At 35.6% G+C, this 57671-nt stretch carries 63 protein-coding genes and 2 pseudogenes (2 of these 65 running past the window's edge); 58 read left to right on the top strand and 7 right to left on the bottom strand.

From position 1 onward, the window contains the following. From pyrH to dpaB, 24 genes and pseudogenes are all read left to right on the top strand, one after another. A protein-coding gene (gene pyrH, locus ACXVYO_RS23275; RefSeq protein ID WP_000042667.1) for a UMP kinase crosses the window boundary here: on the top strand, positions 1-595 show its 3' portion. 128 nt of this gene lie to the left of the window's left edge; the window shows 595 of its 723 coding nt (coding positions 129-723); its start codon lies off the left edge, out of view; it ends in the stop codon at positions 593-595. 2 nt (positions 596-597) lie between these two features. Beyond that, a complete protein-coding gene (frr, locus tag ACXVYO_RS23280) occupies positions 598-1155 on the top strand; it encodes a ribosome recycling factor (protein WP_000531505.1) in 558 nt (185 codons plus the stop codon). A gap of 85 nt (positions 1156-1240) precedes the next feature. Continuing rightward, entirely contained in the window at positions 1241-2017 is a 777-nt protein-coding gene (gene uppS, locus ACXVYO_RS23285) for an isoprenyl transferase (protein ID WP_073516081.1), read from the top strand. Positions 2018-2034: 17 nt separating this feature from the next. Next, positions 2035-2826 carry a phosphatidate cytidylyltransferase gene (cdsA, locus tag ACXVYO_RS23290; protein WP_458468586.1) on the top strand — a complete coding sequence of 264 codons (792 nt, stop codon included), beginning with the start codon at positions 2035-2037 and terminating at the stop codon, positions 2824-2826. 23 nt (positions 2827-2849) lie between these two features. Next, positions 2850-3992 (top strand): 1-deoxy-D-xylulose-5-phosphate reductoisomerase, encoded by a 1143-nt coding sequence (gene dxr / locus ACXVYO_RS23295; RefSeq protein WP_000790371.1) that lies wholly within the window; start codon positions 2850-2852, stop codon positions 3990-3992. Between the two features lie 17 nt (positions 3993-4009). Further along, entirely contained in the window at positions 4010-5266 is a 1257-nt protein-coding gene (gene rseP, locus ACXVYO_RS23300) for an RIP metalloprotease RseP (protein ID WP_001090236.1), read from the top strand. Positions 5267-5375: 109 nt separating this feature from the next. Beyond that, the gene (locus ACXVYO_RS23305) at positions 5376-7076 is read left to right on the top strand and encodes a proline--tRNA ligase (protein ID WP_000814321.1); all 1701 of its coding nucleotides are present in this window, start codon (positions 5376-5378) and stop codon (positions 7074-7076) included. A gap of 124 nt (positions 7077-7200) precedes the next feature. Beyond that, positions 7201-11502, top strand: coding sequence for a PolC-type DNA polymerase III (locus ACXVYO_RS23310; protein ID WP_458468587.1), 4302 nt, complete (start codon positions 7201-7203; stop codon positions 11500-11502). A gap of 332 nt (positions 11503-11834) precedes the next feature. Then, positions 11835-12305, top strand: a complete 471-nt coding sequence (rimP, locus tag ACXVYO_RS23315; protein WP_000359099.1) for a ribosome maturation factor RimP — start codon at positions 11835-11837, stop codon at positions 12303-12305. A 17-nt stretch (positions 12306-12322) separates the two neighbouring features. Further along, a complete protein-coding gene (gene nusA / locus ACXVYO_RS23320; protein WP_000102596.1) occupies positions 12323-13429 on the top strand; it encodes a transcription termination factor NusA in 1107 nt (368 codons plus the stop codon). An 11-nt stretch (positions 13430-13440) separates the two neighbouring features. Beyond that, positions 13441-13713 carry an RNase P modulator RnpM gene (rnpM, locus tag ACXVYO_RS23325; protein WP_000071127.1) on the top strand — a complete coding sequence of 91 codons (273 nt, stop codon included), beginning with the start codon at positions 13441-13443 and terminating at the stop codon, positions 13711-13713. Further along, positions 13714-14025, top strand: a complete 312-nt coding sequence (locus ACXVYO_RS23330) for a YlxQ family RNA-binding protein (RefSeq protein ID WP_001286520.1) — start codon at positions 13714-13716, stop codon at positions 14023-14025. It begins immediately after the preceding gene. A 4-nt stretch (positions 14026-14029) separates the two neighbouring features. Continuing rightward, positions 14030-16090, top strand: a complete 2061-nt coding sequence (gene infB, locus ACXVYO_RS23335; protein WP_000036353.1) for a translation initiation factor IF-2 — start codon at positions 14030-14032, stop codon at positions 16088-16090. Continuing rightward, positions 16087-16368 carry a DUF503 domain-containing protein gene (locus tag ACXVYO_RS23340; RefSeq protein ID WP_000582364.1) on the top strand — a complete coding sequence of 94 codons (282 nt, stop codon included), beginning with the start codon at positions 16087-16089 and terminating at the stop codon, positions 16366-16368. Before infB ends, ACXVYO_RS23340 begins: the two co-directional genes overlap by 4 nt. A 15-nt stretch (positions 16369-16383) precedes the next feature. Continuing rightward, positions 16384-16740 (top strand): 30S ribosome-binding factor RbfA, encoded by a 357-nt coding sequence (gene rbfA / locus ACXVYO_RS23345; RefSeq protein WP_000776445.1) that lies wholly within the window; start codon positions 16384-16386, stop codon positions 16738-16740. Between the two features lie 86 nt (positions 16741-16826). Continuing rightward, positions 16827-17750, top strand: coding sequence for a tRNA pseudouridine(55) synthase TruB (gene truB, locus ACXVYO_RS23350; RefSeq protein ID WP_063260410.1), 924 nt, complete (start codon positions 16827-16829; stop codon positions 17748-17750). Between the two features lie 43 nt (positions 17751-17793). Beyond that, on the top strand, positions 17794-18765 hold the full coding sequence (gene ribF, locus ACXVYO_RS23355; protein WP_458468588.1) for a bifunctional riboflavin kinase/FAD synthetase: 972 nt from the start codon (positions 17794-17796) through the stop codon (positions 18763-18765). A 100-nt stretch (positions 18766-18865) separates the two neighbouring features. Beyond that, complete coding sequence (rpsO, locus tag ACXVYO_RS23360) at positions 18866-19135, top strand: 30S ribosomal protein S15 (RefSeq protein ID WP_001229392.1); 270 nt, start codon at positions 18866-18868, stop codon at positions 19133-19135. 160 nt (positions 19136-19295) lie between these two features. Continuing rightward, positions 19296-21434 carry a polyribonucleotide nucleotidyltransferase gene (gene pnp / locus ACXVYO_RS23365; RefSeq protein ID WP_458468589.1) on the top strand — a complete coding sequence of 713 codons (2139 nt, stop codon included), beginning with the start codon at positions 19296-19298 and terminating at the stop codon, positions 21432-21434. 151 nt (positions 21435-21585) lie between these two features. Next, the gene (locus ACXVYO_RS23370) at positions 21586-22485 is read left to right on the top strand and encodes a polysaccharide deacetylase family protein (protein ID WP_458468590.1); all 900 of its coding nucleotides are present in this window, start codon (positions 21586-21588) and stop codon (positions 22483-22485) included. An 86-nt stretch (positions 22486-22571) separates the two neighbouring features. Next, positions 22572-23813, top strand: a complete 1242-nt coding sequence (locus ACXVYO_RS23375) for a M16 family metallopeptidase (protein WP_000593004.1) — start codon at positions 22572-22574, stop codon at positions 23811-23813. A gap of 130 nt (positions 23814-23943) precedes the next feature. Next, positions 23944-24195, top strand: coding sequence for a YlmC/YmxH family sporulation protein (locus ACXVYO_RS23380; RefSeq protein ID WP_073516073.1), 252 nt, complete (start codon positions 23944-23946; stop codon positions 24193-24195). A gap of 273 nt (positions 24196-24468) precedes the next feature. Next, positions 24469-25371: a dipicolinic acid synthetase subunit A gene (dpaA, locus tag ACXVYO_RS23385; protein WP_000954740.1), complete on the top strand. Its 903-nt coding sequence runs from the start codon at positions 24469-24471 to the stop codon at positions 25369-25371. Beyond that, a pseudogene (gene dpaB, locus ACXVYO_RS23390) lies at positions 25368-25793 on the top strand (dipicolinate synthase subunit B); the annotation flags it as partial. The gene dpaA and the pseudogene dpaB, both read left to right, overlap by 4 nt. A 32-nt stretch (positions 25794-25825) precedes the next feature. Here the strand turns inward: dpaB and ACXVYO_RS23395 are convergent. The 4 genes from ACXVYO_RS23395 to ACXVYO_RS23410 all read right to left on the bottom strand — a co-directional run bounded on the left by ACXVYO_RS23395 (position 25826) and on the right by ACXVYO_RS23410 (position 29220). Then, entirely contained in the window at positions 25826-27373 is a 1548-nt protein-coding gene (locus ACXVYO_RS23395) for a recombinase family protein (protein ID WP_458468591.1), read from the bottom strand. A gap of 96 nt (positions 27374-27469) precedes the next feature. Then, positions 27470-28285, bottom strand: a complete 816-nt coding sequence (locus ACXVYO_RS23400; protein ID WP_458468592.1) for a hypothetical protein — start codon at positions 28283-28285, stop codon at positions 27470-27472. Positions 28286-28301: 16 nt separating this feature from the next. Then, on the bottom strand, positions 28302-28748 hold the full coding sequence (locus tag ACXVYO_RS23405; RefSeq protein WP_458468593.1) for an ImmA/IrrE family metallo-endopeptidase: 447 nt from the start codon (positions 28746-28748) through the stop codon (positions 28302-28304). A 13-nt stretch (positions 28749-28761) separates the two neighbouring features. Continuing rightward, a complete protein-coding gene (locus ACXVYO_RS23410) occupies positions 28762-29220 on the bottom strand; it encodes a helix-turn-helix domain-containing protein (RefSeq protein ID WP_458468594.1) in 459 nt (152 codons plus the stop codon). Positions 29221-29358: 138 nt separating this feature from the next. On the opposite strand from ACXVYO_RS23410, the gene ACXVYO_RS23415 reads away from it, so the two are divergent. The 16 genes from ACXVYO_RS23415 to ACXVYO_RS23490 all read left to right on the top strand — a co-directional run bounded on the left by ACXVYO_RS23415 (position 29359) and on the right by ACXVYO_RS23490 (position 38788). After that, a complete protein-coding gene (locus ACXVYO_RS23415) occupies positions 29359-29550 on the top strand; it encodes a helix-turn-helix transcriptional regulator (RefSeq protein WP_458468595.1) in 192 nt (63 codons plus the stop codon). Positions 29551-29577: 27 nt separating this feature from the next. Continuing rightward, positions 29578-29826 (top strand): hypothetical protein, encoded by a 249-nt coding sequence (locus ACXVYO_RS23420; protein ID WP_458468596.1) that lies wholly within the window; start codon positions 29578-29580, stop codon positions 29824-29826. Between the two features lie 88 nt (positions 29827-29914). Next, the gene (locus ACXVYO_RS23425) at positions 29915-30502 is read left to right on the top strand and encodes a sporulation sigma factor-processing peptidase (RefSeq protein ID WP_458468597.1); all 588 of its coding nucleotides are present in this window, start codon (positions 29915-29917) and stop codon (positions 30500-30502) included. 12 nt (positions 30503-30514) lie between these two features. Further along, the gene (locus ACXVYO_RS23430) at positions 30515-30736 is read left to right on the top strand and encodes an RNA polymerase subunit sigma (RefSeq protein WP_458468598.1); all 222 of its coding nucleotides are present in this window, start codon (positions 30515-30517) and stop codon (positions 30734-30736) included. Positions 30737-30919: 183 nt separating this feature from the next. Continuing rightward, positions 30920-31204 (top strand): hypothetical protein, encoded by a 285-nt coding sequence (locus ACXVYO_RS23435; RefSeq protein ID WP_458468599.1) that lies wholly within the window; start codon positions 30920-30922, stop codon positions 31202-31204. 105 nt (positions 31205-31309) lie between these two features. Continuing rightward, positions 31310-31486, top strand: a complete 177-nt coding sequence (locus ACXVYO_RS23440) for a hypothetical protein (RefSeq protein WP_458468600.1) — start codon at positions 31310-31312, stop codon at positions 31484-31486. A 1-nt stretch (position 31487) separates the two neighbouring features. Continuing rightward, positions 31488-32432 carry a DnaD domain-containing protein gene (locus ACXVYO_RS23445; RefSeq protein ID WP_458468601.1) on the top strand — a complete coding sequence of 315 codons (945 nt, stop codon included), beginning with the start codon at positions 31488-31490 and terminating at the stop codon, positions 32430-32432. Next, positions 32429-33751, top strand: a complete 1323-nt coding sequence (gene dnaB, locus ACXVYO_RS23450) for a replicative DNA helicase (protein ID WP_458468602.1) — start codon at positions 32429-32431, stop codon at positions 33749-33751. The genes ACXVYO_RS23445 and dnaB overlap by 4 nt, the downstream gene beginning before the upstream one ends. 2 nt (positions 33752-33753) lie before the next feature. Continuing rightward, a complete protein-coding gene (locus tag ACXVYO_RS23455; protein WP_458468603.1) occupies positions 33754-33942 on the top strand; it encodes a hypothetical protein in 189 nt (62 codons plus the stop codon). After that, on the top strand, positions 33917-34279 hold the full coding sequence (locus tag ACXVYO_RS23460) for a cell division protein SepF (RefSeq protein ID WP_458468604.1): 363 nt from the start codon (positions 33917-33919) through the stop codon (positions 34277-34279). The genes ACXVYO_RS23455 and ACXVYO_RS23460 overlap by 26 nt, the downstream gene beginning before the upstream one ends. Positions 34280-34352: 73 nt before the next feature. Beyond that, positions 34353-34544 (top strand): DUF3954 domain-containing protein, encoded by a 192-nt coding sequence (locus ACXVYO_RS23465; protein ID WP_458468605.1) that lies wholly within the window; start codon positions 34353-34355, stop codon positions 34542-34544. Between the two features lie 15 nt (positions 34545-34559). Then, on the top strand, positions 34560-34703 hold the full coding sequence (locus ACXVYO_RS23470) for a hypothetical protein (RefSeq protein WP_458468606.1): 144 nt from the start codon (positions 34560-34562) through the stop codon (positions 34701-34703). Between the two features lie 500 nt (positions 34704-35203). Further along, on the top strand, positions 35204-36577 hold the full coding sequence (locus tag ACXVYO_RS23475) for an AAA family ATPase (RefSeq protein ID WP_458468607.1): 1374 nt from the start codon (positions 35204-35206) through the stop codon (positions 36575-36577). Then, entirely contained in the window at positions 36577-37452 is an 876-nt protein-coding gene (locus tag ACXVYO_RS23480) for a DUF4435 domain-containing protein (protein ID WP_088307630.1), read from the top strand. The genes ACXVYO_RS23475 and ACXVYO_RS23480 overlap by 1 nt, the downstream gene beginning before the upstream one ends. A gap of 329 nt (positions 37453-37781) precedes the next feature. After that, the gene (locus ACXVYO_RS23485; protein ID WP_458468608.1) at positions 37782-38246 is read left to right on the top strand and encodes an ArpU family phage packaging/lysis transcriptional regulator; all 465 of its coding nucleotides are present in this window, start codon (positions 37782-37784) and stop codon (positions 38244-38246) included. Further along, a complete protein-coding gene (locus tag ACXVYO_RS23490) occupies positions 38246-38788 on the top strand; it encodes a site-specific integrase (protein WP_098237942.1) in 543 nt (180 codons plus the stop codon). The genes ACXVYO_RS23485 and ACXVYO_RS23490 overlap by 1 nt, the downstream gene beginning before the upstream one ends. Before the next feature lie 122 nt (positions 38789-38910). On the opposite strand, the gene ACXVYO_RS23495 is transcribed toward ACXVYO_RS23490, so the two are convergent. Next, positions 38911-39111: a cold-shock protein gene (locus ACXVYO_RS23495; RefSeq protein WP_000434817.1), complete on the bottom strand. Its 201-nt coding sequence runs from the start codon at positions 39109-39111 to the stop codon at positions 38911-38913. Positions 39112-39705: 594 nt separating this feature from the next. Here ACXVYO_RS23495 and ACXVYO_RS23500 point away from each other — a divergent pair. Both ACXVYO_RS23500 and ACXVYO_RS23505 read left to right on the top strand, forming a co-directional pair. Beyond that, positions 39706-40332: a DUF2971 domain-containing protein gene (locus ACXVYO_RS23500; RefSeq protein ID WP_428888715.1), complete on the top strand. Its 627-nt coding sequence runs from the start codon at positions 39706-39708 to the stop codon at positions 40330-40332. A 447-nt stretch (positions 40333-40779) separates the two neighbouring features. Further along, positions 40780-40959 carry a hypothetical protein gene (locus ACXVYO_RS23505; RefSeq protein WP_098609097.1) on the top strand — a complete coding sequence of 60 codons (180 nt, stop codon included), beginning with the start codon at positions 40780-40782 and terminating at the stop codon, positions 40957-40959. 63 nt (positions 40960-41022) lie between these two features. Here ACXVYO_RS23505 and ACXVYO_RS23510 read toward each other — a convergent pair. Next, a pseudogene (locus ACXVYO_RS23510) lies at positions 41023-41199 on the bottom strand (hypothetical protein); the annotation flags it as partial. A gap of 109 nt (positions 41200-41308) precedes the next feature. Between ACXVYO_RS23510 and ACXVYO_RS23515 the strand changes: the two are divergent. The 15 genes from ACXVYO_RS23515 to ACXVYO_RS23585 all read left to right on the top strand — a co-directional run bounded on the left by ACXVYO_RS23515 (position 41309) and on the right by ACXVYO_RS23585 (position 56304). Further along, positions 41309-41644 (top strand): HNH endonuclease, encoded by a 336-nt coding sequence (locus tag ACXVYO_RS23515; RefSeq protein WP_458468609.1) that lies wholly within the window; start codon positions 41309-41311, stop codon positions 41642-41644. Positions 41645-41765: 121 nt separating this feature from the next. Continuing rightward, positions 41766-42077 carry a P27 family phage terminase small subunit gene (locus ACXVYO_RS23520; protein ID WP_000301140.1) on the top strand — a complete coding sequence of 104 codons (312 nt, stop codon included), beginning with the start codon at positions 41766-41768 and terminating at the stop codon, positions 42075-42077. After that, a complete protein-coding gene (locus ACXVYO_RS23525; protein ID WP_098238515.1) occupies positions 42074-43741 on the top strand; it encodes a terminase TerL endonuclease subunit in 1668 nt (555 codons plus the stop codon). Before ACXVYO_RS23520 ends, ACXVYO_RS23525 begins: the two co-directional genes overlap by 4 nt. An 8-nt stretch (positions 43742-43749) precedes the next feature. Then, positions 43750-44916, top strand: a complete 1167-nt coding sequence (locus tag ACXVYO_RS23530; RefSeq protein ID WP_458468610.1) for a phage portal protein — start codon at positions 43750-43752, stop codon at positions 44914-44916. Then, positions 44897-45655 carry a head maturation protease, ClpP-related gene (locus ACXVYO_RS23535; RefSeq protein WP_458468611.1) on the top strand — a complete coding sequence of 253 codons (759 nt, stop codon included), beginning with the start codon at positions 44897-44899 and terminating at the stop codon, positions 45653-45655. Before ACXVYO_RS23530 ends, ACXVYO_RS23535 begins: the two co-directional genes overlap by 20 nt. A gap of 19 nt (positions 45656-45674) precedes the next feature. Further along, positions 45675-46832, top strand: coding sequence for a phage major capsid protein (locus ACXVYO_RS23540; protein ID WP_458468612.1), 1158 nt, complete (start codon positions 45675-45677; stop codon positions 46830-46832). A gap of 12 nt (positions 46833-46844) precedes the next feature. Beyond that, positions 46845-47138 (top strand): hypothetical protein, encoded by a 294-nt coding sequence (locus ACXVYO_RS23545; RefSeq protein ID WP_098238518.1) that lies wholly within the window; start codon positions 46845-46847, stop codon positions 47136-47138. 1 nt (position 47139) lies between these two features. Further along, positions 47140-47493 (top strand): phage head closure protein, encoded by a 354-nt coding sequence (locus tag ACXVYO_RS23550; protein ID WP_098238519.1) that lies wholly within the window; start codon positions 47140-47142, stop codon positions 47491-47493. Positions 47494-47495: 2 nt separating this feature from the next. Continuing rightward, positions 47496-47840 (top strand): HK97 gp10 family phage protein, encoded by a 345-nt coding sequence (locus tag ACXVYO_RS23555; RefSeq protein WP_098238520.1) that lies wholly within the window; start codon positions 47496-47498, stop codon positions 47838-47840. Then, complete coding sequence (locus tag ACXVYO_RS23560; RefSeq protein WP_098238521.1) at positions 47837-48166, top strand: hypothetical protein; 330 nt, start codon at positions 47837-47839, stop codon at positions 48164-48166. The genes ACXVYO_RS23555 and ACXVYO_RS23560 overlap by 4 nt, the downstream gene beginning before the upstream one ends. Beyond that, the gene (locus ACXVYO_RS23565) at positions 48167-48733 is read left to right on the top strand and encodes a major tail protein (protein WP_098238522.1); all 567 of its coding nucleotides are present in this window, start codon (positions 48167-48169) and stop codon (positions 48731-48733) included. 13 nt (positions 48734-48746) lie between these two features. Further along, positions 48747-49109, top strand: a complete 363-nt coding sequence (locus tag ACXVYO_RS23570) for a hypothetical protein (protein ID WP_458468613.1) — start codon at positions 48747-48749, stop codon at positions 49107-49109. 241 nt (positions 49110-49350) lie between these two features. Continuing rightward, positions 49351-53286: a tape measure protein gene (locus ACXVYO_RS23575; RefSeq protein ID WP_458468614.1), complete on the top strand. Its 3936-nt coding sequence runs from the start codon at positions 49351-49353 to the stop codon at positions 53284-53286. Then, positions 53283-54092: a distal tail protein Dit gene (locus ACXVYO_RS23580; protein ID WP_458468615.1), complete on the top strand. Its 810-nt coding sequence runs from the start codon at positions 53283-53285 to the stop codon at positions 54090-54092. Before ACXVYO_RS23575 ends, ACXVYO_RS23580 begins: the two co-directional genes overlap by 4 nt. Before the next feature lie 13 nt (positions 54093-54105). After that, positions 54106-56304, top strand: coding sequence for a hypothetical protein (locus tag ACXVYO_RS23585; protein ID WP_458468616.1), 2199 nt, complete (start codon positions 54106-54108; stop codon positions 56302-56304). A 49-nt stretch (positions 56305-56353) separates the two neighbouring features. On the opposite strand, the gene ACXVYO_RS23590 is transcribed toward ACXVYO_RS23585, so the two are convergent. Then, complete coding sequence (locus tag ACXVYO_RS23590) at positions 56354-56506, bottom strand: cytochrome c oxidase subunit Vb family protein (RefSeq protein ID WP_170959479.1); 153 nt, start codon at positions 56504-56506, stop codon at positions 56354-56356. Positions 56507-56679: 173 nt separating this feature from the next. Between ACXVYO_RS23590 and ACXVYO_RS23595 the strand changes: the two genes are divergently transcribed. Then, a protein-coding gene (locus ACXVYO_RS23595; RefSeq protein WP_458468617.1) for a serine O-acetyltransferase crosses the window boundary here: on the top strand, positions 56680-57671 show its 5' portion. It continues 43 nt past the right edge of the window; only the first 992 of its 1035 coding nucleotides appear in the window; its start codon is at positions 56680-56682; its stop codon lies off the right edge, out of view.

Raw genomic sequence — 57671 nt, forward strand, 5'->3', positions numbered from 1 at the left:
ACTTGATGTAGAAGTTGCTGTTGTTGTTGGTGGCGGAAACATTTGGCGTGGAAAAATCGGAAGTGAAATGGGAATGGATCGTGCTGGAGCAGATTACATGGGTATGTTAGCGACAGTTATGAACTCATTAGCTCTTCAAGATAGCCTGGAGAACATTGGAATTCAAACTCGAGTTCAAACTTCAATCGAAATGCGTCAAGTAGCAGAGCCTTACATTCGTCGTAAAGCAGTTCGTCATCTAGAGAAAAAACGTGTTGTGATCTTTGCAGCAGGTACAGGTAACCCATATTTCTCTACAGATACAACAGCAGCACTACGTGCAGCGGAAATCGAAGCAGACGTTATCTTAATGGCGAAAAACAATGTAGATGGCGTATATAATGCAGATCCATCTCTTGACCCAACAGCTACGAAATACGAAACACTTACTTACTTAGATGTATTAAAAGAAGGTTTAGGTGTAATGGATTCAACAGCTTCTTCTTTATGTATGGACAATGATATTCCATTAATTGTATTCTCTGTTATGGAAAAAGGTAACATTAAACGTGCCGTTTTAGGCGAAAATATTGGAACAGTTGTAAGGGGGAAATAAAGATGGGACAACAAGTATTGAAGTCTTCAAATGAAAAAATGGAAAAAGCAGTTGCTGCTTACTCTCGTGAATTGGCAACAGTTCGCGCAGGTCGTGCAAGCTCATCTGTATTAGATAAGGTACAAGTTGATTACTATGGTGCACCAACACCGGTTGTGCAATTAGCGAACATTACAGTTCCAGAAGCACGTTTACTTGTAATTCAACCTTATGATAAAACTTCTATCGGTGATATCGAAAAAGCAATTTTAAAAGCAGATTTAGGCTTAAACCCTTCTAATGATGGAACTGTAATTCGTATTGCATTCCCTGCATTAACAGAAGAGCGTCGTCGTGATCTTGTTAAAGTTGTGAAAAAATATGCTGAAGAAGCGAAAGTTGCTGTTCGTAACGTACGTCGTGACGGTAACGATGATCTTAAGAAGCTTGAAAAAGCTGGCGAGATTACAGAAGATGATTTAAGAGGATATACTGAAGATATCCAAAAAGAAACAGATAAATATATTGCAAAAGTTGACGAAATCGCAAAAAACAAAGAAAAAGAAATCATGGAAGTGTAATAGCGATACCTTCGCAAATATGACCCTCTTCTTAAGGGGGTCTTTTTACACTTTTAGGCATATGTCTGCTTGCTGGAGGGTATGAATGATGTTTAAAAACTTTCCTTTTTTTAAAAGTAAAAAGGACGCATCGTTTGATCATCTCGTTGAAGAAGTGAAAAAAGGATATATCCCAGAACATATTGCCATCATTATGGATGGTAATGGTAGATGGGCAAAGAGGAGAGCGATGCCTCGTATTGCGGGACATCATGAGGGCATGCAAGTTGTAAAGAAAATCACAAAATTTGCAAGCAAACTTAATGTGAAAGTATTAACTCTTTATGCTTTTTCGACTGAGAACTGGAAAAGACCGAAAAAGGAAGTTGACTATTTAATGAGGCTTCCAGAAGAATTTCTAGGTACATTTTTACCAGAATTGATTGAAGAGAACGTACAAGTCCGAGTAATAGGACAACAAGATCGTCTTCCTACGCATACACGCAGAGCGATGGAAAAGGCCATGGAAGATACGAAAGAGAATACGGGATTAATTCTTAATTTCGCGTTAAACTATGGAAGTCGAGATGAAATCGTTTCTGCTGTGCAACATATGGTGAAAGATAGTGAGGAAGGAAAAATTCGCGTTGAAGATGTAAGTGAAGAAATGCTTTCTTCCTATTTAATGACGAGTTCTTTACCTGACCCAGAGTTGTTAATCCGTACGAGCGGAGAGCTACGTATTAGTAATTTCATGTTATGGCAAATTGCATATTCGGAATTTTGGTTTACAGATGTGTATTGGCCAGATTTTACCGAGGAACATTTGCTAAATGCGATTACAGACTTTCAGCATAGAGGGCGCAGATTCGGAGGCGTGTAGAAAGAGAGGGTTTGGTAGTGAAACAGAGAATTATTACTGGAGTGGTTGCTGCCGCGCTATTCATTCCCATCGTAATTTACGGTGGCGTGCCTTTTACGGTTTTAGTGTATGCACTTGCTTCTATAGGTTTATATGAATTAATTCGTATGAATAAGCTTACGCTTATTTCAGTACCAACAGTTTTAGCTGCAGTATTATTATGGATTATTTTAATTCCAAGTAGTGCATCAGAACTGTTTATGCAGATTGGATTAGGTAAATTAGAGATCACGTTTGTGATTGTTTTATTACTTTTATCATATACAGTCCTTTCTAAGAATACATTTACTTTTGACAATGCTTCATTTTTACTAATGGCAACAGCATATGTTGGAATGGGATTCCTATATTTGAATGAAACGAGAATATTAGGAATTAAATATGTGTTTTGTGCATTATTTGTTATATGGGCTACTGATTCAGGCGCATATTTCGTAGGAAAAGCATTAGGAAAAAGAAAATTATGGCCAGAAATTAGTCCTAATAAAACGATTGAAGGTTCATTAGGCGGCATCGTTTGTGGAATTGTTGTGGCAGTTGTTTACAACATGTTCTTCCCGGTTGAGGCTAATGTAGGGATTTTAATTGTGTTGACAATTATCGTTTCTATTTTTGGACAAATTGGTGATTTAGTACAATCTGCATTTAAACGTCATTATGGCGTAAAGGATTCAGGTACAATTTTACCTGGACATGGTGGTATATTAGATCGAACAGATAGTTGGTTATTTGTTTTACCAATTCTCTACTTCTTATTACAATATAATTAATAAATGAACGAGGGGTTGGATCCATGAAAAACATTAGTTTATTAGGTGCAAGCGGATCAATTGGTACACAAACTTTAGATGTATTGCGCTCGCACCCAGACCAATTCCGTCTCGTTGCTTTTTCTGTAGGGAAAAATATTGACTACGCAGTAAAGGTAATTCAAGAATTTTCTCCGCAAATCGTCTCTGTGCAAAGAGAGGAAGATGTTTTAAAATTACAAGCTGTTTCTGGTAATACAAAAGTTGTATATGGTAGTGAAGGGCTTTTAGAAGTAGCATTACATCCAGATGCGGAGATTGTAGTAAATGCTGTTGTAGGTAGCGTAGGGTTGTTACCAACACTTCGTGCAATTGAGGCGAAAAAAACAATTGGAATTGCAAATAAAGAAACGTTAGTAACTGCAGGGCATCTTGTAATGGAAGCAGCGCGAAAACATAATGTTTCGTTACTTCCAGTAGATAGTGAACATTCAGCTATTTTTCAATGTTTGAATGGTGAAAATGAAAAAAGAATTTCTCGACTAGTTATTACGGCTTCTGGTGGAAGTTTCCGTGATAAAACGAGAGATGAATTGCATCATGTGACCGTAGAAGATGCGCTTCGACATCCAAACTGGTCAATGGGTTCGAAAATTACAATTGATTCTGCTACAATGATGAATAAGGGGCTAGAAGTAATTGAAGCACATTGGCTTTTTGGTATCCCTTATGAGCAAATCGATGTTGTTTTACATAAAGAAAGTATTATCCATTCTATGGTTGAATTTGAAGATCGTAGTGTAATGGCACAGCTTGGCTCACCTGATATGCGAGTACCAATTCAATACGCACTTACATATCCTGATCGATTGCCTCTTTCAGACACGAAACAGTTAAACTTATGGGAAATAGGAACGTTGCATTTTGAGAAAATGAACCAAGAACGATTCCGTTGCCTACGTTTTGCGTATGAAGCTGGAAAAGCAGGTGGAAGTATGCCAGCTGTAATGAATGCAGCGAATGAAGTAGCTGTTGAAGCTTTTTTACAAAAGAGAATTGGTTTCTTAACAGTGGAAGACCTCATTGAAAAAGCAATGAACCATCACAATGTCATTGCACGTCCGAGCTTAGAGGAAATTCTGGAAATTGATGCAGCCACAAGACGGTTTGTGATGGAACAAATTTAGCAAAGGTGGTTATGGAATTGAATACAGCGATTGCCTTTATATTAATTTTCGGTGCACTCGTATTTTTCCATGAGCTAGGGCATCTATATTTCGCAAAAAGAGCAGGTATTTTATGCCGTGAGTTTGCGATTGGTTTTGGTCCGAAAATATTCTCATTTGAAAAGAATGAAACGGTGTATACGATTCGATTACTGCCCCTTGGTGGCTATGTAAGAATGGCTGGCGAGGATGCAGACACAGTAGAGTTAAAGCCTGGTAAAAAGGTTGGCCTTGTATTAAATGAAAAAGACGAAGTTGCGAAATTAGTTTTTGATGGATATGAAAAGTATCCAAATGTTCGTGTCATTGAAGTCGAACAAGCTGATTTAGAGCATAATTTAACAATTTCGGGCTATGAAGAGTACGAGGAAGATCTTCAAACATTCCGAGTGAATGAAAAGGCTCGTATCATTACTGCTGGTGAAGAAATTCAAATTGCTCCGTATAATAGGCAGTTCGGCTCCAAGAAATTGGGTCAACGTGCTTTAACAATCTTTGCGGGTCCTGCGATGAACTTCATTTTAGCATTTGTTATTTTTGTGATTCTTGGATTTGTACAAGGTGTTCCCGTTGACAAGCCAATGGTCGGAAAAGTGATGGAGAAAAGTGCAGCACAGCAAGCTGGATTAAAAGAAAATGATACAATTCAAGCAATCGATGGGAAAAACACAAGTACATGGAAAGATGTTGTTTCTATTGTACGTGAAAACCCAAATAAAGAAATTACGTTACAAGTAAAGCGTGATAGTGAACAGTTTAATGTGAAAGTAACGCCAACGCTCGATAAAGAAGGTAAAGAAGAAGTTGGTAGAATTGGTGTTTACTCTCCAGTAGAGAAAACAGTAATGGGTTCTATTAAATCAGGTTTTGAACAAACATACCAATGGACAAAACTAATTTTTGAGTCTCTTGTGAAATTAGTAACTGGTCAATTCTCTATTAATGAGTTGTCAGGTCCAGTAGGAATTTATAATCTAACAGATCAAGTGGTAGATTATGGATTTACACGTGTGTTAAGTTTAGCAGCAGTTTTAAGTATTAACCTTGGTTTATTTAATTTACTACCAGTCCCTGCTTTAGACGGTGGACGTTTGTTCTTCTTCTTAATTGAAGCGTTACGAGGGAAACCAATTGACCGCCAAAAAGAAGGCATGGTTCACTTTATTGGTTTTGCATTATTAATGTTACTAATGTTAGTTGTAACTTGGAATGACATTCGTAAGTTTTTCTTGTAAAATAAAGTGAAACTTATAATGAAATAGAGATCGTAGAATAAAATCCCTCACCTAACTCGAGGTGAGGGGTTTTACTGCGTATAAGAGTAAAATGAAGAGGTGCGAATAAATGAAACAAAGTATGGTATTCAGTCCTACATTACGTGAAGTTCCAGCTGATGCGGAGATTAAGAGTCATCAGTTATTACTTCGTGCAGGTTTTATGCGTCAAAATGCTTCTGGTATTTATAGTTTTCTACCATTTGGTTTAAAAGTATTACACAAAGTAGAACGTATCGTTCGAGAAGAAATGGAGCGCGCAGGTGCTGTAGAATTATTAATGCCAGCAATGCAAGCTGCAGAATTATGGCAAGAGTCAGGACGTTGGTATTCTTACGGATCTGAATTAATGCGTATGAAAGATCGTAACGCTCGTGAATTCGCATTAGGGGCGACACATGAAGAAGTAATTACGGATCTTGTACGTGATGAAGTGAAGTCATATAAAAAATTACCTTTAACATTATACCAAATTCAAACAAAATTCCGTGATGAACAAAGACCACGTTTCGGTTTATTACGTGGAAGAGAGTTTCTAATGAAAGATGCATACTCTTTCCATGCTACACAAGAGAGCTTAGATGAAGTGTATGATCGTTTATACAAAGCATACTCTAACATTTTTGCTCGTTGTGGCTTGAATTTCCGTGCGGTTATTGCTGATTCTGGAGCAATGGGCGGAAAAGATACACATGAATTTATGGTATTATCTGATGTTGGTGAAGATACAATTGCATACTCTGATACATCTAATTATGCAGCGAACATCGAAATGGCTCCTGTTGTAGCTACGTATACGAAGAGTGACGAAGCAGAAAAGGCACTTGAAAAAGTAGCAACACCAGATCAAAAAGCAATTGAAGAAGTATCTGCATTCTTAAACATTGAAGCTGACAAGTGTATTAAGTCTATGGTATTTAAAGTAGATGAGAAATTAGTGGTTGTACTTGTTCGTGGTGATCATGAAGTAAACGATGTAAAAGTGAAAAATGTATACGGTGCTTCAGTTGTTGAGCTTGCTTCTCATGAAGAAGTGAAAGAACTATTACATTGTGAAGTTGGTTCATTAGGACCGATTGGTGTAACAGGTGACATCGAAATTATCGCTGACCATGCTGTAGCATCAATTGTTAACGGATGTTCAGGGGCGAACGAAGAAGGATTCCATTATGTAAATGTAAATCCAGAACGTGACTTTAAAGTAAGTCAATATACAGATTTACGTTTCATTCAAGAAGGAGACCAATCTCCAGACGGAAACGGAACAATTCTTTTCGCACGCGGAATTGAAGTTGGTCATGTATTCAAATTAGGAACTCGTTATAGTGAAGCAATGAACGCAACATTCCTAGATGAAAACGGAAAAACACAACCACTTATTATGGGTTGTTACGGTATCGGTGTATCTCGTACGGTGGCAGCAATCGCAGAGCAGTTTAATGATGAGAACGGTTTAGTTTGGCCAAAAGCTGTTGCACCATTCCATGTGCATGTAATTCCAGTAAATATGAAATCTGATGCGCAACGTGAAATGGGTGAAAATATCTACAACTCATTACAAGAGCAAGGATATGAAGTATTACTAGATGATCGTGCAGAACGTGCAGGTGTTAAATTTGCAGATGCAGATTTATTCGGCCTTCCAGTTCGTGTGACAGTTGGTAAAAAAGCAGACGAAGGTATTGTAGAAGTGAAAGTACGTGCTACAGGTGAGTCTGAAGAAGTGAAAGTAGAAGAACTTCAAACATATATTGCAAATATTTTAAAATAAGAAGAGGTACCTCGCAATGAGGTACCTTCTCTTTCTTTGTAAACGTATTTTGCAAAAGAAGAAGGGAGAAATCTTTCTTTGTAGTACGTTTCAATTTATAATAGCAAATGGAAGGAGAGTGCTTATGTCTTTAACAAATGAACAAAAAGAGCGATTTCAAATTTTGCTCCAGCAGTTGCAAATACCAGATGACCTTATAAATCAATATTTACAAGGCGGTGGTATTGAAAGGCTCGTTATTGATAAAGCGAATAAAAGTTGGCATTTTGATTTACAAGTGCCACGTATTTTGCCTACAGAATTATATGAATTGCTAGAAACAAAGCTTAAGCAATCATTTTCTCATATTGCAAGAACAACATTTGCATTAGAAACAGAGAATAAACAATTTACAGAAGAAGAAGTGAGGGCGTATTGGCCGCTTTGTACGGAACGAATTACATTTTCACCTATGTTTGCTTATTTAAAGAAGCAGCTTCCGCAGGTGAATGGAGTGAAGTTGCTAATAAATGTGAATAACGAGCTGGAATCTACTGCTTTAAAGAAAAACGTTGCGAAACCAGTAGGGGATCAATACGAAGCTTTTGGATTCCCGCGTTTTCAGTTAGACACACATATACAGCAAAATACAGAAGAAATGCAAAAGTTTCGTGAACAAACGCAGCAAGAAGACCGTGAACGTGTTATACAAGCTATGGAAGAAATGGCGAAGAAGCAAGCTGAAGAAAGTAGCGTTGTGCATGAAGGACCGGTTGTGCTTGGGTATCTTATTAAGCCAGACGAAGAGATTACACCGATGCGAGAAATTCAAGATGAAGAAAGAAGAAAAACAGTTCAAGGGTATGTCTTCCATGTAGAAACGAAAGAGCTTCGTAGTGGCCGTACGTTATTAACGCTAAAAATAACAGATTATACGGATTCAATTATGATCAAAATGTTCTCACGTGATAAAGAAGATATTCCTATGCTGCAATCCTTGAAAAAAGGAATGTGGGTGAAAGCGCGTGGTTCTGTTCAAAATGATACATTTGTTCGAGATTTAGTAATGATTGCAAATGATATTAATGAAATAACAGGACCGTCTCGTAAAGATAAAGCGCCAGAAGGTGAAAAACGTGTAGAGCTGCATCTTCACACACCGATGAGCCAAATGGACGCTGTTACGCCTGTTTCTCGACTTGTTGCCCAAGCAGGTAAATGGGGACATGAGGCAATTGCTGTTACAGACCATGCTGTTGCACAGTCTTTCCCAGAGGCATATTCTGCGGGTAAAAAGGCTGGGGTCAAAGTTATATATGGTGTAGAAGCGAATTTAGTTAATGATGGTGTACCGATTGCATATAACGAAGCGCATCGTTTACTTGCAGAGGAAACGTATGTTGTTTTCGACGTTGAGACGACAGGTTTATCAGCTGTATATGATACTGTTATCGAGTTAGCGGCTGTAAAAGTAAAAGGCGGCGAAATTATTGACCGCTTTGAATCTTTCGCAAATCCACATCAACCATTATCTGCGACGATTATTGAATTAACAGGTATTACAGATGATATGTTAACAGATGCACCAGAAGTGGACGAAGTGTTTAAAAAGTTTGAAGAATGGATGGGCGACCATACACTTGTTGCTCATAACGCAAGTTTTGATATGGGCTTTATTAACGTAGGTTTTAAAAAGGCTGGACTAGAAAAAACGAATAATCCTGTTATTGATACGTTAGAACTTGCAAGATTCTTATTCCCAGAAATGAAAAACCATCGATTAAATACGATGTGTAAAAAGCTTGATATTGAATTAACGCAACATCACCGTGCGATTTATGATACAGAAGCAACGGGATACTTACTTGTGAAAATGTTAAAAGATGTGATTGAAAAGGGATTTGAATATCACGATCAATTAAATGATAGCATGGGGCAAGGGGATGCGTATAAGCGTGGACGCCCAAGTCATATGACGTTACTTGCCACATCAGATGTAGGATTGAAAAATTTATATAAACTTGTTTCCTATTCTCACCTAAATTACTTTTACCGAGTACCACGAGTACCAAGGTCACTATTAAAAAAATATCGTGAAGGAATTTTAGTAGGAACGGCTTGTGATAAAGGTGAAGTGTTTGAGGCGATGATGCAAAAAGCTCCTGAAGAGGTAGAAGAAATTGCGCAGTTCTATGATTACATTGAAGTAATGCCTCCAGAGGTGTTACGTCATTTAGTAGAGCGTGAACTTGTTCGAGATGAGGGACAATTAAAAACAATTATTTCTAATTTAGTAAAACTTGGTGAGACGTTAGATAAACCAGTTGTTGCTACAGGAAACGTGCATTATTTAGAGCCAGAGGATGGAATGTATCGCAAAATTTTAGTTAGTTCGCAGGGTGGAGCCAATCCGTTAAACCGACATTCATTACCGCCTGTACATTTCCGTACAACGGATGAAATGTTAGAGTGTTTTTCATTCTTAGGTGAAGACGTTGCGAAAGAAATTGTTGTAACGAATACACAAAAGGTTGCATCATTAATTGGTGATGTTCATCCAGTAAAAGATGATCTATATACACCGAAAATTGAGGGTGCAGATGATGAAACGCGTGATATGAGTTATAAAATGGCGCGTAGCATTTATGGTGAAGAGTTACCTGAAATTGTAGAAGCGCGTTTAGAAAAAGAATTAAAAAGTATTATTGGGCATGGATTCGCCGTAATTTATTTAATTTCACATAAGCTTGTGAAAAAATCGTTAGTAGACGGATATCTAGTAGGTTCGCGTGGATCGGTAGGTTCTTCATTCGTTGCAACGATGATGGAAATTACAGAAGTAAACCCATTACCACCACACTATGTATGTCCGAAGTGTAAGCAATCAGAATTCTTTAATGATGGTTCTGTAGGTTCTGGTTTTGACTTGCCGGATAAAGAATGTCCTGCATGTAATGTTCCATACGTGAAAGATGGACATGATATTCCGTTCGAAACGTTCCTTGGATTTAAAGGAGATAAGGTACCCGATATCGACTTGAACTTCTCCGGGGAATACCAACCACGTGCCCATAACTATACGAAAGTACTGTTCGGTGAAGATTATGTCTACCGTGCGGGTACAATAGGTACAGTTGCGGAAAAAACCGCTTATGGGTATGTAAAAGGTTATGCAAATGATCATAACTTAACGATTCGAAATGCAGAGATTGACCGCTTAGTATCAGGATGTACCGGTGTAAAACGTACGACTGGACAGCATCCAGGTGGTATTATAGTTGTGCCTGATTACATGGATATTTTTGATTTTTCACCAATCCAGTTCCCGGCAGATTCAATAGGTGCTGAGTGGAGAACGACACACTTTGATTTCCACTCGATTCATGATAATTTATTGAAACTTGATATACTAGGACACGATGATCCAACTGTTATTCGTATGTTACAAGATTTAAGTGGTATTGATCCGAAAACAATCCCAACAGACGATCCGGAAGTAATGAAAATTTTCTCAGGACCTGAATCGTTAGGTGTAACGGAAGAACAAATTAACTGTAAAACAGGTACACTTGGTATACCAGAGTTTGGTACGAAATTCGTAAGGCAGATGTTAGAAGAGACGAAGCCTACGACATTCTCTGAGTTAGTCCAAATTTCAGGACTATCGCATGGTACGGATGTATGGCTTGGTAATGCAAACGAGTTAATTTATAACGGTACATGTACGCTGAGTGAAGTTATCGGTTGTCGTGATGACATCATGGTATATTTAATCTATCAAGGTTTAGACCCATCATTAGCCTTCAAAATCATGGAGTCGGTTCGTAAAGGTAAAGGTGTACCAGAAGAATGGGAAGAGGACATGAAAAGTAATAATGTACCGGGTTGGTATATTGATTCATGTAAGAAGATCAAGTACATGTTCCCTAAAGCCCATGCGGCTGCTTACGTACTTATGGCTGTACGTATTGCATATTTTAAAGTGCATTTCGCGCTTCTATTCTATGCGGCATACTTTACAGTTCGTGCAGATGACTTTGACGTAGAGGCGATGGCGAAAGGCTCAGCATCTATACGTGTAAAAATTGATGAAATCGCACAAAAAGGTTTGGATGCAGCGCCGAAAGAGAAAAGTTTATTAACAGTACTAGAAATGACACTTGAAATGTGTGAGCGTGGATACTCATTCCAAAAGGTTGATTTATACCGTTCGCATGCAACAGAATTTATTATTGATGGGGATACTTTAATTCCTCCATTTAATGCAGTGCCTGGACTTGGTACAAACGCAGCTTTAAGTATTGTAGAAGCACGCAAAAATGGAGATTTCTTATCAAAAGAAGATTTACAGCAGCGCAGTAAGGTTTCGAAAACAATTATTGAGTATTTAGATAGTCAAGGTTGCTTAGGCGATCTACCTGATCAAAACCAGTTATCACTGTTCTAATAGGTAGGAAAAGTCTTTGCAAATCAACATTTGCTATGGTATACTATTAACCGAGATAACCATGTCAAGTATATTGTGTAAAAAAAAGAGTGGGGAAACCCACTCTTTCGTGTTACTATCTACGTTTTATTGATGTGGAGAGGTAAGAAATTTCTGTCGTATATACATATTTTGTTACAAGTTTTACTTCTTAAATTTGGTAATACTAAGACAGATATTCCCTGCTTAACGGCAGGGGCTTTTGTTAGCTAACGAGAAAGAATAAGATAGACCGTTTTATGGACGGAATCTTTTCTTGTAAATGGTACATGACGGCAGGAAGGAGGCTGTTTATGGATAAGAAAGTCACAGAAGTTGTAGAAGCATTTGCGCAGCCAATCGTTGAAGAGTTAAATCTTGAACTTGTAGATGTAGAGTATGTGCAAGAAGGACAAGACTGGTTCTTACGCGTATTCATCGATTCTGAAAAGGGAGTCGACATTGAAGAATGCGGTGCGGTAAGTGAACGTTTAAGCGAAGCTTTAGATAAAGAGGATCCAATTCCTCATCTTTACTTTTTGGATGTATCATCTCCTGGAGCGGAACGCCCATTAAAGAAAGAGAAAGACTTCCAGCAAGCGGTAGGAAAACAAGTGGCAATTAAAACATATGAGCCGATTGATGGTGAAAAAATGTTTGAAGGAAAACTACTTTCCTACGATGGTACTACAATTACACTATTATTAACAATTAAAACACGTAAAAAAGAAATCCAAATTTCAATGGACAAAGTTGCAAATGCGCGACTTGCTGTTACGTTTTAGTTAGAAGGGGGATCTTCATGAGCACTGAGTTGTTAGATGCCTTGCTCGTATTAGAGTCAGAAAAAGGAATTAGCAAAGATATTATTATTGATGCGATTGAAGCAGCGTTAATCTCTGCTTATAAACGCAATTTTAACCAAGCACAAAACGTTCGTGTGAGCTTTAACCCAGAAGTGGGAACAATTCAAGTATTAGCACGTAAAGACGTTGTTGATAATGTGTTTGATCCACGTCTTGAAATTTCTGTTGAAGAAGCAAGACAAATTAATCCAAACTATCAAGATGGTGACGTACTAGAAATTGAAGTAACACCAAAAGATTTCGGTCGTATTGCAGCACAAACTGCAAAACAGGTTGTAACACAACGAGTGCGTGAAGCAGAGCGTGGTGTTATTTACTCTGAGTTTAGTGACCGTGAAGAAGATATTATGGTGGGTATCGTACAACGTCAAGATGCTCGTTTCATCTATGTAAGCTTAGGGAAAGTAGAAGCTTTATTACCTGTAAGTGAGCAAATGCCAAACGAACAGTACAAACCACATGATCGTATTCGCGTATTCATTACGAAAGTAGAAAAAACAACTAAAGGACCACAAATTTACGTATCACGTACACATCCTGGTCTTTTAAAACGTTTATTCGAAATGGAAGTTCCTGAAATTTATGATGGAACTGTTGAAATTCGTTCTGTAGCACGTGAAGCTGGCGATCGTTCTAAAATTTCTGTACATGCAGAGAACATTGATGTTGATCCAGTAGGTTCTTGTGTAGGACCGAAAGGACAACGTGTACAACGCATTGTAGACGAATTAAAAGGCGAAAAGATTGACATCGTTCGCTGGTCAAATGACCCAGTAGAATATGTTGCAAATGCTTTAAGCCCATCACAAGTTGTTAAAGTGCTTGTAGATGAAGAAGAAAAAGCAACAACTGTTGTTGTTCCAGACCACCAACTGTCATTAGCTATTGGTAAGCGTGGACAAAATGCACGTCTTGCAGCTAAATTAACAGGTTGGAAAATTGATATTAAGAGTGAGTCTGATGCGAAACAACTTGGTATTGTAACAGAAGAAGATAGCGTAATCGCATTCGGATTCGATTCAGTTGAAGACGAAATCGAATAGAGGTGATGAGTATGAGCAATCGAAAAGTTCCGTTACGAAAATGTGTTGCAACGCAAGAAATGAAATCAAAACGAGAGCTCGTTCGCATTGTTCGTTCCAAAGAGGGAGAAGTGTCCATTGATTTAACTGGAAAGAAATCAGGACGAGGTGCTTATTTATCAAAAGATAAAGAAAGTATTCTTCAAGCTCAAAAGAAAAATGTTTTGGAACATCATCTAAAAGCGAAAATCGACGGTTCTCTATACGAAGAGCTTCTTGAGCTTGTTGAGAAGGAGTCGAAATAAGTGTCCGATTGGAAATCGTTTTTAGGACTAGCAAACCGGGCTCGGAAAATTATTTCGGGTGAAGAACTTGTTTTAAAAGAAGTACGAAGTGGCAAAGCAAAGCTTGTATTGCTATCTGAAGATGCGTCAGCAAATACTACAAAACGCATCATGGATAAAACGACGTATTACAACGTACCAATGAGAAAGGTCGAAAATCGACAACAATTAGGGCATGCGATTGGGAGAGATGAGCGAGTCGTTGTAGCTGTGTTAGATGAAGGCTTTGCGAAAAAGCTGCGTAGCATGCTCGATACAAATTACCGGGGGTGAAGGTATGAGTAAAATTCGAGTGCATGAATATGCAAAACAACATAATATCTCAAGTAAAGATCTTATGACAAAACTAAAAGAAATGAATATCGAGGTTTCGAATCATATGACAATGTTAGAAGATGAAGTAGTAAATAAATTAGATAATGCGTATCAAACTGAAAAACCTTCTGTTGCAGATGAGTTTGAAGTAGAAGAAAAAGTTGTTCGTAGTAAAAAGAACAGCAATAAGAAAAAGAAAAAAGGCAAAGGAAATGAAGACAAACGTCAAGATAACTTTGCTGGAAGACAACAAACACAAACTGTAGAAACACCAGATAAAGTTACTTTCTCTGGAAGTCTTACAGTAGGTGAGCTTGCTAAAAAATTAAGCAAAGAGCCGTCTGAAATTATTAAGAAGCTCTTTATGCTTGGAATTATGGCAACAATTAACCAAGACTTAGATAAAGATACAATTGAGTTAATTGCTACTGATTATGGTATTGAAGTAGAAGAAGAAGTAGTTGTTAGTGAAACTGAATTTGAAACATTCATCGATGAGCAAGATGATGAAGAAAACTTAAAAGAGCGTCCAGCTGTAGTTACAATTATGGGGCACGTTGACCATGGTAAAACAACTTTACTTGACTCTATCCGTAATTCAAAAGTAACTGCAGGCGAAGCAGGTGGAATTACTCAGCATATTGGTGCATACCAAGTTGAAGTAAATGACAAGAAGATTACATTCTTAGATACGCCTGGTCACGCGGCATTTACAACGATGCGTGCTCGTGGTGCGCAAGTAACGGATATTACAATCCTTGTTGTTGCAGCTGATGACGGTGTTATGCCACAAACAGTTGAAGCAATTAGCCATGCGAAAGCAGCTGGAGTACCAATTATTGTAGCTGTGAATAAAATGGATAAACCAGCGGCAAATCCTGATCGTGTAATGCAAGAATTAACAGAATATGAATTAGTTCCAGAAGCTTGGGGCGGAGATACAATTTTCGTACCAATTTCTGCAATTCAAGGTGAAGGAATTGACAACTTATTAGAAATGATTCTTCTTGTAAGTGAAGTAGAAGAATATAAAGCAAATCCAAACCGCTATGCAACTGGTACTGTAATCGAAGCACAGCTTGATAAAGGTAAAGGAACTATCGCGACATTACTTGTTCAAAACGGTACACTTCGAGTTGGAGATCCAATCGTTGTTGGTACTTCATTCGGACGTGTTCGTGCAATGGTAAGTGACATTGGTCGTCGTGTAAAAGTTGCTGGACCATCAACTCCTGTTGAAATTACAGGTTTAAACGAAGTACCACAAGCGGGAGATCGTTTCATGGCATTCGCTGATGAGAAGAAAGCTCGTCAAATCGGTGAATCACGTGCACAAGAAGCGTTACTTGCTCAGCGTGGTGAGAAATCTAAATTAAGCCTTGAAGATTTATTCCAACAAATCCAAGAAGGCGATGTAAAAGAAATTAACTTAATTGTGAAAGCAGACGTACAAGGTTCTGTAGAAGCAATGGCAGCGTCACTTCGTAAAATTGATGTTGAAGGTGTTAAAGTTAAAATTATCCATACAGGCGTAGGTGCGATTACAGAATCTGATGTTATTTTAGCTTCTGCATCTAATGCAATTGTAATTGGATTTAACGTACGCCCTGATGTGAATGCGAAGCGTACAGCTGAATTAGAGAATGTTGATGTTCGTTTACACCGTATTATCTATAAAGTAATCGAAGAAATCGAATCAGCAATGCAAGGTATGCTGGATCCAGAATTCGAAGAAAAAGTAATCGGTCAAGCGGAAGTACGCCAAACATTCAAAGTAACAAAAGTTGGAACAATAGCAGGTTGTTACGTAATTGACGGTAAAATTACACGTGATAGTGGCGTGCGTATTATCCGTGATGGCGTAGTAATTTTCGAAGGACAACTTGATACGTTAAAACGTTTCAAAGACGACGTAAAAGAAGTTGCACAAAACTATGAGTGTGGTATTACAATTGAGAGATATAATGATCTTAAAGAAGGGGACATCATTGAAGCGTACATTATGGAAGAAGTGAAGCGATGATTATCGCTTCACTCTCATTCGAGTGTATGATTTACGATGTGCATTCTTTAAAAGAGAAACGAGCAATTTTGCAACGGGTGCTAACTCGTGTGAAGCAGCGTTATAATGTAGCTGTTTCAGAAGTAGGGCATCAAGATGTATGGCAACGTACAGAAATTGCAATTGTTTCTGTATCCTCTAATCGTGTTATTTGTGAAAAAGAAATGAATCGTGTACTTGAGTACATCGATTCATTTCCTGAAATTGAACGTACAATAACACAATTGGAATGGTATTGAATGAGGTGAAGAGTTATGAAATTACGTGCAAACCGTGTAGGCGAGCAAATGAAAAAAGAATTAGGCGACATCATCAGTCGTAAAATTAAAGATCCACGTGTTGGATTTGTTACAGTAACAGATGTACAAGTGAGTGGAGATTTACAAATTGCTACAGTATATATTTCTGTTTTAGGTGATGAAGAACAGAAAGAAAGTACATTAAAAGGTTTAGCGAAGGCAAAAGGCTTCATTCGTTCAGAAATTGGCCAACGTATTCGTCTTCGTAAAACACCGGAAATTTCCTTTGAGTTTGATGAGTCTATCGGATATGGTCATCGAATTGATACACTTTTACATCAAATTAATAAAGACGGTAAACGTGAAGAATAATGGATAGACATTTGTCTATCCATTTTTTCAATGCAAAATAAATTTTGGATAATTACTATGAAAGAATTATGATGAGGTGAACATATATGGAAGGTGTAGTATTATTACATAAGCCAAAAGGCATGACATCACATGATTGTGTATTTAAATTAAGAAAGATATTGCGTGAGAAACGTATTGGTCATACAGGAACATTAGATCCAGATGTAACAGGAGTATTACCTATTTGTGTAGGACGAGCAACGAAGATTGCACAATTTTTAACAAGTGAGACGAAAACATATGAAGGTGAAGTAACACTTGGATTTTCAACAACAACTGAAGATGCTTCTGGTGAAGTTGTTGAAACGAAACATGTAGATCGTGTTATTACTCGTAAGGAAGTAGAAGGGGCTCTTGCTGCATTAACAGGTACGATTGAACAAATGCCTCCGATGTTTTCAGCTGTAAAAGTTAACGGGAAAAAATTATATGAATATGCAAGAGCAGGACAAGAAGTTGAACGTCCAGTTCGTACAATTACAATTCATGAATTTGTATTACTAGATGACCGTGAAGTGTTTGAGGGGGAAAATATTTCATTCCGTTTCCGTGTAACGTGTAGTAAAGGAACATATGTAAGAACGTTAGCAGTAATGATTGGTGAAAAACTTGGTTTTCCATCACATATGTCTCACCTTGTAAGAACAGCTTCTGGTGAATTTTTATTAGAAGATTGCATATCATTTGAAGAAATTGAAGAAAACGTGCAAAATGGAACAGTAGAGTCTATCTTCATTTCAATTGATGAAGCGTTAAGTAAGTTCCCGAAAATTGTTGTAGATGAAAAGCAAGCAGAGAAAATAAAGAATGGTATGTTCTTAAAAAATGAATTGCAAATAACAGCGCCATTTATAACAGTGTTTGATAAAAATGATCGCTGCCTTGCAATTTTTGAGCACCATCCAAAACACCCTGGTATGCTAAAGCCGATGAAAGTACTTGTGAATAATCAAGAACTAAAGCTATAATGAATTATTGGAAGGATTATTACAGAAAAAGGTGAATTCAAGCGTGAAACTTATTCATTTAACTCATCCACATGAACAAAATAAATTAGAATTACCACCTACTGTAATGGCATTAGGATTTTTTGATGGCATTCATTTAGGACATCAATGTGTAATTCGAACTGCGAAACAAATAGCGGATGAACGGGGATATAAAAGTGCAGTTATGACATTTTATCCGCACCCATCTGTTGTTTTAGGAAAAAAGGAAGCGCATGCGGAGTATATTACACCAATGTGTGATAAAGAAAAAATAGTCGAAAACTTAGGGATCGATATATTATATGTTATTAAATTTGATGAATCGTTTGCAGGCTTATTGCCACAACAATTTGTAGATGATTATATTATTGGTTTAAATGTAAAGCATGTAGTAGCAGGGTTTGATTATTCATATGGACGTTTAGGAAAAGGAAAGATGGAGACTTTACCATTTCATGCAAGAGGGGAGTTTACACAGACTGTGATTGAAAAAGTTGAATTTCAAGAAGAGAAAGTAAGTTCTACAGCATTACGAAAGTTAATTCGAAATGGCGAAATGGAACAAATTCCATCTATTTTAGGTAGAGCATATACAGTAGGGGGAACGGTTGTACACGGTGATAAGCGTGGACGTCAAATTGGTTTTCCTACAGCAAATGTAGGTTTAAGTGATGAGTATCTATTACCACCTGTAGGTGTTTATGCAGTGAGATTAAAGGTTCACGGTGAATGGTACGATGGTGTATGTAATATTGGATATAAACCAACTTTTAAAGAAGATGAGCGCCAATTATCTATTGAAGTGCACTTATTTGAATTTAACAAAGACATATATGATCAAAATGTTACAGTAGAGTGGCATATGCGTATAAGAGAAGAGAAGAAATTCAATGGCATCGATGAGTTAGTTGAACAAATCGCAAAAGATAAGAAAACAGCACAAGAATATTTTGCGAACGAAAAGAATATGCTTGCTTTTTCAAATGAAAAGTAGTATTCTATGTTATGTACTTTATGACAACCATTGCTTGGCATTGCGACTCACCGACGCTTGCTAGGTAATTGGGGGTTTAATTAATAGGAGGTGAAATAGGATGGCTTTAACACAAGAGCGTAAAAATGAAATCATTGCACAATTTAGAACTCATGAGACTGATACTGGTTCTCCAGAGGTTCAAATTGCTGTCCTAACGGAGCAAATTAACACTCTAAACGAGCACTTACGTACTCACAAGAAAGATCATCATTCACGTCGTGGTCTATTAAAGATGGTTGGTAAACGTCGTAACTTACTAACTTACCTTCGTAATAGCGATATCACACGTTACCGTGAATTAATCACAAAGCTTGGCTTACGTCGATAGTCAAAGAAGCGGGAATATTCCCGCTTTTTTGTTAGGTAAAAATATATCTTCTACCCTTTATAGCTTACTTCATTTTCGGTAATACTAGAGGTAGAATATTGTGATATACTATCCATTTACATAGAAGAATTGAATACTTTAAATTGAGAGGGGTACTTAAATGAGTCAAGAAAAGCAAGTCTTCTCGATAGATTTAGCTGGTCGTCAGCTAACAGTTGAAACAAGTCAGCTTGCGAAGCAAGCGAACGGAGCAGTATTAGTAAGATATGGCGATACAGCGGTTCTATCTACAGCAACTGCATCAAAAGAACCAAAAAATGTAGATTTCTTCCCACTTACAGTAAACTATGAAGAGCGTTTATATGCAGTCGGAAAAATTCCTGGCGGTTTCATTAAACGTGAAGGTCGTCCAAGTGAAAAAGCAATTTTGGCAAGTCGCTTAATCGACCGTCCAATTCGTCCACTTTTCGCAGATGGTTTCCGTAACGAAGTACAAGTTGTCAGCATTGTAATGAGTGTTGATCAAGATTGTTCTTCGGAAATGGCAGCTATGCTTGGTTCTTCATTAGCGTTATCGATTTCAGATATTCCATTTGAAGGTCCAATCGCGGGTGCAACAGTTGGTCGTATTAACGGCGAATTCGTTATTAATCCAACAGTAGAACAGCAAGAGCAAAGTGATATTCACCTTGTTGTAGCTGGTACGAAAGATGCAATTAACATGGTTGAAGCAGGAGCAGATCAAGTGCCTGAAGAAACAATGTTAGAAGCAATTATGTTTGGTCATGACGAAATTAAACGTCTAATTGCATTCCAAGAAGAGATTGTACAAGCTGTAGGTAAAGAGAAAACAGAAGTGAAACTTTATGAAGTTGACGCTGATCTTAATCAAGCTGTACGTGAAATGTCTGAGAAGGATATGCATTCTGCAATTCAAGTACATGAGAAACATGCACGTGAAGATGCAATTAACGAAGTGAAAAAGCGTGTAATTGAGCATTACGAAGCGCAGGAAGCTGACGCTGATACATTAGGACAAGTAAATGAGATTTTATATAAAATTGTAAAAGAAGAAGTACGTCGTCTTATTACAGTTGAAAAAATCCGCCCTGATGGCCGTAAAGGTGACGAAATCCGTCCATTAGCATCAGAGGTTGGCATTTTATCTCGTACACACGGTTCTGGTTTATTCACACGTGGACAAACACAAGCATTAAGTATTTGTACATTAGGTGCATTAGGCGATGTGCAAATTTTAGATGGTCTTGGTGTAGAAGAATCAAAACGCTTTATGCACCATTACAATTTCCCATCATTTAGTGTTGGTGAAACAAGACCGATGCGTGGACCAGGTCGTCGTGAAATTGGTCACGGTGCACTAGGAGAACGTGCTCTTGAGCCTGTAATTCCATCTGAAAAAGATTTCCCATATACAGTACGTCTTGTATCTGAAGTTTTAGAATCAAATGGTTCTACTTCACAAGCAAGTATTTGTGGTAGTACTTTAGCAATGATGGATGCTGGTGTTCCACTTAAAGCTCCAGTTGCAGGTATTGCAATGGGCCTAGTTAAAACTGGTGAGCATTACACAATTTTATCTGATATTCAAGGTATGGAAGATCATTTAGGTGATATGGACTTTAAAGTAGCAGGTACAGCAAAAGGTGTAACTGCACTACAAATGGACATTAAAATCGATGGTCTATCTCGTGAAATTTTAGAAGAGGCATTACAACAAGCGAAAGTTGGTCGTGTGCACATTCTAAATCATATGTTATCTGTTATTGCAGAGCCACGTACTGAATTATCAGCTTACGCTCCAAAGATTATTACAATGACAATTAACCCAGATAAAATCCGTGACGTTATTGGACCGAGCGGTAAACAAATCAATAAAATTATTGAAGAAACTGGCGTTAAAATTGACATCGAGCAAGATGGTACAGTATTCATTTCTTCAATAAATCAAGAAATGAATGACAAAGCTAAGAAAATTATCGAAGATATCGTTCGCGAAGTACAAGTAGGTGAAATCTACGAAGGAAAAGTGAAACGTGTTGAGAAATTCGGTGCTTTCGTTGAACTATTCAGCGGTAAAGATGGATTAGTTCACATTTCTGAACTTGCACTTGAGCGTGTAGGTAAAGTAGAAGACGTTGTGAAGATCGGTGATGTAATTACAGTTAAAGTTATCGAGATTGACAAGCAAGGTCGTGTGAATTTATCTAGAAAAGTATTGCTAAAAGAAGAGCAAGAAAAAGAAGCTGCTAAAGAAGAAAACAAACAAGAGCAGCAATAAGTAAAAGCCAGTTAAACTGGCTTTTTTTGTTGTGTAAAAAATATGTTTTATATATATTTTTATGTCAGTATAGGTATAGTTTTCATTATAACGCTCAAATTAACAAAGATAAGAAGAAAAAGGTATTTATATAGTTAATGGGAGGGTTTATATGAAAGCTCGTATATTGGCATACATATGTATATTCTTTTTATATGTCAGTGTAGGCTCTTATTCCGTTTTTGCACAGGATAACTTGTATGAAGAAATTCAAAAACATGCAAAACAATATGAGATTGCACCTCAAAATGCGATAATTGATAAAATATGGAAAGCGACACCAGGATATAATGGAAGACAAGTTGATATCGAAGCATCCTATAATAATATGAAGAAGCTAAAGAAATTCGATCAAAAAAATCTTGAATTCAAGGAAGTATCACCGAGTGTCCACTTAAAAGATTTATCACCAGCTCCAATTTATAGGGGACATCCAAATAAAAAGATGGTGGGATTAACAATAAATGTGGCATGGGGAAACGAGTATTTGCCGCGAATATTAGAGATATTGAAAAAACATGATGTGAAGGCAACTTTCTTTTTAGAAGGACGCTGGGTGAAAGAAAATTTGCGATTTGCAAAAATGATTGTTGATGCAAATCAAGAAGTTGGAAATCATTCTTACACACACCCTAATATGAAAACGCTATCGTCTGATGAAATACGAGATCAGCTACAAAAAACAAATCGAATGATTGAAGTTGCTACGAATCAAAAGGTGAGATGGTTTGCTCCGCCGAGTGGAAGTTTTCGGGATGAAGTTGTGAAAATTGCTGATGATTTTCAAATGGGAACGATCATGTGGACTGTCGATACAATCGATTGGAAGCGACCTGATCCAGATGTACTATTGCAGAGAGTAATGAGAAAAATACATCCAGGCGCTATCATATTAATGCATCCAACTTCATCTACAGCAGAAGCATTAGATACAATGATTACAAAATTGAAGGAACAAGGATATCAAGTAGGGAATATAACAGAATTACTGGATGAAAAACGTGTGGATTAAATACATTTGCATGACATTCATCCTTAAACTTGTTATCATTAAATAATAGCAATTATTTAGAGAAACTGGCAGTAGGAGGAAAGTTTTTGATTAAAAAATATACTTGTAAAAATGGTGTAAGAATCGTTATGGAGAATATACCAACCGTAAGATCGGTTGCGATTGGTATTTGGATCCATGCGGGATCAAGAAATGAAAATGAAAAAAATAATGGGGTTTCCCACTTTTTAGAGCATATGTTCTTTAAAGGAACGGAAACACGTAGTGCACGCGAAATTGCAGAATCATTTGATAGCATTGGTGGGCAAGTGAATGCTTTTACTTCAAAAGAATACACTTGTTACTATGCAAAAGTGCTAGATGAGCATGCTAAATATGCTTTAGATGTATTAGCAGATATGTTCTTCAATTCAACATTTGATGAGGAAGAACTGAAAAAAGAGAAGAATGTCGTATGTGAAGAAATTAAAATGTACGAAGATGCTCCAGATGATATTGTACATGATATGTTAACGAAAGCAACATATGAAACGCACCCGCTTGGATACCCTATTTTAGGAACTGAAGAAACGCTTGATACGTTTACAGGTGATACGCTACGCCAATATATAAAAGATCATTACACACCTGAAAATGTCGTTGTTTCAGTTGCAGGAAATATTGATGAAGCCTTTTTACAAACGGTAGAGCAATATTTCGGTAGTTATGAAGGAACAACAAACCGTGAACAAGTACATAGCCCAATTTTCCATTTTAATAAGGTAGCACGTAAAAAGGAAACAGAACAAGCTCATTTATGTTTAGGATATAAAGGCTTACAAATGGGACACGAAGATATTTATAACTTAATTGTATTAAATAACGTTTTAGGCGGTAGTATGAGTAGCCGTTTATTCCAAGAAGTACGTGAGCAACGCGGGTTAGCCTACTCAGTATTTTCTTACCATTCTTCTTATGAAGATACAGGTATGTTAACGCTGTATGGTGGAACAGGTAGCCAACAATTAGATACACTGTATGACACAATGCAGGAAACATTAGAAACATTGAAAAATACAGGTATTACAGAAAAAGAGCTTATTAATAGTAAAGAGCAATTAAAAGGAAACTTAATGTTAAGTTTAGAAAGTACGAATAGCCGTATGAGCCGCAATGGTAAAAATGAATTGCTACTTCGTAAGCATCGTTCACTTGATGAGATTATTGAAAGTGTAAACACTGTAACGAAAGCAAATGTTGATGAGTTAATTCGTAACATGTTTACAGATGAATTCTCTGCAGCATTAATTAGTCCAGATGGAAAACTTCCAAAAGGAATAAAACTATAATTGCTTTATATAAAGTATGTAAAAATAACCGTATCTCTTTTAAATGAGATACGGTTATTTTTTTTTGATATACAGAATAGGTACTAAATATGGATAACTTAAATTTATAACTTCGGTAGGGGGAGAGTGTATGCGATTAAGTGAATTAAGCGGTAAAGAGATCGTAAATTTAGAAAGAGCAGAAAAAATGGGGGCTCTAGGTTATGTGGATTTAGAAATTGATGAGAAGGATGGGCAAATACAGGCTCTTATCATACCTGCTGGGAAATGGGGAGGTTTTAAAAAGGAACCACAAGAAGTAAGAGTAACGTGGAGTCAAATTAAGAAAGTGGGGCATGATATGATCCTTTGTGATATTACAGATCGTTCAAATTCGAAGTGAAAGATGGCCATTTTGGTCATCTTTTTTTGTTCATTCTCCGCTGAGTAAAAGCTCACATGAATCGAGCTTATATGGGAAATCAATTTCCTGCATAATGTCCTCTCATATGCCGAATTTTGAGGTGGGGTCTAACTGAGTGCAAATAGCGGGATAAATCATACGTGCTTTTTGTTTTTCAATCACCTAAAACTCGTACATTACATATGATGTGGAGGAAAAAGAAAAAGTAGGCACTTTTCTTATAAATGACAGAAAAAGAAGGTGAATTAGGGAATGTTGACTGAGATGCATATTGCTGTCATAGGAGGAGATGCAAGACAGCTAGAAGTAATTCGCAAGCTAGTTGAATTGGATGCGAAACTTTCATTGATAGGGTTTGATCAGTTAGATCATGGCTTCACAGGGGCAGCAAAAGAAAGTATACAAAATTTAGATTTCACTTCTGTAGATGCAATTATTTTGCCAGTTGCAGGTACAAATGCCAAGGGAGAAGTAGATACTATTTTTTCAAACGAAAAAGTTTCTATAACGAAAGAACAAATTGAAAATACACCAGAACACTTTACTATATATTCAGGTATTGGTACGCCTTACTTGGAAAATCTCGTATCTACTACAAACCGCAAACTTGTTAAATTATTTGATCGTGATGATGTGGCAATCTACAATTCTATTCCAACTGTAGAAGGTACATTAATGATGGTAATTCAACATACCGACTATACAATTCATGGTTCCAATGTAATGGTTTTAGGATTTGGTAGAACAGGGATGAGTGTTGCCAGAGCATTTCAATCATTAGGAGCCCATGTCAAAGTTGGAGCAAGACGATCGGAACATATTGCACGTATTACAGAGATGATGTTTTCTCCTTTTCATATGCAGAACATTGAGAAAGAAGTAGGGAATATCGATATTGTCATTAATACAATTCCGCATCTCGTTGTGACAGCGAATGTCATTTCAAAAATGCCGGCCCATACGTTAGTAATTGATTTAGCTTCTAAACCAGGCGGTACCGACTTTAGATATGCGGAAAAAAGAGGAGTCAAAGCGCTGTTAGCACCTGGATTACCAGGTATTGTTGCTCCGAAAACAGCAGGACAAATTTTAGCGAACGTTCTTTCTCAGTTATTAGCAGAAGATGTAATCGCAAGAAAGGAGAATGGAGAATGAATTTAAAAGGGAAGAGAATAGGGTTTGGTTTTACTGGTTCACATTGTACGTACGAAGAAGTAATGCCCCATTTAGAAAAACTGATTGCTGAGGGAGCAGAAGTACGTCCCGTTGTTTCTTACACTGTTCAATCAACGAATACGAGATTTGGCGAAGGAGCAGAGTGGATTAAAAAGATTGAAGAAGTAACAGGCTTTAAAGCGATTAATTCAATCGTTGGCGCCGAACCACTAGGACCTAAAATTCCACTAGATTGTATGGTAATTGCACCACTAACAGGAAATTCAATGAGTAAATTTGCAAATGCAATGACAGACTCTCCAGTATTAATGGCAGCGAAAGCGACGCTAAGAAATGGTAAGCCTGTCGTATTGGCTGTTTCGACGAATGATGCTCTAGGGCTTAATGGGGTAAATCTAATTACACCAACAAGGTGACGACAAAGCGCGTACGCTTATATGTCGCCATCTTGAGGGAGCTTAGGGTAAAGCACGAGTTCAAAATCATCGAGCCTTTGCCACTTTTCTTTCTTATAAACAGCCTTATCTAAAACCGACTTTAGGAGGCTGTTTTTCTTTTTTGGATCATCTGTTTTAAAGTACAGATCAAGAACATGCTCTACTTGAGGGATTGTATCTTTCTTCACTTTTTCCTTCTTAATTTCTGTTTTAATTTCTTTCTTTAAGTTTTCCATTGTGGAAGTAATTTCATTGATACGGTCGGAAACGGCTTTCGAACGTTCTAAAAATATATCTACAGTGTAAACACCACGCTCTAATAAATCGTGTAAATTATTTTTTTGTTTTTGGACATCCACTAATTCTTTCTCAAGCTTTCGTAATGCAACTTCATTCATTTGAATAACCTGTGTTTCTTTTAACTTGTCACCTTGCTTATGTTTTTCAAAATCAGCTTTGTAATTAATATACCATTCTTTTAATGCCTCGAGTAAACGCTTCTCAATTAATTCCGTATAGCTTGATTTGTTTTCACAACCGCGGTGTTTACAATCCATTGTTTCCTTTCGGTTCTTCGGATAACGCTGGACCATACTATAACCACATTTACTACATTTAATAATGCCAGCTAGAGGGTTTTTAATTCCGTTTGTATTGTAAGGAACGTGATATCTTGAGTTTAATTTTTCTTGTGCTTGCTCAAACAAGCTTTCAGGTATGATAGGCTCATGTTTTCCATCAGCAATAATCCAATCTGATTTATCTTGACGTGCACAACTTCTTTTTACGGCATCAGGACGCTTTACTTCTTTTCTTTTTTGCCATGTCACTTTTCCAATGTATATATTGTTTTTTAAAATATCTAAGATGCTATAAGGATTCCAATCATTCCCTAACTTACTTTTGTATCCAAGGTCATTTAACTTGTTCCTAATTGTACTAGCACCCATATCCTCATTTGCATACCAATCAAATATCATTCTTACAACAGAAGCTTCTTCTGGATTAATCGTTAAAGTACGTTCTCGCTTATTTAAGCGATGGATATCATATCCGAATGGTGCATGTGTACCAAGGTAATTTCCAGCCTCTACACTGGCAACACGCCCACGTTGCATACGACGTGTAATAATCTTTAACTCCTTACGTGCCATAAACGCTTCAAATTCGCTGTATTCTTCGTCCCACTCATCATTAAGGTCATAAGTCTTCCTAGGCGTCATAATCTTCGTATTCGAGCGTTTAAACGTCTCTAAAATGATTCCTTGTTCTTTCATACCTCCACGACCTAAACGATCCATATCCATACAAAGAACAACATCATATTTATTATCTTCAATTTCTTCAAGTAGCGCTAACATCTCAGGTCGTTTCACTAAGCTTTCACCAGAAACGATTTCTTCGCGGACAGCTAAAACATTTAAGTTCATTTCCTTCGCTATTTTCAGCAGGGTAGTGCGGTGCTTTGCTAAAGTTTCACCTTCGCCGCGTGCTTCGGCTTCGAGATCGGCACGGGATTTTCTTAGGTAGATTGCGGTTTTCATAGTGGTACCTCCTTGTTATATTGTTATTATATGGGATATGGGGAGATTGAGAAAAGAAATGTGATTAAAGAAAAGCTCCTAATAGGGAGCTTCTCTTTAACGGTTAGTTTTTGATTTTTTAGTACGAGATCTTGATAATTCTTTTTCCTTTTTTCGAGGAATAAATTTACTATATTCAATATAAACTTTTGATGAAAAATCACATACATAAAATGTTTCTTTGTTTAAGATGTCATTAATAAAACAAATTGTTCTTTTTTCGTCAATGGTATAGCCATGGATTAGATTCTTTATTTCTTTTAACTCAACTTCACTGATTATTCGAAATGAATATGGAACGTGGTTCTCTTTTTGCATTTTTGATGCGATATGAGCATAGAAAAAACACAGTGCTAAAAGGAGTAGAATGGCTGCATATAAACTATATAGGTTATCATTTTTGAAAAATAGTACACTTAATATATATCCAAATATAAAATAACTACTGATTAAACTAATAAAAATAGAGAGCGTGAAAATAAACATTGCCCATATGGATTTTTTTAATCTATTATGAATAGAAAATAACAAAGAAACAATTATAAATGACACACCGAAAACTTTTATACTATTTTGTAGGACCGTCAGTAAAAGTGTTTGATCACTTGTTAGATATTCGTACCAAAAAAAATTGAAATATATAGTTGTTATTATATAAATGAAGAATAAAAATATAACATTAAAAATATATTTACCAAACTTTAGTCTTTCCTTAGTTTCTTTATCCAAAAATAATTTATCAATTTCAGTAATTGTTCTTACTTTGAAAAACTGCTTGTACCCAGATATTAATAGTCCTATGATAGCAACTAGTCCAGGAATTGCTTTTAAGAAATTATCGTTTTTAAAAATGTCTATTACAACGTTTTCCATATTAATACTCCTGTAATTAGTTATATATTTTTCTGTTATAAATTTTTAAACAAGAAAATCCGCCCGGAACCCCATGAATCTCTGCAACTTCTTGAATAGACAAACGAGTATCTTCATATGCAGCAAGCATTTCATCAGTAAGTAACAACTCCACCGCAAATGTATTGGCTTCAATTTCTAAACGATCTACTGAAAAGAATGTTTGGTTACGCAAGAAGGGAGTGTTTGCTTTGGGGTGAAGCACAGCATGGCCTAATTCATGTGCACAAACAAATCTTTGAGTGATTTCATCAATTTGATTATTAATATGAATAAATTTAAAGCGCTTATAGGTGTTGTAAAAACCAAGGGTGTTCCCTAGGTCGGCATACAACACAGTAATTTCTTTTTGCCTGGCAATTTCAAATGGATCTGTTGTTTGATACTTTTCTACGATGTTTAATACGTTTTCTTTGATGTCCATTAGTTCACTCCACTCAATCTTTTTTATATTTGTTTGGAGTGAATTTTTGTTTTGCTAATTGTTTTGCCATGCGCATTGAGTTTTCCAGAGAAATACGAATCATTTCTTTCGTATGTTCATCGATTGGCTCTCCATCAAACATTAATGCTTCTTCGCTATTATCTAATTCTTCTAATGTTTTTTCTAAATCACGTGCAATATCGCGTTCTTCTTTAGAGGTTAAACTTACATTCACTGACTTGTTTAGATAACCTATTTCTTCTAATAAAGCGGCCTTATCTTTGTTTATTGCTTTAGCAATTTGCGCAATGACAGCTAAAGTCGGTTCAACAGGCTTACCGTTTCGAGGGTCAACACCTTTTTCTAGTTTATCTATGTAAGAATGGCTTAGTTGAGAACGGCTAGCTAATTCTCTAAGTGAAAGACTGTGTTCTTGGCGATATTCACGGATTATCGTACCTAAAGTTTTCATAGTTTGTTCCTCCTTGAATACAATTGTAATCTATCGATTACAAAAAAGCTAAAAAAACCTCGTATTACATAGTTGACAGTTTTGTATTCAATGGAGTACAATTCGTATTGTAAACAAATGAATACAGGAGGTGATTAAATGAACCACGTAGCCAAAATTCGCAAAGGGTTAAATATGTCACAAGAAGCCTTGGCTAAGAAGGCGAAAGTATCTAGACCGTATCTATCTAATGTGGAGAACTTAAAAGTTCAGCCTTCTGTTGGTGCGGCAATTAGAATATCTAAAGCACTAAATAAGCGAGTTGAAGATATTTTTTTAGATAAAACGTAAACTATGGTGTACAACGGTGATGAAAAAATGACAGCAACTAACATGGCAGTACCAACAAATCAGCAGCATACAAATATAGAAAGCACTTCAAGAGGTGACACCATGAGCCAACAAGAAGAATATGCAGCGTCTTATGAATTTGGGAAAACGAAAGTTTATGTAGTGGCTCCTGAGCCGAAACCACAAAAGGATATTGATAAAATCCTTCGAGCGTATTACAAGGCTGGTTGGGCCATCATCGATGAATTGCAAACAAAAGAAAATATTGAGGAGTAGTTCCTCCCTTTTTACATGAAAAATAGACAGGTTATGTATGTACTAACAATTTTAATACTTTAACAACTTAATATGGAGGCGAACAAATATGGGAACAAGCATATATTGTAATTCATCAATAGGTACGTTATTACAAGGGGCTAGAGAATGTTGTGAAGATGAAACACTAACAACGAAGAAAGGACTGGCAGCGCATCTTGGAATTACATATGAACGCTTGAAAAACATTGAGGCTGGTACGTCACAAGTTCCATTTGAACTAGCGATGGATTGGTGTGATGCAACGAAAGCACCGTTAAACAAACAGGCGATTAAACATATATATGGTGTTGGATTACCACCGACAGATCCACGTTTAACGAGCGATGTGAATTTACAGCTTATGAATTACATTAAGCAAGCTGAGGACGGTATTAAAGCAGCAAAGGAAATTATGACATTGCAAGTCACAACAAGACCTTGGCAAATGAATGATTCAAAAAAGAAAGAGTACGCGAAGCATGCTACAGAAATATACGACATGATACAAGCGACCCAATGCGTCATTCAAGCATTAGAGGGTGTACATCCTGGTCTTCTTGAAGAGGTGAATGGAAATTGGTTAAGAAAAGCTATTTCAGACAATGTGGTTGTTCATTCAGTTGATAAGTTATTGAAGTTATCAAAAGTGATGTAAGGAGGAATAACGGTGACAGTAGATTATATAAATCCTAGTTTAGAAGAGTATAAAGAGTTAATTTGTCTTGACGCAAAGCTAACAGGTGAAATTAAAATAGCGGCAACGTTTGCTGAGGATGAAAACTTAGAGGAATTAAAAAGAGAGAAGAAACTAATTGGCATTCGAATCAAAATTATAGAAGCTTCATTCGTTTTAAAGCATAAATGGGCAAAAGAAAAAGCTACCGCCTAGACAACAGTAGCCTTAACAAAACTATTCTATAGCAATTATAACATTATATAAATCATTTGGACAAGCACTGTGCTTGTCGTTATGACCAGAAAGGGATTGTTGCCTCCCCATACCCTTACAATAAGCCTTTCTGGTTGTAACGATGCGTACAGCATCAATGGAGAATGAAAAGAGGTGAGACCTTTGAAAACTCAATATAACCGTTTAGCTGAATTGGTTCTTCCAAAGGATCTTGAGTTTGCGAATGAGTTACATGATTGTATGGTAACTTGCGTTCACAACGTATTTAGCGCTCAAACGAAAGAAGAAGCTGATCGTTGGGATGAAGAGTTAATTCGTTGTTCGAAAGACTTCATGAAGCTCCGTGAAGCAAAACAAGATTATGAAGCATCGAAAAGTTATCGTGTAATCATAACGGATTTTCGAGCGAGAGGAATCAACGCTTCATTAGTTACGCGAAAGAAATAAAAAAATCTATCACTTGGCAGAGTGATAGATCAATAAATGGCTTTAATAATTTTAGTTAGGATAATTATACCAAATGAGAAGCCCTATAACAATGGAGCGTGTTGCATGCTTTTAGATAGATCGTTACATAGAGTGTTGCTGAATTCTAACATATTTCAGCAAGCGACATCAGAGCAACACCTTATTTACTTAGTAAAGCAATATTTCAAGACAGGGTATAAAAATTATCGCTTATTACGTGTAGAGGACGGATTTGCGATATGTAAACGGGAGGATGAATAATATGGCAGTTTATAGACCAGTACATGTTTCATTTTGGCAGGATTCATTTGTTTTAGATCTTACACCGGAGGAAAAGTATTTCTACTTATACTTGATGACAAACAGCAAGACGTCTCAATCAGGAATCTACGAGCTTCCACTTCGTATCATTGAAACTGATACAGGGTACAATCGCGAAACAGTTATGAAGCTATTAGAGCGTTTTGCTGAGTATGGAAAAATTAATTATAACCAAAAAACAAAAGAGTTGTTCTTAATCAATTGGTTGAAATTCAACCCAATTAAAAATGTGAACATTGAAAAGTGCGTTTTAAAAGAAATTCAATCTGTGAAGGACCATGATTTTTTAGTTGATTTCTATGAAACTTGTTTGCAATTAGAGCGAGAGCAAGGTTTTAAAATCCCTCGTATTAAGGAGTATTTATCGGTCCGTTTGGAGGGGCTTATAAGGGGCTTCCAAGACCCTATCAAGGAAGAAGAAAAAGAAAAAGAAAAAGAACAACAACAAGAAGAACGTGCAGGCGCGGAAGAAGTTGTTGAGGTTAATCCAATTTCTTTTTACGAACAAAACTTCGGACTGGTTACACCTTTTATTGCAGAAGGTATCCATGCTTGGATAGATGATTTAAATGCAAGTCTTGTTGTAAAGGCTATGCAAATTGCTCTAGAGAAAAATACGAGAAATATGAATTACGTAAATACGATTTTAAGAGATTGGCATCTTAAGGGACTGAAAACAGTAGCAGATGTTGAAGCCGCTGATCAAGCATTTCGCGCTCAACGATTAGCAAAAGGACAACAAACTATGCAAGCACCTTATCAAAATAAAGGTTTATCAGCATCTACTCAAAACGTATTACAGCAGCAAGAAGCATGGAAACAAAACATTCCAACAGAAGAAGAACTTGCAGCACTTAATCTACAGAATGGATGGTTGGCCCAATGAGCAACGATATGATTCGTAATGTAGAAGCTGAACAAAGTGTTTTAGGTAGCATTATTCAAGAAGGAGATTTAATTAAAGATTGCCAGCTAAAGGCAAAACAGTTTTCATTACCAACCCATCAAATGATTTTTAAAGCGATGAGAGAGCTAGAGGATGCTGAGGCACCGATAGATCTTGTTGCTCTCATTGGAAAATTCGATGAAGGATTTATGCATCAAATTGGTGGGATTGAATTCTTTGTAAATCTAACAGAAGTTGTAACCACAACTAAAAACTTTTCGTATCACGAAGGACTGGTGATTGAAGCTTGGAAGATGAGACATGCTCAAGAGGTTGCTGGTAACTTATATAACGGCCTTCAGCAAAATAAAGATATGAGTGTTATTAGTAAATCGATTGATGAACTAAGTGCCATTGAAGAAACTGGTTACTCAGATGAGTTTAACCTGAAAGATACACTTGTTGATTTGTATAAAAAAATGCAAATTGATGTAGGTGATTTAACTGGTATTCCAACTGGTTATGATGACTTGAACAGAATGACAGCCGGATTACAAGAAGGAGATTTAATTATTGTCGGCGCCCGTCCTTCTATGGGGAAAACAGCATTTGTATTAAACGTTGCTTTTCATGCAGCGAGTGCTCAGACGGCAACAGGAGTTTTCTCGCTAGAGATGGGAGAAGAACAGCTACTTAAGCGAATGATCTCAAGTACTGGAAATATAGATGCTACGAAATTAAAGAACCCTAAAAAACTATGTGATCTAAAGGATTGGGAAAAGATTAGTCAAGCGATGGGATTGATAAATGATTTGCCATTAGAAATTTATGATAAAGCAAATGTAACGATGCAAGAGATTTATGCGAAGACTAGGAAACTTAAGCGTAAATACCCAGGTAAAAAGGTGCTAGTCGCAATTGATTACTTGCAGCTTATTGTAGGTGACCCGAAGCATAAAGGAAATCGTATGCAAGAGATTGGTGAGATAAGCCGTAAGTTAAAACTTATGGCAAGGGAACTGAATGTATGTGTAGTTGCATTATCACAGTTAAGCCGTGCTGTTGAAAGTAGGCAGGATAAAAGGCCGTTACTCTCAGACCTACGTGAAAATGGACAAATTGAGCAAGATGCGGACTTAATCGCGTTCTTGTATCGTGAAGATTACTATGACCGTGAAACCGAAAATAAAAACATTACAGAAATCATTTTGGCGAAACAGAGAAATGGTCCAGTAGGTGTTGTGGAATTAGCATTTATTAAAGAATTTAGTAAGTTCGTAGGTTTAGAGCGAAAGTTTAATAACCAGCAGGGGGCTTAATGATGCTGTTACGTCAGGAAGTAAAACGTAGAAAGCTAGCGATTATTCGCAAACTATTGGGATTAGGTTTGGCTGAGATTAATGGACAAACATTAGACCAACTAACGCTAACGCAGCTAGAAGGAATTTTAATTACAAGTTTGCAAGTATTGGAGGGAAGCAACAATGCCCAAGCAACTAACAATTTTTGATGTGGAATCAGTCGTATCATTTGATCCTAAGAAAGCTCATATCCATCGTTTAAATTCAAAACTAAGGTATGCAGATATGGTTGTGCAAATACCACGTCAGGCAAAAGCAAGTGATGAATTAAAACCGACGACAGTCGCTGATGAACGTTATGAGTTATTTGAAGATTACGCAATTGGGATTTGGCGTTACAAACGAGCGGAGGATAAACAATTTGTATGGGAAGAAGCTGAAGAAATGTGTAAGCGAGCAAGAGATGAAAAAGAGCCGATTCCGATTCGGCTCCATCTATCACTTGAACAAGTATTCATACCAGAAAACGTTGTTCAATATTTGTAGACAAATAAAAAAGCCGAGACCACTCTCGACTTAATCCGACAAAGTAATTATAACATATTTGGGAGTGATCTCGGTGGCAATTATTAAAGAAAACGTTACAGAAATGAAAGCTGAAATTTCTTTAGTAGAAAACATGATTTACGTAGTGAAAGATGGAAAGATTTATCCAATTGAACCACCAAAAACTGGACATGGTGAGCAAACGTTTATATATAAAAGCGGAAAAGCAACTCGTATGGATGAACGGAAAACGCAATTAATTTAACTGGAGGTATGCAATATGAGAAGTGCCACAGAATTAAAAGCACTTAAGTTAAAACCGGATCAAGAAAAACTAAGAAATAATTTTGTTTTTTATGCCCTGGCTACGGTTGTGGAAATAAATCAGAGGGTAGGTAGGGGAATACTCCTACCTATGACCTAATTGAGATTATGAATATAGGTACGGATTATGCATTAGATCCAGAGGGGTATCTAAAACGACAAAATAATAAAAAATAAGGTTCTATGTAATAAAAAAGGCTAGGGTTACTCCTAGCACTCAAGCATAAGTCGTATGGAAAGTAAGTATTTTGCAAACTGGGTGTTTGCAAATTCATTATATAACGTTTATTAGGTGGGAAGATTTGATTACAGCAATCTTTACTTAGGTTTTACATGATATTAAAGTTTTTGATAAAGACCAAATTTGAAATTTGTATAAAAGTAGAATAAAAGAGTTGTTATCTTGTAACTAAATAATAAGAAGGAAGTAAAAAAGCTTTAAAATTTACAAAGTAATTTGTACTTATATTGATTTTGGTACGTATATACAGTTTTAGGTAATAGGAAATAATTCATTTGTATGAAAAACTTGGGATTTTATGATAGTATCTATCTTGATTGATTATTTATAATATAAATCTTTAATAGAGAGGGATAAGAATGAAAATAAAAAGGCTAAAAATAGAAGGGTTATTTGAAAGAAATTATGATATAGATTTTTATGAAGATATTACATTACTTTATGGAGTAAATGGTTGTGGGAAAACGACAATCCTTAATATATTATCAACGATTATTTCAGGTGATTTGTATAACCTAAAGAGATATGATTTTAAATATTTAGAGTTGTTTGTTAATGGTTCGGATGAGAATGAGGAAAGACTAATTATAAAGGAAACTACTCATAGTATTCCTATGTATCAAGTGTATTTTAAAGAGAAAATGGCACTGATTCCTAAAGAAGTAAATGAAGTAGAATTTGATTTTGATGATGGAAGATATAAAAAAAATAATGTTTTACAAAGTAAAAAAAACACGGAAAGAGAAGAGTTTTTGGAAGTGAAAGAAGATTATTTTGATAAATATTACAATGAATTAGTCTATGAAATTCAAGAAGCTTTTTATCAATTATATATTCCACTTACCAGAAAATCTATATCAATTGACCAATTACAAGGGAGAAATTTTAGAGTAGGAATGAAGGGGTTAACTAGTTATTCTGATGCTAATACTTATCTAGATAATTCGGTGAAAAAGGCGGTAATGTTGTTAAGAGATTATATGATGACGATAACTATGAGAGAGAACCGTATTCTCGAAAGGTTAAAGGGACAGATTCTTAATTTAGCTTTATCATCAAATGAAGTGGAAATTGATAATTTAGATTTAAAAGATCTTTTTTATTTGAATAGTGATTTATCTGAAATACCATCCATTTCTAATTTTGACATTCCAATTGAACAAAATTTAAGTGCATTAAAAGAAAAATTAGAAAGTTGTAGAGGGACCTTTGAGATTGAGGAAAATAATAGTATAAAAATTATAAATCCAATGGGATTCGCTAACTTTGTAGCTGCGATGTCACAATTAAAAAAGTTCGAACAAATTGCTAAAGTAATTCATAAAGCGAATAGAAGTAGAGAGACATCTTTATTACCAGTGAATAAGTTAATTGCTACAATTAATGAGTTTTTAGAAGACGGTGAAAAAGAAATTCTCCTTGATTCGAGAGGGATATTGAAATTTAAAAGAAGCGGCTCTTCCAAACAGAGATCTATAAGTGTAATGTCTTCAGGGGAAAAACAAATCGTGATATTCTTTGTTTATATAATTTTAGGATTAGTCAATGAAAAAAGGAAGGGGATATTTATAATAGACGAACCAGAACTATCTTTACATGTGGAATGGCAAAATAAATTTATTCCTAATCTCTTAGAAGTCGCTGGAGATACACAATTAATTTTAGCCACACATTCGCCAGAAATTATTGGGGATAGAACTGAAAAATGTGTAGAGGTTAGGGGAATATTATAATGTCGATACCATCATTTAGTCAAAAAGCAAAAATTTCTAAAGCAATATTATATTCATCCTATAATGATGTAACTTTTTATGTTGAAGATGAAACTATGGAGCATGCATATGTAAATATATTAAATCGCTTGTTTAATGGGGAAATAAAGATAAAGAGAGTTTTTCCAGCTGGTGGGAAAAAGGGAGTTTTAGATGCTTTGGATTTATTTAGAGATGGAAAAATTCCTTCGATTCAAAATAAGTGTTTTTTTATTGTGGATAGGGATTTAGATCCTTTTGTAGATATTGATATGAGAGATGATGATTTGTTAATATATTTACAATGGTATTGTATAGAAAATTACTTTATAGAAAAATCAGCCGTTGCTGGTACTTTACAATGGAAATTAAATAAAGTACCAGAAAAGGCAGAAGAAATGATTAATTTTGATGGTTGGTTTGAAAGAGTTAAAAAGGATTTTTGTGATTTATTTGTAGCGTATGTCTTGTGTCGTAAATACGAGTTAGGAGAAAATGTGCACCGGGCAGAATATAAATTTTTGGAGGATAAAGGATATTGCGTGGATAGGGAGAAATTTGCACAATACCTAACAAAGTTAAAAGAGAAGTTTTCTGAAAAAGGTTTAGGAAATGAAGAGACGTTTAATGACGAGTTCATTCAAATTGAAAAGCGTATTAGGGAAAAAACAACAGATGTCTACAACGAATTGATTTCAGGGAAGTATCTATTTGCAAGCTTAGAAAAGTATTGTACACATATATGTGGAAAAAAGGTAGATAAAGAATTCTTATTAGGATCTTTAATAGAAAAATTTCCAATTAGTCGATTGGATTTTATAAAGGATAGAGTGCTAAAGGAAGCATCATCTGCATAAATATATATATTGAATTCACTAAAGAACTATATTGTATAATTTGTTTATTTATAGTTTTCTTGTGATATATTATCTGATTAATGAATCGCAGGAAAACTATTTCTTAGATGTAATAGGTGAGGTTATCTTTGGATTTGTAAACTTAAATATATGATACATATCTAAATAAAATAATTTTTTAAAATGGTATAATAATAGAAATTAAATAATTAGTCCTACTGGAAGAACCAGCGGACATCAAACTATAAAGCATAAGTGATATTGCTCTATAGTTTGATGTCCGCTTTTTTTGTTTATATTAGCAAAATAGATAAGGGGTGTTTCTATAAATGACGCAATTAACTTTCTTACCTAAAATTGATCGCAAAGCAACGCAGGTTTGTATAGAAGAGATTCTTGAAAATGTTCGTATTTATAGACAATTTGGGATGATTAGACATGAGATGAAGGTTACAGCATCTAGCGAATTAAGATATCACGGTCCAACAAATATAGTGGGAAAACCAGCTGAAGATATTGCTGTAGCAAATGTTGCTATGAGTGAAAGAGAAGTGAGATTACAACGTTTGTCTTTTCAAATTGATAAGGCATTAAGTCGTTTTAGCAAAAGCCAAAGGGATATTATTGTAAAACGATATTTAGAAGATGAAGAAGTCTTTGATTACATGGTTTATAACGAAATTGGTATGAGTGAGCGTACGTATAGACGAAATAAATCTAATGCTTTTTATAAATTAGCTTTTGCTCTTAGATTAGAGGTATATGAGGCAGAAGAAAGTGGAGGGAATGAATAATGAATTTTGTTCAACCAATACGTGATTCGGAGCAAATACAGCAGTTAAAAGAGTATTTTAAGGGAAAGAGCTTACGTAATTACATTCTCTTCATTATGGGTATTAATACAGGCCTCAGAATCTCAGATATTTTGAAATTGAAAGTAGGGGATGTTAAAGGCAGTCATATATCTATGCGAGAAAAGAAAACAGGGAAACAGAAACGAATACAAATTACTGCAGCACTAAAAAAAGAACTTAAATGGTTTATTATAGAAAGAGAAGACAATGAGTATTTATTGCAAAGCAGACAAGGTAAGAATCGTCCAATTGGTCGTAGCATGGCATATAAGATATTAAGCGGAGCAGCGGCAGAGTTTGGGTTAGATGAAATAGGAACACATACGTTAAGAAAAACATACGGGTATCACATGTACATGCAAACGAAAAACATAGCATTACTCATGGAGATATTCAATCACTCGTCAGAGAAGGTCACGTTACGTTATATAGGTGTAAACCAAGATGCAATGGATAAAGCAATGACTAGGTTTAAAATCTAATTATTGCTTATTTCTTTTTCATTAAAAATTAAGCACCCCAAATCCCCTTAAAAAAGTTGTATTCGGAATATTGTAACAAAATAAAAAAAAGACCCTACAAGAGAGTCTTTCATCAGCTAATATTAAGCTTTTTGAACATTAGTAGCTTGTAGGCCACGTTGTCCTTGTTCTACTTCAAACGTTACACTTTGTCCTTCGTCTAAAGATTTGTAACCGTCGATTTGGATAGCTGAGAAATGTACGAATACGTCTTCTCCACCTTCACGCTCGATGAATCCAAAACCTTTGTCTGCATTAAACCATTTTACTTTACCTTGTTCCATAATTGTTGCCTCCTAGTGTGGATACCCACACATATGTTACTACCCTTGTTCAAATACCTTAGACGAAAAACAAAATTTATTCTTAATCTCAAACCGAACAAAAATAGGTCTTTCTTAAATTAACATACTTTCTAAAAAATAGCAAATTTCAAAAATAAGTCCTTATGGTAATTAGCTACTAATAGTTGTTGCTGGAGAAAAAGTCACTATGATAGTCATCACAGCAAGAAATTGCCAAAGGATCTCAACAATATCCTTGGTTTGATTTTTTTTCAGACATTCAACAACTGATAAAATTAGCTATTTCGAGTTAAATTTTACTTCTGATAACGATAATTATTTAAATAAGCTGTCCATATGGGCAGCTTATTTTATTTTTCCGCATAGCGTAGGTTATTTTGAAAAATGTTGGTGGTATCCCTATACAGTTACTCATAATTTTTGTACTGTGTAACTCAAAAGAGAAAGTTAAATGAAATCAATGATACCAAGGGATTTCACGATAGGGCCAGTTACACACAATATAAGATATGGATAACTCTTTCTGAAATCTGTATAATGATTTATATGAATATAAAAAAGGGGTTGGTGCGAATGGGGTATACTAGAGAACAGTGGAAAGAACGTTATAGCCACCGAACTGATTTAAGCTCTTATTTGGTACATTTGACAAAAGCTACTTACGATGAAGATGGAAAAAGGATAAAGTCAGCACGTCAGATTCTTCAAGAAATATTAGATTCTAAGAAGTTAAAGGGGAGTACAACTGAATCAGGGTACATAATTGGAAAGCATAAGGCGGTGTGCTTCCAAGACATGCCATTGTATAGTGTATGTCAAAATGTATTATTTGAGCAGGAACGAACAGATGATAAGTCGCAGATGAGATATGCGCCAGTTGGTATAGCCTTTCCAAAAGCATATGTATATAGAAATGGAGGAAGGCCTGTTTTATACGAGCAAAAAGAAATAGCTAAAAAATTGCTACCGAAAGATGAATGGTGGCGTATAGTGAATTTTAATTTGGATAATCCGGAAAATTATATTGATTGGACTCATGAAAGAGAATGGAGAATGAAAGGAGACTTTGAATTTGAATTAAGTAATGCCATTATTCTTTTTGGTAACGGATCTACTTATAGAAGATTTATTGAAGAATCTGAAGAGGAGACCTTAAAACAATTAGCAGGAATTAATATGATGGCGCCTATTATTTTTTAAAAACAGTATAAATAAGTGGCAGAGTCGTGACCGCTTTTTGGCAGGAAATGTACCGGTTGTTTTGGAATCAACGTGATATATTTGTATTGTGAGAAGTGGCGGAAAACACAACTCACTATGTTGTTTCTAAATTTCTAAACGGTTCATAATGACGGCGCATAAAATCCGAAACCAGCAGATGGTACTGATTGGATGTTACCGTTAAGAAGAAGAGCGTTTGCTCTTCTTCTAGTTTTAATAATGTTGATAAAGACGAATGTAACAATATTAAAACTGGAAGAAGAATAAAACTTCATTTACCGTATTTATAGGGTAATAACATAAGAAAGTGACGAAAGGGCAACTGATACATGGTTGATCTTTTACTTTTGTCATAAAAGTAACTTTTAATTATTTTATAGGTATATAGTATAATATTAATACAATGATAGAGGGGAGGTAACAATATTGAAATTACTTATTGAGTTTAAAAACCAAGATATTCCTTTGGTAGTATCAAGTGCACCTCAAGAAGTTTTAAAAGCAATTGCTGAAAGTAAAGATGATAAACTTGTGTTTAAAAATGAAACTTTACTTTTAAATGAAGACTTCGAAAATATTAAATCAGTAACAGTAACATTTGAGTAAATTCAAAAGCATCCATAACGGGTGCTTTTTATTATGCAAAGAAAAAAGCCCGTGATAGGGATAGATGATTTTCTTCATACCACATTGACGACATTCTCTTAAGAAGATGAAATCTTTAACGGAACTTTTAAATGCGGTGTTGCCGCAATTATCACAGCGACCACTGATTTTATCAGGATATTCTGTGTATGTGTATATCTTACTTAGATCATACTTTTGTTCAGGTTGTTTGTTTTCCATTCGTTTCACCTACATATCAATCTGAATTAATATAGCTTAAATATAATAACACAAGCGTTCACTTAGTGGATGCTTTTTATTTTGAATAAGGAGTGAGGATAGATGACTGATGAAAGAATATAAAACCAAACAACAAAAGCGTAAGTTCTATGACAGTAGTGAGTGGAAGAGTATACGTGAACAAGTAAAGAAGCGAGACAACTATGAATGCCAAGAGTGTAAGCGCAATGGTAGCGTTCGTGTGGATACCAATGAGTACAGTGAGACTGCAAAGCGTAAGAAGATTCAACTTGTTGTCCATCATATCAAAGAACTTGAACACCATCCAGAGCTTGCATTAGACATAGATAATCTTGAAACAGTCTGTGTGAATTGTCATAACAAAGAACACGGAAGAATGTACGAAAAGAAACAAAACAAATGGGAACACGATGAAAAGTGGTAAAACAATTTTAATATAGTACCCCCCTTAAAATATTTCATCAAAAAATGCTCTAAGGGGCACCGGAGGAGGGGGTTAACTGTCAGGTTTTTTTCGAAATTACGCACGTAAGGGGGGTGGGTAGATGGCTGTTAGTATTACAAAGTTGAAGGAACAGCTAATGAATAGTATTGATATTGAAGATTTAGTCGAGGTTGAAAAAGTAGAACGATACATTGATCTAGTTAAAGCATTTAGAAAAATAAACAGGACTATCAATAAAGAAGGTGAGTCCGTTACAGTCAAAAACGGATCTCAAGTTTTTGTTAAGGCCCATCCTCTTATAAGTGAAAGAAATAAAATTAACAGTTCTTTAATTGCTTTAGGAAGAGATATAAAGTTTGTTTGTAAACCGAATATTCCTAAGGCTGGTTACAGTAAAAGTGATTTAACATGATTAGGCAAAAGTATGTAGAAGAATACATTGAACTTTATCGAAGTGGAAAAATAAAGTTCAACAAAGAAAGAGAACTGTTAATTAATTATCTAGAAAAATACGTTTTAAACAGAGACGATTTGTATTTTGATGATGAAATGATTCAGGATTGTATCAACTTTGGTGAGAAGTGGTATTTTCCGTTGCAGTCATTTCAAAAATTCTTAATAGCATTCGTCTTTTTATTTTATAAGAAAAACGGACGCGTATTTTATCGGAAATTCCTATGGATGTTAGGACGTGGTGGCGGTAAAAATGGTCTAATATCTGTAATTATTCACTTTTTAATTAGTGAATTGCACGGTATTTCAGAGTATAACATTTCTGTTGTTGCGAATAGTGAGGAACAAGCGAAAACAAGCCCTGACGAAGTTCATAAATGCGTAAAGAAAAATGAGGTTTTACAGAGAGCCTTTAAAACTACATTAACTCAAACTGTTTCAAAGGCTACTGAAAGTATACTAAAGTTTAGAACTTCAAACGGGGATACAAAAGACGGTTTGCGTGATGGTGCAGTTGTATTTGATGAAATACATCAATATGAAAGTAATAAAGACGTTCGCGTTCATATCAGTGGCTTAGGGAAAAAGAAAAACCCTCGTGAATTTTATATTGGAACAGATGGTTATGTCCGAGATGGCTTTTTAGATAAACAAAAAGAAAAAGCTATGAAGGTTTTAAATGGTGAAGCTCGCCCTAATGCCGTATTTCCTTTTATCTGTAAGCTTAATGATGAAAAGGAAGTTGATGATATTGATAATTGGGAATTAGCTAATCCTATGTTGTCGCAGCCACTAAGTGAGTATGCTGAAGGGTTACTTGAAACGATAAAGGAAGAATATGAAGATTTAGAGGATGATCCAAGTAACCGGGAAGAGTTTATGACGAAACGTATGAACTTACCTGTTACAAATTTAGAACGTTCTGTTGCGAAATGGTCAGAAATACTTGCTACAAACCGTCCATTCCCTGATTTATATGCTCAAGAATGCATAGGAGCGTTAGACTTTGCGAGTATTCGAGATTTCGCAGCATGTGGTCTTTTATTTAGACAAAATGGTGAGTACATTTTTAAAACTCATTCCTTTGTGCGTAAAGAATTTGTTGATATTTATTATGGTTATTCTAAAAAAGCTGGCGAGTATAAAAAACAAAAATTTGCTCCCATAAAAGATTGGGAAGAGCAAGGTCTACTAACGGTTGTGGATGAACCAACTATTAATCCTCAACACATTGTTGATTGGTTTGTAGAAATGCGAGAACAATATGGAATTAAAAAGATTATAGCTGATAACTTCAGAATGGAAGCAATAAGGCCATTATTAGTAGCAGAAGGGTTTGAAATAGAAGTTATACGAAACCCGAAAGCCATTCATAGTTTATTAGCTCCACGTATTGAAATGGCATTTGCAAATAAACAAATTGTTTTTGATGATAATCCGCTAATGCGTTGGTATACACAAAATGTATTGGTTGTTATCAAAGGTGATGGGAATAAAATCTACGAAAAGAAAGAGCCGGTACGAAGGAAAACGGATGGATTCCAATGTTTTGTACATGCCCTTTATCGTGCTGATGAGATACAAGAAGCAACAGACTTTATATTAAGTGATATTAGATTCTAATAAAGGGGGTGATAACCATTGGATGGTTAGATGGTGTATTAAATCGAAATAAAGAAATAGCATTTATGTTTGATGTAGATATGTTCATAGATTCAGCTAACAGAGCTCACATGAAACGATTAGCTATTGATACATGTATATCTTTTCTAGGTCGTACAATTAGTCAATCAGAATTTAGAGTGAAAAATGGTGACGAGTTTGAAAGAAATGAGTTGTACTATCGGCTAAATGTTAGACCAAATAAGAATATGACAGCAAGTACATTTTGGGAAAAGTATGTTCACAAGCTCATTTATGATAATGAAGCGTTAATTATACAAGCTGATGATGGTGATCTACTTATTGCAGATAACTTTGAACACAATGAATATGTTGTATTTGAAGATACGTTTACAAATGTTACTGTAAAAGGTTATCAGTTTAAGAGAAGTTTTAACCAAAGTGAAGTCATCCATTTGAAATATCGTAATGATAAATTAACCCCTTTAATTGATGGGCTCTTTACTGATTATGGCGATTTATTCGGGAGAATAATAAGTTCTCAGAAACGAAAAAATCAAATTCGCGGTACAGTTGATATGGACATGATTGGTGCTAAAACACAAGAACAAGTAGAGAAGCTACAAAAATTTATAGATGACATGTATCAGGCAGTTGGTAAGAAAGATGTAGCTATTGTCCCACAACAAAAAGGGATTGATTATAAAGAAGTTTATAATGGTTCTGCTAATGGCCCTAGTGTAGAGGAAATTAATAAGGTGACAAACGGATTCTTAAACCAAGTAGCAATGGCTATAGGGATTCCAACGGCTTTATTATATGGAGAAATGGCGGATGTAGAGAAACAAACGAAAAATTTCATGCTGTTTACTGTAAAACCATTATTAAAGAAACTTTCAGATGAAGCAAATATGAAATTCTTTGAAATGAATGAATATCTTGAAGGACAAAAAATCGAAATTAAAGCAGTTTCGTATCAAAGTATTTTTGACCTTGCAACAAGTATTGATAAGCTCATTTCTTCAAGTGCATTTACAGGAAATGAAATTCGATTAGAAGTAGGATATGAAGTTTCTGGTGATCCTAACTTAAATACACATCATATTACGAAAAACTATACGAAACTAACGGAATCTGAAGGAGGTGAGAAAACAAATGAAGCAGATGAAGCGTAAATTTGGTTTTAAGAATCAAAGATACAATGAGCAGTTAGCAAACATCCCACATAATTTTGCTGTTATTCACGATGATGAAAGTGGAGTAAGTGAATTAACCATTTATGGCGACATTGGTGAATCATGGTGGTGGGACTCTACTTCGGCAACAGATGTTGACAGTGCTTTAAAAGAAGCTGGGAATAATAATGTAATTATTCATCTTAACTCTCCAGGAGGTAGTGCCTTTGACGGAATTGCTATTTATAATCGTCTAAAGTCACACAAGGGAAAGGTCACAATTCATGTAGATGGATGGGCTTGTTCAGCGGCTTCTATTATTGCTATGGCAGCAGATGAGTTAATCATGGGAGCAGGTTCAATGGTGATGATTCATGAGGCTTCAACAATTGTGTGGGGCAGTAAAACACTTATGCGAAAAGAAGCTGATATGCTTGAAAAATTAGAAGATGGAATCATTGATATTTATATGACTCGTGCAAATGTTGAGCGGGAAGAAATTCGCAATATGGTAAATGAAGAAACATGGTTTAGCGCAAATGAAGCAGTAGAAATTGGCTTTGCCACTTCTACAGCAACAGCTGTGGAAGACAATACAAATGAGGAACTTGCACAATTAAAAGCTCAAATGCAATCGATGCAAAATGAATTAAATCAGTATAATAATAATCAATCAAAAGAGCCTAGTCCTACACCTGTAAAAAACAGTGGGATTAAAGGGCTCTTTTTAAAATTATAAAAATTGGGGGAAATACAGAATGACGATTAAATTTAATAAATCTGAAGCATTTACTAAGGCAAAAGCAAGATTAACAAATGCTTTAACAAATGCAGAAAGTACAGAACAAGAACAAACGACAGCATTTGAAAACTTCTTTGATGCGATGCAAACGGACGTAATTAACACTGTTCGTAATCAAGTAAATGATGAAATGTTAGATCGTTCTATTCTTCAACAGCGCGGTCAAAATGTATTAACGGCAGCGGAAACTAAATTCTTCAATGGTGTGGTACAAGAAGGTGGATTTAAAGATGGTGAAATCCTTCCGGTAACTACACAAGAACGAGTATTTGAAGACTTAGTGACAGAACATCCATTACTTGATGCTTTAGGGCTACAAGATTTAGGCGCAGTTACGAAGTTCATTTACTCTGATGCAGCAAAAGCATATGTATGGGGTGAGTTATTCGGTGAAATTCGAGGGCAAGTGAATGCAGCATTCCGTGAAGAAAAAATTGGCCAACTTAAATTAACAGCATTTGCAGCTATTCCGAACGATATGTTAGAACTTGGGCCGGTATGGGTTGAACGTTATGTTCGAACTTTATTGGTAGAATCTTATTCTGTTGGTTTAGAGTTCGGTTATGTAAATGGTGGCGGATCAGTAGCGCATCAACCTGTAGGTTTAATGAAAGATGTAAATGCAACTACAGGCGCGGTTACTGATAAAAAATCATCTGGTACATTAACATTCGCTCCTTCTGAACATGGTGAAGTAATTGCTGGTGAACTTTATGAAGTAGTAAAAGCTTTATCTGTTGATGGAAAAGGAAAATCTCGTAAAGTATTAAACAAAATTGTAATGGTTGTAAATCCCGTAGATGCAATTGGGGTACAAGCTCGTAATACAATTCAAACGGCTAATGGTCAATGGGTAATGGCATTACCTTATAACATTCAAACTGTTGAATCTGAAGAAGTTCCAGTTGGGAAAGCAGTATTCTTTGTGAAAGGACAATATATCGCAGCGATTGCTGGCGGATACAAGCTTAAAAAGTTTGATCAAACGTTAGCGATTGAAGATGCTATGCTTTATACAATCAAACAGTTTGCTAATGGTAAACCAAAAGATAATAAAGCAGCTCTTGTATATGATTTGAAGATTGCTTTCACACCACCTACAGAAACTAAATAAGGAATGATGTGAATGGAAACAGTTATTTTAAATGAAATATTACAGCAATTCAAAGATAGGATGCGCTTGGGTGACGATGAAGATGATAACCTAAGACGCATCCTATTTGCGTCCAATCAAGCTTTAATCAAAGATTGTGGAACATATGACATAAACGAAGATGAGACGTTCAAAGAATTGGTTTTTGAACGTTCTCGTTATGTTTATAATGATGCACTTGAGTATTTTACTCAGAATTTTTTAACCGAAATTAATAGTTTTGGCATTGCGAAAGCTTTAGAAGAAATCAAATTGGACGGTGGTTAATATGCGTCCTTTTCAGTACAAAAAACCACTTAATACAGGTGATTTTAGGAATCGAATTATCATTGAACAACCTGTAGTAATAAAAGATGAATTAAACCAGGTAATCGAAACAGATGATTGGCAGGAAGTAAAAAAGGCTTGGTCGATGATAAAAACGATGAAAGGTTCTGAGTATATTGAAGCTTCAGCTGAACAGGCTACACGGATTTATCGTTTTGTGATTCCTTATACCTCTGGTATCACGGAAGAAATGCGAATTAATATGAAAGGTCGTATCTTTGATATTATTGAACCACCAATGAATGATGATGAAATGTATCAAACATTGACCATTATCGCAAAGGAGCATACTTAATTATGAATGATTTTGCGAGTGAGATTGCTAGAGAATTACAAAGATATGCAAATGTCGTGGAAGACAAATTGGAAAATGAAATTGATGAAGTATCAGATATTGCAGTAGGCAAATTAAAACAAGATAGCCCTAAAAAAACAGGTGGTTACCGCAAAGGCTGGCGTAAGAGAAAAGAAGGCAAAGGCGTTGTTCTTCATAATACCAAGGGACAACTAACACATCTTTTAGAAAATGGACATGCGCAAGCTGATGGTGGTCGTGTACCAAAAAAAGTGCATATTCGTCCAGTTGAAGAGTATGTAATTGACGAATTGCCGATACGTATTGAAAGGGCGATTCAACAATGATATTAGGTGAATTAACAAAAATTCTTGAAGCTACAGGTTATCCTGTGGCTTATTCGCATTTTACGGCAACACCAGGTAAGTCGGTACAGAAGCCACCTTATATTTGTTTCCTTGTGGACGGCTCAGATAATCTCATGGCTGATAACAAGGTTTATCACAAAATAAATGATTTAAATATAGAGCTTTATACAAGTAAAAAAGACTTAGTCGCGGAAGCGAAACTTGAAAAAGTCCTGGACGATCATGAGATTCCTTATGACTCGTATGGGACTTTTATTGAATCTGAAAAGCTATTTCAAAAAGTATATGAAACGAGGTCTATCTAAATGGAGAATAAAGTTATTTTTGGTTTAAAAAATGTACATTATAGCGTTATTATTGAAGATTTATTAGGGAAAGTCACGTATGGAGAGGTTGGTAAATTACCTGGTGCGGTAGAAATGAAATTAGAACCAAAAGGTGAACAATCAGATTTCTATGCAGATGATGGTAACTATTATGCAGAATCGAGTAACCAGGGATATGAAGGTACCTTAAATTTAGCTAAGCTTACAGAAGCTTTTCGTACAGAGGTATTAGGTGAGATTTTAGATGAAAAGGATAAGGTTATTTCAGAAGTTTCGAATGCCAAGATTAAAAGAATTGCTCTTATGTTTGAATTTGATGGAGATGTAAAAGCGACACGTCACGTGCTCTATAACGTATCTGTATCACGTCCTGGTTTTGGATCTTCCACAAAAAGTGATAAAACAGAGCCAACTACAACAGAATTAAAATTCATCGCAGCACAACACCCAGAAACATTAAGAGTAAAAGATTCAACAACGGTTGGCACACCAGCAAGTATTTATGATGCGTGGTATACAAAGGTTTATGAAAAAAAAGCGGCATAAGGGGCGGAACTAGGTGGAAAAAACAATTGTAATTGATGAAAAAGAAGTGCTTTTGAAAAGTACGGCCGGTACAGCTATTCGCTACAAAGCACAATTTAGACGTGACATGTTTGTAGATATTCTTGGATTAGGTGTGCTTTCCTCATATATTTCAGCGGATGGGGATCAAAATAATATTGACCTTTCTGAGGTTGATTTAAGCAAATTGGATTTTGAAGTTATTTATAACTTAGTTTGGGCATTCGCTAAAACAGCAAATAAAGAAGTCCAAGATCCATTAACATGGCTTGATACATTCGGAGAATTTCCGATTGCTGAAATTATAACTGAAATTCAGGACTTAATTAAAAGTACGGTTCAGTCAAAAAAAAAATAACAGCAGATGAACAAGAGCAAGGGCGTAACGATGGAAAAGGTGGATTTTCTGTCGATACATTCCTTGCTCTTTGTTATTCATGCAAATTATCAAAAGAAGATTTAGAAGATATGACAATAGGTGATTGCTTGGATTATATCGATGAGTATGTTGAATTGCGAAATCCGAAAAAAGAACAAGAAAATACAAGAAAAGCTACACAATCAGATATTGATAATTTCTAAGTAAGCGAGGTGATAACATGGCAGGGAAAATAAAAGGAATAACGATTGAAATTGGTGGAGATACAGTTGGTTTACAAAGTGCTTTAAAAGATGTAAACAAGCATAGTAAGAACTTATCTGACGAGTTAAAAGATGTAGAACGACTTTTAAAGTTTAACCCAGGTAACGTTGAGGCATTAGCTCAAAAACAACAATTGCTTACGCAACAAATTGAGAATACGACAAAAAAATTAAATAGTTTAAAGTCGGCTCAACAACAAGTTCAAGACCAATTCGAAAGTGGCGCGATTAATGAGGAACAATATCGGGCGTTTAGGCGTGAAATTGAATTTACAGAAGGGCAACTTAATGGATTCAAAAATAGTCTCGCAGGATTAAAGACTGAGCAAGAAAAAGCAGCAAGTTCAATCAAACAATTAGAGACTTTATTTAGTGCCACAGGAAAAAGTGTTGATGATTTTGCGGATGCATTAGGGAATCGTCTTGTGAATGCAATTAAAAACGGTACGGCATCAAGTAGACAACTAGATCAGGCTATTGAATTAATCGGAAGAGAGGCACTAGGAGCTGAAGTGGATGTTGGAAAGTTACAACAGGCCCTTCGGTCGGTTGATGATGGCAACTCTATTCAAAACATTAGAAATGATTTAAATCAACTTTCTCAACAAGCAGAACAAACCGGAGAAAGTGTCAAAGAGTTGGGTGTTGAGTTGGAGAACGTATTAGGTGGAATAGCGGCAGGTGTAAGTATTCAAGAAATCATTGGACAAGCACTAGATATGTCAGAGTTAAAAACAAAAATTGATATTACTTTTGATGTTCCGGAATCATCAAAGAGGTCAGTTGAAGATGCAGTTAGGACTGTTGTTATTTATGGTGGTGATGCTGAAGAGGCTTTAGAAGGTGTACGTCTACAATGGGCTTTAAATAAAGAAGCATCGGATGAATCTAATGCAGCGATAATAAAGGGAGCCGCTCTGGTTTCTAATTCATATGCAGGTATTGATTTTACAGAATTGATACAGGAAACGAATGAAGTTGGTAGTGAATTAGAAATTTCGAATGAAGAAGCACTCGGATTAGTTAATTCACTTTTAAAAATAGGATTCCCGCCAGGACAACTTGATATTATTGCTGAATATGGCGCACAGCTAAGACGAGTTGGTTATACGGCAGCTGAAGTACAAAGTATTATGGCGAGTGCGGCTAAGGAAAAATCTTGGAATATAGATAATTTGTTAGATGGATTAAAAGAGGGACGTATTCGCTCTGTTGAAATGGCACGCGGATTAAGTAATTCTATGAAGGATGCTGTCCGCGACGCAGTAGATGATACCGAAAAAATGTATGATGAACAAATTTCAGTGATGCAAAAAGGATTTGCTAAACAAGAATCTGAACTTGCTAAATCATTTAGTAATCAAGAAAAGGCGCTCTCTAAAAGTCATAACAAAAGACAGAATGAATTGGCTAAAAGTCTTGATGCTGAATACAATGCGGTTTCTAAAAGTTACGATAATCAACAAAAGAATTTAGAGAAAAAACTTAGTGCGGAATATGATGCAGCATCAAAAAATTATGATAGACAACAGAAAGCACTTGAAAAGTCACTTGAAGCAGAAGTTAGAGCGTTTGAAAAGTCTTCTGAACAGAAAATAAAACTCATCGATAAAGAATATATGGAACGTATGAAATTAATTGATGAGGAAAAATACAATCGTCTTAAAGCGATTGACGATCAAATTGGTTATTTAGATTCCAAAACAGCAGCGGAAGATAAATATATTAAAGAACGCGAAAACGCTGAGAAGCGCGCTGATTTAAAGATAAAAATAAGTAAAGCAAAAAATGAAGAAGAGCGTCAGGCAGCAATAAAAGCATTACGAGATCTCGAAGAGAAAATGCAGCTTGATAAAATACGTGAAGAAAGAAAAAGTCAGATTGATAGATTAAAAGAAGAAAAAGACGGTATAAAAGAAGCGTCTGACGCGAAGAAAGAAGCGCTAAAATCAGAAATTGATAGTCGCAAAGAACAAGTTAAAGAGCAAATAAATAATGAAAAGGAAGCTTTAAAAGAACGACAAAAGGAACAAAAAGAAGCTTTCCAGCAAAGTAAGCAAGAGAATTTAAAGGCAATTAGCGAATCAAATAAAGCGCAACTTGATTCATTAAGAGAAGTTAATCAAGCGAACTTGTCAGCTTTAAAAGAAAATCATAATAACCGCAAACAAGCGTTAAGTGAGCGTCTGAGCGACGAAATGGATGCCGTACGAGAGGCACATAAAGATGAACTAGATTCTTTTAAAGAAATGAATGCGCAGAAACTGGAACTTGCTAAAAATCCACCAGATAGTGCAGCAGTACAAGAAATATTTTCTCAATTAGAAGGATGGGGTAAAGCTATTGCTAAAGGTGGAGAAGAAGGTAAACAAGCATTTGTAGATATGGTTAAATGGTTAAATCAAATCCAAGATGCTGATTTGAAAGAAGCAATAGGTGTAGAACTTTTCGGAACAATGTGGGAGGACCAAGGTCAAAAAATCATAAATACAATTTTAAAAACCGAAGAGAAACAAGCTGATTTAAAACAAGGTATGGATGATTTACAAGGATCCGTAAATAAAATGGATGCATCACCAATGGTCAAATGGAAAGATGCGATGAAGGAGTTAAAAGAAGCTCTTGAACCAGTGTTACTTACGGTTGCTGATGTGGTTTCTGCGTTTGCTGGTTTTATTTCAGCTCATCCAGTGCTAGCAGCGGCAATTACAGCTATAACGATTGCAATTGGGATACTTGTTGGTATTTGTGCAGCACTCGCGCCAGTAATCTTCTTAGCCACATCAGGCGCCATAACCTTTGCGGGAGTTATGGCTGTTTTAACCAGCCCAATAACATTAGTAGTTGCAGCAATTGCAGGGTTGATTGCAATATGGGTATTATTTGGCGATAAAATTATGTCCATATACAACCAATATTTCAAGCCGACAATAGATCAAATAGTATCTATAATTGTTGGGACTTTGCAACCGGTATTCTATAAAGGATTTACACTCATAAAGGATATTGTATCGGATGCGTTCAAAATCATTCAACGAGTCTGGAATGAAATATTATCACCTGTCTTCGCGAAAATTGCATCATTCATTGAAAAAGTTCTGTTACCAGCGTTTAAATTTGTATTCACGGCTATTGGTAGTGTGGTGTCAGATGCATTTAGTGGAATAAAGGATATGTGGAATAATGTTTTAAAGCCAATCCTTAATGGAATTATAGATTTCATTTCCGGTATGTTCTCGGGGAATTGGGAAAAAGCATGGGGAGGAATTGTTAAGATTTTTGGTGGGATTTTCGAGGGTATTAAATCAGCTGCTAAAGCGCCAATAAATGCTGTGATTTCAATGATTAACGGATTGATTAAGGGAATCAACGGCATAGAAATTCCGGATTGGGTGCCAGGTATTGGAGGAGGAAAAGCAAGTATATCTACAATTCCAATGTTAGCGGCAGGTGGTAAACCTGTGGGAAATGGCTCGTTTATAGCTGGTGAGGCAGGTCCAGAGTTATTCACGAAAAGAGGTAATTCTATAACAGTTACCCCTCTATCATCAAGTGAGCGATCACTTGGTATTACGGGTACGATAGGTAAATTAGTCAATGATATGAGCTACTCAATGGCCAGCTCGATGAAAGAATTGTCTGGCTTAAAAAGCGTCATGAGCAATGTATATGGCAGTATGGCTAATAGCTCGCAAGCGATGAGTAGAAACGCTAGTCAAAGAAATGTGGATGGCAATTCCTCTTCAAATGCAAACAAATCAGATTCATATAACTTTGCTGATATGTTTAGAGGTTCAACATTCGTAATTAGAGAAGAAGCGGATGTACAAAAACTAGCAGTGGAATTAGGTAAATATGTGAAGACATCAGGAAGAAGGGTGGGACAACTGTGAGTTTGACAATTGACGGTAAACCTTTAAAACAATTAGGTTTAGCACTTTTACCAGGATTCCAACATCCAGCAGCCCCACCAGTTCGTGACTATACTGTTTCTATACCCGGTCGTTCTGGTGCATATTACTTCGGATCAGATATAGATCCTATGGAGTTTAACTTACCATTAATTGTTAAACCACAAGAAAATAGATTTGAATTGGCGGCAGCTATCAGAAAAATGGTATCTGCTTTTATTGATCCTTATGGTAAACCAAAGGAAGTGAAATTGATTTATGATTACGAACCAGACAAGTATTATCTAGCTAGATATAGTGGTTCAATGGCAATTGAGCGTTATTACAGAATGGGTAAGTTTGAATTGCCTATGATAGCTTATGATCCACACGCTTATTCAATTATAGAAAGTAATAAAGATGTTCTGTGGGGTGAAGAAATTCCATTCATGTCAGATATCCCTTTGGATATTGGTGCCACTTCTTACACGATTACTACTCCACAAACATTAAATATAGATAACTTAGGCTCTTTGGTTGTTCGACCAATTATCGAAATTACAGGTAATGCAACATCGTTAACTCTCACCATTAAAGGCAAGAGTTTTTCTTTTGGAAGTTTTACAAATTCATCATTTTTAATAGATGCACAAACTTATACAGCAATAAAAAATGGACAAAATTTCTTATTCCAACTACAAGGAAACTTAGAAAAATTAGAATTAATGCCAGGCGCTAATGCAATAAAAATAGGCGGTTCAAACCTGAACATCAATATTGCATTCAAATACCGCGCTAAATATATATAAGGTGGTGACGTAAATGGCTGATGCGCCTAAATTATTACCAACAGATACCCTGAAAATAGGTTATCCAAAGATAAATCAAGCTATTGATAATGCAAATGAAGCAAAACAAATGACATTAGATAATAAAGGGTTGATTACGAACTCTGGTTCAATTTATCCACTCGACAACATTGTGAGAGACGGAGTTTTAAACCCTGTAGATCAGAGAGTAAAAGATACTATTCTTTATACAAAAGTATATGGAGCGCGACCGGGTAAAGTATATGCAATTGAATGGTTAGGTAATGGCTATGTAAATAATGGGGAAGCACGTTATAGTATGACTATTGTAGAATTTGATAAAGCTAATTTTGGGGTAAATAGTGCCACAGGACGAAGGGTATTAAAAGACTTTAAAAATTATAATTTTCCAGTTCCAACAGAAAACATTGTGAACAGAATTATCAATATTCCAGAAGAAGAATTAATGTTTGTTGTTACGTATGATCATTCCAAGGTGAACGCTGAATTCTTAAATATAACTGATAAAACTTATGGAAGCGCAAAAGGTTGTGTCATTCACGAGAATAATTATACTTACTTTGAAAAACAAGGGTATTTAAGCAATAATTCTGGTGTTTTGTACCCTTTTAAAAATACAAAAAGAGATAATACTATGTATGCCGAATCAAAAGAAATCAATGCAGCTATCTTGGATGTGAAAATTCAAAACGCTAAAAAAGGAAAGAAATATAAAATTGATTTCATTGGAAATGGTACAACGGCATGGGGGGAACCAAACTACTCGATATATCTACAAGAAATGGACGAACATTTCCAAAACATCGTTCAAATTTTCAGTAGAAGTGACCATAATTTTCTTGCGCCTACAGAACCTATTGTTACGCGGATTGTTTCAAACCCAAAAACTGATATTATTATGTCTATTACTATTGATTACTCTAAAATGACCAAGAACAGTTATCCAATGAACGCTAGTAATAATGAAGGATATGGTTATATCGTAGACGAATCGAAATGTGAATACACAAGCCCTATCGCTACTAGTGGTGGCGATGTATCTGGTTTTCCCTTGATCTGTTCCAAAACAGGTAAAAATCATCGTGTGCAGTTTCCTTTTTCAGATACAAAGAACATGATTATCGATTTTGATGAATTAGGGATCAATAAAATTTTCCATCCGCGGAGAATTTACTCACTTGATAAAGTGAACGGTGGATTAAATCCAAGTTTCGCAGGTGCAACATTAATCAAGAGTATTAATACGGATTGGATTAGTCCATATGGTTTAGCAGCTATAAATAATCCGTTAAATTTAAATTCATTCACTGTAGGAGGGAATCATGGAACAAACAGTTCTTCTGGATTTGCTACCGCTCGAAATATATCGGTCAGTATGTATGCGGATAACCAATTAATTAGTGATGGACAAGCTATTTACGCAAAAGAAAAGGTTGTTATCGATGTGCTAAATTACATTGCGGCTCCCAATGTAATTGATTTAACGACAGGAGAAAAGCGTGATAGTGTAGCGGAATATGTGACGTATACTATTACACCAAAAAATATAAATGTTTCAGTAACACTAGAAGCTCTAGAAGAAGTAGATTTAAAATACTATCTAGGGATTCAAGCAGAAAAAGATGGACCTTGGTATAAATACCTTTATTATATGCCTGATGTAAATCAAACAATAATTGATATGACAGTCAATACATCAGAAGGGAATTCTGGATTATACCCTGAATCGAAAGTGGATCGTTTTGTTATGAAGAAAGGTAATTTTATATTAGTTGGACAGAGATCTAATGAAATTGGTGTAGGTAGAAGTACAATGATTATTGGGCAAAAAATATTCAAGCATACGGCTGGAATAGGCGGTAAAGTATATGGCCATTTAATTGGTAAACCTCAGCGATTAAAAGTAGGTGATACTTTATATTTCACTGGTTCTTATACATTTACCGAGTCGTTATCATGTCCAGGTGCTGAAACTGCTTATTTTATTAAAGAAGGGCAAGAAAAGATATATTGTGTAGATTTCTTTGAAGCTGTAAGTAATACATTCTTACAAGTAGATAAGGATGATTTTAATAAGAAGATATCGATTGTGGAGAAGAGTGAATCTGTTACAGTAGATTCGTTTACCTCAAGTAGGGGATTAAAAATGTCTGCTACGGGATACGGACAGTTGAAATTTAAAGTGGATTAAAAGTTCTGAAGTAAAACTTCCCTAGAAACTAGGGGTTTTACTTCAAATATTAATTTATTTTTCCACAAAGTGGACAGCGGTATACTTTTTTTCCTTCAATTAAAATGACTTGAGTTTCGTGAGATTCCTTTTTGCATCCTGTACAAACGTCATAAATTTCATATGCATTTTTAAAGTCTTCAGCAGTTAGTGTAGTTGTCACAATTAATATCCCCTTATAATTTTGTTTATACTAATAGTATGCAGATAAAGAAATGGAAAATCAAGGAGTTAATAGGATTAATAGTGTTTATATATAAAATGCTAAGAGAGGGCTGGACAATAAATTATTTTCAAATATATAATTTTTATAGATTAAGGGAAGGAAAGTGAAGAATGTCTATCAGCTTTGGGAATATTAGTATACAATTGAAAAATTATTATCAGATCCATCTTAACTGTCATGCTTTAGGGGATAACTTAGAATTTGCTTATTATGTATATAGGGATGAAAATGTTATTGAAAAATTTCCATATACTTGCGAATCTTCTTTCCTATATAACCTGACAGAAACAGGTGAGTATAGAGTTAGGGTGTTTGTTAGGGATAAAGATGGTAATAAAATTGCTAAAACAAGTGCAAAAGTTAATTTCTTAGGTTTTGAAAAAAAGAAGAATAATCTCGTTAAATCAAAAGTTGCTATTTATGGTGTTTCTAAAACAAGTGCTTTCATTAAAACAATTTTAGAATCAAGATATAAAGTATTGTATTTTGTAGATGAAGATTCTAATAAATGGGGAGATAATTTCTTCGGATTAGAAATAAAAGATATTAAAGAATTACAGGATAATCCTGATATACAAGTTATTGTGGACGAACCTTTTTCGAAAGAAATTAACAACAAACTATTAAATTATGGTGTAACAGAATATGAATTCTTTGATTTCAGTCTATCTCCTAATAACTTAGTTATACAAACTATGTATGATTTGAAATCAATTAATCTATACAATGCGTCTAGATTTTGTTATAAAAATGGTTTAATACAAGAAGCGGATTATATACGTGATTTCATCCAGTTTAAATTCAATTCATTTATTCCATACACAGCTGAAATTGGAGAAGGAACAAGATTTGGATATGGTGGCGTAGGTACAATAATTCATAAAAAAGCAAAAATCGGAAAGAATTGCGTGATATCTCAAAACGTAACGATTGGATCAAGAGGGCCGCTACCGAATGTAGGTGATAATGTATTTATTGGTCCTGGAGTGAAGTGTCTTACTGGAAAAATAGGTAATAATGTAGTTATCGGTGCTAATTCAGTTGTAACGAAAGATATTCCAGATAACTGTGTTGTTGCTGGTGTGCCAGCAAAGATTATCAG

The sequence above is a fragment of the Bacillus sp. BC08 genome, assembly GCF_054326875.1.

Coding starts and splice junctions, on each gene's coding strand:
- frr (WP_000531505.1), top strand. CDS start 598: ATGGGACAACAAGTATTGAAGTCTTCAAATGAAAAAATGGAAAAAGCA.
- uppS (WP_073516081.1), top strand. CDS start 1,241: ATGATGTTTAAAAACTTTCCTTTTTTTAAAAGTAAAAAGGACGCATCG.
- dxr (WP_000790371.1), top strand. CDS start 2,850: ATGAAAAACATTAGTTTATTAGGTGCAAGCGGATCAATTGGTACACAA.
- ACXVYO_RS23305 (WP_000814321.1), top strand. CDS start 5,376: ATGAAACAAAGTATGGTATTCAGTCCTACATTACGTGAAGTTCCAGCT.
- ACXVYO_RS23310 (WP_458468587.1), top strand. CDS start 7,201: ATGTCTTTAACAAATGAACAAAAAGAGCGATTTCAAATTTTGCTCCAG.
- rimP (WP_000359099.1), top strand. CDS start 11,835: ATGGATAAGAAAGTCACAGAAGTTGTAGAAGCATTTGCGCAGCCAATC.
- nusA (WP_000102596.1), top strand. CDS start 12,323: ATGAGCACTGAGTTGTTAGATGCCTTGCTCGTATTAGAGTCAGAAAAA.
- rnpM (WP_000071127.1), top strand. CDS start 13,441: ATGAGCAATCGAAAAGTTCCGTTACGAAAATGTGTTGCAACGCAAGAA.
- infB (WP_000036353.1), top strand. CDS start 14,030: ATGAGTAAAATTCGAGTGCATGAATATGCAAAACAACATAATATCTCA.
- ACXVYO_RS23340 (WP_000582364.1), top strand. CDS start 16,087: ATGATTATCGCTTCACTCTCATTCGAGTGTATGATTTACGATGTGCAT.
- rbfA (WP_000776445.1), top strand. CDS start 16,384: ATGAAATTACGTGCAAACCGTGTAGGCGAGCAAATGAAAAAAGAATTA.
- truB (WP_063260410.1), top strand. CDS start 16,827: ATGGAAGGTGTAGTATTATTACATAAGCCAAAAGGCATGACATCACAT.
- rpsO (WP_001229392.1), top strand. CDS start 18,866: ATGGCTTTAACACAAGAGCGTAAAAATGAAATCATTGCACAATTTAGA.
- pnp (WP_458468589.1), top strand. CDS start 19,296: ATGAGTCAAGAAAAGCAAGTCTTCTCGATAGATTTAGCTGGTCGTCAG.
- ACXVYO_RS23370 (WP_458468590.1), top strand. CDS start 21,586: ATGAAAGCTCGTATATTGGCATACATATGTATATTCTTTTTATATGTC.
- ACXVYO_RS23380 (WP_073516073.1), top strand. CDS start 23,944: ATGCGATTAAGTGAATTAAGCGGTAAAGAGATCGTAAATTTAGAAAGA.
- dpaA (WP_000954740.1), top strand. CDS start 24,469: ATGTTGACTGAGATGCATATTGCTGTCATAGGAGGAGATGCAAGACAG.
- ACXVYO_RS23395 (WP_458468591.1), bottom strand. CDS start 27,373: ATGAAAACCGCAATCTACCTAAGAAAATCCCGTGCCGATCTCGAAGCC.
- ACXVYO_RS23400 (WP_458468592.1), bottom strand. CDS start 28,285: ATGGAAAACGTTGTAATAGACATTTTTAAAAACGATAATTTCTTAAAA.
- ACXVYO_RS23405 (WP_458468593.1), bottom strand. CDS start 28,748: ATGGACATCAAAGAAAACGTATTAAACATCGTAGAAAAGTATCAAACA.
- ACXVYO_RS23410 (WP_458468594.1), bottom strand. CDS start 29,220: ATGAAAACTTTAGGTACGATAATCCGTGAATATCGCCAAGAACACAGT.
- ACXVYO_RS23415 (WP_458468595.1), top strand. CDS start 29,359: ATGAACCACGTAGCCAAAATTCGCAAAGGGTTAAATATGTCACAAGAA.
- ACXVYO_RS23420 (WP_458468596.1), top strand. CDS start 29,578: ATGACAGCAACTAACATGGCAGTACCAACAAATCAGCAGCATACAAAT.
- ACXVYO_RS23425 (WP_458468597.1), top strand. CDS start 29,915: ATGGGAACAAGCATATATTGTAATTCATCAATAGGTACGTTATTACAA.
- ACXVYO_RS23440 (WP_458468600.1), top strand. CDS start 31,310: ATGCTTTTAGATAGATCGTTACATAGAGTGTTGCTGAATTCTAACATA.
- ACXVYO_RS23445 (WP_458468601.1), top strand. CDS start 31,488: ATGGCAGTTTATAGACCAGTACATGTTTCATTTTGGCAGGATTCATTT.
- dnaB (WP_458468602.1), top strand. CDS start 32,429: ATGAGCAACGATATGATTCGTAATGTAGAAGCTGAACAAAGTGTTTTA.
- ACXVYO_RS23455 (WP_458468603.1), top strand. CDS start 33,754: ATGCTGTTACGTCAGGAAGTAAAACGTAGAAAGCTAGCGATTATTCGC.
- ACXVYO_RS23460 (WP_458468604.1), top strand. CDS start 33,917: ATGCCCAAGCAACTAACAATTTTTGATGTGGAATCAGTCGTATCATTT.
- ACXVYO_RS23470 (WP_458468606.1), top strand. CDS start 34,560: ATGAGAAGTGCCACAGAATTAAAAGCACTTAAGTTAAAACCGGATCAA.
- ACXVYO_RS23475 (WP_458468607.1), top strand. CDS start 35,204: ATGAAAATAAAAAGGCTAAAAATAGAAGGGTTATTTGAAAGAAATTAT.
- ACXVYO_RS23480 (WP_088307630.1), top strand. CDS start 36,577: ATGTCGATACCATCATTTAGTCAAAAAGCAAAAATTTCTAAAGCAATA.
- ACXVYO_RS23485 (WP_458468608.1), top strand. CDS start 37,782: ATGACGCAATTAACTTTCTTACCTAAAATTGATCGCAAAGCAACGCAG.
- ACXVYO_RS23490 (WP_098237942.1), top strand. CDS start 38,246: ATGAATTTTGTTCAACCAATACGTGATTCGGAGCAAATACAGCAGTTA.
- ACXVYO_RS23495 (WP_000434817.1), bottom strand. CDS start 39,111: ATGGAACAAGGTAAAGTAAAATGGTTTAATGCAGACAAAGGTTTTGGA.
- ACXVYO_RS23500 (WP_428888715.1), top strand. CDS start 39,706: ATGGGGTATACTAGAGAACAGTGGAAAGAACGTTATAGCCACCGAACT.
- ACXVYO_RS23515 (WP_458468609.1), top strand. CDS start 41,309: ATGAAAGAATATAAAACCAAACAACAAAAGCGTAAGTTCTATGACAGT.
- ACXVYO_RS23520 (WP_000301140.1), top strand. CDS start 41,766: ATGGCTGTTAGTATTACAAAGTTGAAGGAACAGCTAATGAATAGTATT.
- ACXVYO_RS23525 (WP_098238515.1), top strand. CDS start 42,074: ATGATTAGGCAAAAGTATGTAGAAGAATACATTGAACTTTATCGAAGT.
- ACXVYO_RS23535 (WP_458468611.1), top strand. CDS start 44,897: ATGAAGCAGATGAAGCGTAAATTTGGTTTTAAGAATCAAAGATACAAT.
- ACXVYO_RS23540 (WP_458468612.1), top strand. CDS start 45,675: ATGACGATTAAATTTAATAAATCTGAAGCATTTACTAAGGCAAAAGCA.
- ACXVYO_RS23545 (WP_098238518.1), top strand. CDS start 46,845: ATGGAAACAGTTATTTTAAATGAAATATTACAGCAATTCAAAGATAGG.
- ACXVYO_RS23550 (WP_098238519.1), top strand. CDS start 47,140: ATGCGTCCTTTTCAGTACAAAAAACCACTTAATACAGGTGATTTTAGG.
- ACXVYO_RS23555 (WP_098238520.1), top strand. CDS start 47,496: ATGAATGATTTTGCGAGTGAGATTGCTAGAGAATTACAAAGATATGCA.
- ACXVYO_RS23560 (WP_098238521.1), top strand. CDS start 47,837: ATGATATTAGGTGAATTAACAAAAATTCTTGAAGCTACAGGTTATCCT.
- ACXVYO_RS23565 (WP_098238522.1), top strand. CDS start 48,167: ATGGAGAATAAAGTTATTTTTGGTTTAAAAAATGTACATTATAGCGTT.
- ACXVYO_RS23575 (WP_458468614.1), top strand. CDS start 49,351: ATGGCAGGGAAAATAAAAGGAATAACGATTGAAATTGGTGGAGATACA.
- ACXVYO_RS23585 (WP_458468616.1), top strand. CDS start 54,106: ATGGCTGATGCGCCTAAATTATTACCAACAGATACCCTGAAAATAGGT.